The 52,475-nt window shown below is 70.0% G+C and carries 48 protein-coding genes and 2 pseudogenes (1 of these 50 running past the window's edge); 18 read left to right on the plus strand and 32 right to left on the minus strand.

Annotated features, from left to right (window positions below; genetic code table 11):
* Window positions 1-1,508, plus strand: partial view of a DUF1800 domain-containing protein gene (locus MKK75_RS22385; RefSeq protein WP_244044718.1) — the 3' portion only. 19 nt of this gene lie to the left of the window's left edge; the window shows 1,508 of its 1,527 coding nt (coding positions 20-1,527); its start codon lies off the left edge, out of view; it ends in the stop codon at window positions 1,506-1,508.
* Window positions 1,505-2,692, plus strand: coding sequence for a DUF1501 domain-containing protein (locus MKK75_RS22390; protein WP_244044719.1), 1,188 nt, complete (start codon window positions 1,505-1,507; stop codon window positions 2,690-2,692). Before MKK75_RS22385 ends, MKK75_RS22390 begins: the two co-directional genes overlap by 4 nt.
* A 208-nt stretch (window positions 2,693-2,900) precedes the next feature.
* On the opposite strand, the gene MKK75_RS22395 is transcribed toward MKK75_RS22390, so the two are convergent.
* Window positions 2,901-3,947: a threonine aldolase family protein gene (locus tag MKK75_RS22395; protein ID WP_244044720.1), complete on the minus strand. Its 1,047-nt coding sequence runs from the start codon at window positions 3,945-3,947 to the stop codon at window positions 2,901-2,903.
* 221 nt (window positions 3,948-4,168) lie between these two features.
* Between MKK75_RS22395 and rpsU the strand changes: the two genes are divergently transcribed.
* The gene (rpsU, locus tag MKK75_RS22400; RefSeq protein ID WP_244044721.1) at window positions 4,169-4,504 is read left to right on the plus strand and encodes a 30S ribosomal protein S21; all 336 of its coding nucleotides are present in this window, start codon (window positions 4,169-4,171) and stop codon (window positions 4,502-4,504) included.
* 173 nt (window positions 4,505-4,677) lie between these two features.
* Here rpsU and MKK75_RS22405 read toward each other — a convergent pair whose 3' ends face one another.
* Window positions 4,678-5,070 carry a response regulator gene (locus MKK75_RS22405; RefSeq protein ID WP_244044722.1) on the minus strand — a complete coding sequence of 131 codons (393 nt, stop codon included), beginning with the start codon at window positions 5,068-5,070 and terminating at the stop codon, window positions 4,678-4,680.
* Between the two features lie 320 nt (window positions 5,071-5,390).
* On the opposite strand from MKK75_RS22405, the gene MKK75_RS22410 reads away from it, so the two are divergent.
* Entirely contained in the window at window positions 5,391-6,176 is a 786-nt protein-coding gene (locus MKK75_RS22410) for a class II glutamine amidotransferase (RefSeq protein ID WP_244044723.1), read from the plus strand.
* A gap of 101 nt (window positions 6,177-6,277) precedes the next feature.
* Window positions 6,278-7,711 (plus strand): NAD-dependent succinate-semialdehyde dehydrogenase, encoded by a 1,434-nt coding sequence (locus tag MKK75_RS22415; RefSeq protein WP_244044724.1) that lies wholly within the window; start codon window positions 6,278-6,280, stop codon window positions 7,709-7,711.
* Between the two features lie 7 nt (window positions 7,712-7,718).
* Here the strand turns inward: MKK75_RS22415 and MKK75_RS22420 are convergent, their stop codons facing one another.
* Window positions 7,719-7,925, minus strand: a complete 207-nt coding sequence (locus tag MKK75_RS22420) for a SlyX family protein (protein WP_244044725.1) — start codon at window positions 7,923-7,925, stop codon at window positions 7,719-7,721.
* 488 nt (window positions 7,926-8,413) lie between these two features.
* Here MKK75_RS22420 and MKK75_RS22425 point away from each other — a divergent pair, with 488 nt between their 5' ends.
* Window positions 8,414-9,889, plus strand: coding sequence for a PAS domain S-box protein (locus MKK75_RS22425; RefSeq protein ID WP_244044726.1), 1,476 nt, complete (start codon window positions 8,414-8,416; stop codon window positions 9,887-9,889).
* A gap of 22 nt (window positions 9,890-9,911) precedes the next feature.
* Here the strand turns inward: MKK75_RS22425 and MKK75_RS22430 are convergent, their stop codons facing one another.
* From MKK75_RS22430 to MKK75_RS22440, 3 genes are all read right to left on the minus strand, one after another.
* Window positions 9,912-11,063, minus strand: coding sequence for a sensor domain-containing diguanylate cyclase (locus MKK75_RS22430; RefSeq protein WP_244044727.1), 1,152 nt, complete (start codon window positions 11,061-11,063; stop codon window positions 9,912-9,914).
* 221 nt (window positions 11,064-11,284) lie between these two features.
* Entirely contained in the window at window positions 11,285-15,355 is a 4,071-nt protein-coding gene (locus tag MKK75_RS22435) for a Pls/PosA family non-ribosomal peptide synthetase (RefSeq protein ID WP_244044728.1), read from the minus strand.
* A 111-nt stretch (window positions 15,356-15,466) separates the two neighbouring features.
* Window positions 15,467-16,054, minus strand: coding sequence for a histidine phosphatase family protein (locus MKK75_RS22440; protein WP_244044729.1), 588 nt, complete (start codon window positions 16,052-16,054; stop codon window positions 15,467-15,469).
* Window positions 16,055-16,150: 96 nt separating this feature from the next.
* Between MKK75_RS22440 and MKK75_RS22445 the strand changes: the two genes are divergently transcribed.
* Both MKK75_RS22445 and MKK75_RS22450 read left to right on the plus strand, forming a co-directional pair.
* Window positions 16,151-17,125, plus strand: a complete 975-nt coding sequence (locus MKK75_RS22445; RefSeq protein ID WP_244044730.1) for a polyphosphate kinase 2 family protein — start codon at window positions 16,151-16,153, stop codon at window positions 17,123-17,125.
* 18 nt (window positions 17,126-17,143) lie between these two features.
* The gene (locus MKK75_RS22450; RefSeq protein WP_244044731.1) at window positions 17,144-18,298 is read left to right on the plus strand and encodes an AAA family ATPase; all 1,155 of its coding nucleotides are present in this window, start codon (window positions 17,144-17,146) and stop codon (window positions 18,296-18,298) included.
* Window positions 18,299-18,327: 29 nt separating this feature from the next.
* Here MKK75_RS22450 and fabI read toward each other — a convergent pair whose 3' ends face one another.
* Together fabI and MKK75_RS22460 are read right to left on the minus strand one after the other, a co-directional pair.
* Window positions 18,328-19,152, minus strand: coding sequence for an enoyl-ACP reductase FabI (fabI, locus tag MKK75_RS22455; protein WP_244044732.1), 825 nt, complete (start codon window positions 19,150-19,152; stop codon window positions 18,328-18,330).
* A 94-nt stretch (window positions 19,153-19,246) separates the two neighbouring features.
* Window positions 19,247-20,173 carry a DnaJ C-terminal domain-containing protein gene (locus MKK75_RS22460; RefSeq protein WP_244044733.1) on the minus strand — a complete coding sequence of 309 codons (927 nt, stop codon included), beginning with the start codon at window positions 20,171-20,173 and terminating at the stop codon, window positions 19,247-19,249.
* 215 nt (window positions 20,174-20,388) lie between these two features.
* Between MKK75_RS22460 and MKK75_RS22465 the strand changes: the two genes are divergently transcribed.
* Genes MKK75_RS22465 through MKK75_RS22480 form a run of 4 tightly spaced genes read left to right on the plus strand, consistent with a single transcriptional unit; the run spans window position 20,389 to window position 23,655 of the window.
* Window positions 20,389-20,772 carry a VOC family protein gene (locus MKK75_RS22465; RefSeq protein ID WP_244044734.1) on the plus strand — a complete coding sequence of 128 codons (384 nt, stop codon included), beginning with the start codon at window positions 20,389-20,391 and terminating at the stop codon, window positions 20,770-20,772.
* On the plus strand, window positions 20,772-21,830 hold the full coding sequence (locus MKK75_RS22470; protein ID WP_244044735.1) for an iron ABC transporter substrate-binding protein: 1,059 nt from the start codon (window positions 20,772-20,774) through the stop codon (window positions 21,828-21,830). Before MKK75_RS22465 ends, MKK75_RS22470 begins: the two co-directional genes overlap by 1 nt.
* The gene (locus MKK75_RS22475) at window positions 21,827-22,882 is read left to right on the plus strand and encodes a FecCD family ABC transporter permease (RefSeq protein WP_409567602.1); all 1,056 of its coding nucleotides are present in this window, start codon (window positions 21,827-21,829) and stop codon (window positions 22,880-22,882) included. The genes MKK75_RS22470 and MKK75_RS22475 overlap by 4 nt, the downstream gene beginning before the upstream one ends.
* Entirely contained in the window at window positions 22,882-23,655 is a 774-nt protein-coding gene (locus tag MKK75_RS22480; protein WP_244044764.1) for an ABC transporter ATP-binding protein, read from the plus strand. The genes MKK75_RS22475 and MKK75_RS22480 overlap by 1 nt, the downstream gene beginning before the upstream one ends.
* Before the next feature lie 545 nt (window positions 23,656-24,200).
* On the opposite strand, the gene MKK75_RS22485 is transcribed toward MKK75_RS22480, so the two are convergent.
* Complete coding sequence (locus tag MKK75_RS22485; RefSeq protein ID WP_244044765.1) at window positions 24,201-25,040, minus strand: glycoside hydrolase family 25 protein; 840 nt, start codon at window positions 25,038-25,040, stop codon at window positions 24,201-24,203.
* Window positions 25,041-25,288: 248 nt separating this feature from the next.
* On the opposite strand from MKK75_RS22485, the gene MKK75_RS22490 reads away from it, so the two are divergent.
* Window positions 25,289-25,726 (plus strand): DUF488 family protein, encoded by a 438-nt coding sequence (locus MKK75_RS22490; protein WP_244044736.1) that lies wholly within the window; start codon window positions 25,289-25,291, stop codon window positions 25,724-25,726.
* A 90-nt stretch (window positions 25,727-25,816) separates the two neighbouring features.
* Here the strand turns inward: MKK75_RS22490 and MKK75_RS22495 are convergent, their stop codons facing one another.
* The 6 genes and pseudogenes from MKK75_RS22495 to MKK75_RS22525 all read right to left on the minus strand — a co-directional run bounded on the left by MKK75_RS22495 (window position 25,817) and on the right by MKK75_RS22525 (window position 30,970).
* Entirely contained in the window at window positions 25,817-26,206 is a 390-nt protein-coding gene (locus MKK75_RS22495) for a DUF6894 family protein (RefSeq protein WP_244044737.1), read from the minus strand.
* 27 nt (window positions 26,207-26,233) lie between these two features.
* Window positions 26,234-26,434 carry a hypothetical protein gene (locus MKK75_RS22500; RefSeq protein WP_244044766.1) on the minus strand — a complete coding sequence of 67 codons (201 nt, stop codon included), beginning with the start codon at window positions 26,432-26,434 and terminating at the stop codon, window positions 26,234-26,236.
* A gap of 279 nt (window positions 26,435-26,713) precedes the next feature.
* Window positions 26,714-27,562 (minus strand): oxidoreductase, encoded by an 849-nt coding sequence (locus MKK75_RS22505; RefSeq protein WP_244044738.1) that lies wholly within the window; start codon window positions 27,560-27,562, stop codon window positions 26,714-26,716.
* 12 nt (window positions 27,563-27,574) lie between these two features.
* Window positions 27,575-29,536 (minus strand): annotated as a pseudogene (locus MKK75_RS36160) (cytochrome C oxidase Cbb3).
* Window positions 29,537-29,648: 112 nt separating this feature from the next.
* On the minus strand, window positions 29,649-30,590 hold the full coding sequence (locus MKK75_RS22520; RefSeq protein WP_244044741.1) for a 2-hydroxyacid dehydrogenase: 942 nt from the start codon (window positions 30,588-30,590) through the stop codon (window positions 29,649-29,651).
* A gap of 92 nt (window positions 30,591-30,682) precedes the next feature.
* Window positions 30,683-30,970, minus strand: coding sequence for a hypothetical protein (locus MKK75_RS22525; protein WP_244044742.1), 288 nt, complete (start codon window positions 30,968-30,970; stop codon window positions 30,683-30,685).
* Between the two features lie 158 nt (window positions 30,971-31,128).
* On the opposite strand from MKK75_RS22525, the gene MKK75_RS22530 reads away from it, so the two are divergent.
* Window positions 31,129-32,601 carry an MFS transporter gene (locus MKK75_RS22530; protein WP_244044743.1) on the plus strand — a complete coding sequence of 491 codons (1,473 nt, stop codon included), beginning with the start codon at window positions 31,129-31,131 and terminating at the stop codon, window positions 32,599-32,601.
* A gap of 73 nt (window positions 32,602-32,674) precedes the next feature.
* Here the strand turns inward: MKK75_RS22530 and MKK75_RS22535 are convergent.
* The 4 genes and pseudogenes from MKK75_RS22535 to otsB all read right to left on the minus strand — a co-directional run.
* Window positions 32,675-33,064 (minus strand): annotated as a pseudogene (locus MKK75_RS22535) (type II toxin-antitoxin system VapC family toxin); the annotation flags it as partial.
* 310 nt (window positions 33,065-33,374) lie between these two features.
* Window positions 33,375-34,379 carry a glucokinase gene (locus MKK75_RS22540; RefSeq protein WP_244044745.1) on the minus strand — a complete coding sequence of 335 codons (1,005 nt, stop codon included), beginning with the start codon at window positions 34,377-34,379 and terminating at the stop codon, window positions 33,375-33,377.
* An 89-nt stretch (window positions 34,380-34,468) separates the two neighbouring features.
* A complete protein-coding gene (locus MKK75_RS22545) occupies window positions 34,469-34,870 on the minus strand; it encodes a DUF4260 domain-containing protein (protein ID WP_244044746.1) in 402 nt (133 codons plus the stop codon).
* A 27-nt stretch (window positions 34,871-34,897) separates the two neighbouring features.
* The gene (gene otsB / locus MKK75_RS22550; protein WP_244044747.1) at window positions 34,898-35,641 is read right to left on the minus strand and encodes a trehalose-phosphatase; all 744 of its coding nucleotides are present in this window, start codon (window positions 35,639-35,641) and stop codon (window positions 34,898-34,900) included.
* A 114-nt stretch (window positions 35,642-35,755) separates the two neighbouring features.
* On the opposite strand from otsB, the gene MKK75_RS22555 reads away from it, so the two are divergent.
* Together MKK75_RS22555 and MKK75_RS22560 are read left to right on the plus strand one after the other, a co-directional pair.
* A complete protein-coding gene (locus MKK75_RS22555) occupies window positions 35,756-36,265 on the plus strand; it encodes a DUF427 domain-containing protein (protein WP_244044748.1) in 510 nt (169 codons plus the stop codon).
* A 52-nt stretch (window positions 36,266-36,317) separates the two neighbouring features.
* Complete coding sequence (locus tag MKK75_RS22560; RefSeq protein ID WP_244044749.1) at window positions 36,318-37,541, plus strand: serine hydrolase domain-containing protein; 1,224 nt, start codon at window positions 36,318-36,320, stop codon at window positions 37,539-37,541.
* Between the two features lie 7 nt (window positions 37,542-37,548).
* Here MKK75_RS22560 and MKK75_RS22565 read toward each other — a convergent pair whose 3' ends face one another.
* From MKK75_RS22565 to MKK75_RS22585, 5 genes are all read right to left on the minus strand, one after another.
* Window positions 37,549-38,181, minus strand: a complete 633-nt coding sequence (locus MKK75_RS22565; protein WP_244044750.1) for a DUF2147 domain-containing protein — start codon at window positions 38,179-38,181, stop codon at window positions 37,549-37,551.
* 197 nt (window positions 38,182-38,378) lie between these two features.
* On the minus strand, window positions 38,379-38,909 hold the full coding sequence (locus MKK75_RS22570; protein ID WP_244044751.1) for a GNAT family N-acetyltransferase: 531 nt from the start codon (window positions 38,907-38,909) through the stop codon (window positions 38,379-38,381).
* 287 nt (window positions 38,910-39,196) lie between these two features.
* Complete coding sequence (locus MKK75_RS22575) at window positions 39,197-39,397, minus strand: hypothetical protein (protein ID WP_244044752.1); 201 nt, start codon at window positions 39,395-39,397, stop codon at window positions 39,197-39,199.
* A 97-nt stretch (window positions 39,398-39,494) separates the two neighbouring features.
* On the minus strand, window positions 39,495-40,598 hold the full coding sequence (locus MKK75_RS22580; RefSeq protein ID WP_244044753.1) for a helix-turn-helix transcriptional regulator: 1,104 nt from the start codon (window positions 40,596-40,598) through the stop codon (window positions 39,495-39,497).
* Window positions 40,599-40,787: 189 nt separating this feature from the next.
* Complete coding sequence (locus MKK75_RS22585; RefSeq protein WP_244044754.1) at window positions 40,788-42,101, minus strand: MFS transporter; 1,314 nt, start codon at window positions 42,099-42,101, stop codon at window positions 40,788-40,790.
* Between the two features lie 183 nt (window positions 42,102-42,284).
* Here MKK75_RS22585 and MKK75_RS22590 point away from each other — a divergent pair, with 183 nt between their 5' ends.
* A complete protein-coding gene (locus MKK75_RS22590) occupies window positions 42,285-43,436 on the plus strand; it encodes a dimethylmenaquinone methyltransferase (protein WP_244044755.1) in 1,152 nt (383 codons plus the stop codon).
* 43 nt (window positions 43,437-43,479) lie between these two features.
* Here MKK75_RS22590 and MKK75_RS22595 read toward each other — a convergent pair whose 3' ends face one another.
* Window positions 43,480-43,692 carry a DUF2283 domain-containing protein gene (locus MKK75_RS22595; RefSeq protein WP_244044756.1) on the minus strand — a complete coding sequence of 71 codons (213 nt, stop codon included), beginning with the start codon at window positions 43,690-43,692 and terminating at the stop codon, window positions 43,480-43,482.
* A 379-nt stretch (window positions 43,693-44,071) separates the two neighbouring features.
* On the opposite strand from MKK75_RS22595, the gene MKK75_RS22600 reads away from it, so the two are divergent.
* Entirely contained in the window at window positions 44,072-45,268 is a 1,197-nt protein-coding gene (locus MKK75_RS22600) for an MFS transporter (RefSeq protein WP_244044757.1), read from the plus strand.
* Here MKK75_RS22600 and lptB read toward each other — a convergent pair.
* From lptB to MKK75_RS22630, 7 genes are all read right to left on the minus strand, one after another.
* Entirely contained in the window at window positions 45,258-46,103 is an 846-nt protein-coding gene (lptB, locus tag MKK75_RS22605) for an LPS export ABC transporter ATP-binding protein (RefSeq protein WP_409567603.1), read from the minus strand. The genes MKK75_RS22600 and lptB overlap by 11 nt on opposite strands.
* Before the next feature lie 8 nt (window positions 46,104-46,111).
* Window positions 46,112-46,798 (minus strand): LptA/OstA family protein, encoded by a 687-nt coding sequence (locus tag MKK75_RS22610; protein ID WP_244044758.1) that lies wholly within the window; start codon window positions 46,796-46,798, stop codon window positions 46,112-46,114.
* Window positions 46,795-47,538 carry an LPS export ABC transporter periplasmic protein LptC gene (gene lptC / locus MKK75_RS22615; RefSeq protein WP_244044759.1) on the minus strand — a complete coding sequence of 248 codons (744 nt, stop codon included), beginning with the start codon at window positions 47,536-47,538 and terminating at the stop codon, window positions 46,795-46,797. The genes MKK75_RS22610 and lptC overlap by 4 nt, the downstream gene beginning before the upstream one ends.
* 205 nt (window positions 47,539-47,743) lie before the next feature.
* Complete coding sequence (htpG, locus tag MKK75_RS22620; protein WP_244044760.1) at window positions 47,744-49,576, minus strand: molecular chaperone HtpG; 1,833 nt, start codon at window positions 49,574-49,576, stop codon at window positions 47,744-47,746.
* Window positions 49,577-49,822: 246 nt separating this feature from the next.
* Window positions 49,823-50,371 carry a DUF2442 domain-containing protein gene (locus MKK75_RS22625; RefSeq protein ID WP_244044761.1) on the minus strand — a complete coding sequence of 183 codons (549 nt, stop codon included), beginning with the start codon at window positions 50,369-50,371 and terminating at the stop codon, window positions 49,823-49,825.
* Window positions 50,358-50,585, minus strand: coding sequence for a DUF4160 domain-containing protein (locus MKK75_RS36425; RefSeq protein WP_409567604.1), 228 nt, complete (start codon window positions 50,583-50,585; stop codon window positions 50,358-50,360). The genes MKK75_RS22625 and MKK75_RS36425 overlap by 14 nt, the downstream gene beginning before the upstream one ends.
* A gap of 86 nt (window positions 50,586-50,671) precedes the next feature.
* The coding region (locus tag MKK75_RS22630; RefSeq protein WP_244044762.1) for a potassium transporter Kup at window positions 50,672-52,475 on the minus strand (1,804 nt) is incomplete at its 5' end.

The following is a 52,475-nucleotide window of genomic DNA, read 5'->3' on the forward strand; positions in this document are numbered from 1 at the left end:
GCTGTCTCCTGACCGCCGCCCTGCTCCTGTCCTCGGCGGGTCCCGGCCCGCGGGCGGCCGGCGCGCCCGCCCCGTCCGCGGCGGCCGATGCCGCCTTCCTCGACGCCCTGACCTGGGGCGCCACGCCCTCCGGCTTCGCGCGGCTCGAGGCCGAGGGGCGGGCGCGCTGGCTGCACGATCAGCTCCATCCGCCCGCCGGGACGCGGCTGCCGCCGGACGCGCAGGCCGCCGTCGACGCGCTGACCCCGCCGGGCAGCCTGTTCGAGCGGGCCCAGGCGCTCGACGCGCAGGCGAAGGCCTACAAGGACATCCAGGACCCCGAGGCCAGGAAGGCCGGGCAACAGGCCTTCCAGGCGGCGCTCAACGTGGCCTCACGCAACGCCGCCGCGGCCTGGGTGCTGCGCGCCCTCTACAGCCCGGATCAGCTCCGCGAGCGGCTGACCTGGTTCTGGTTCAACCGGTTCAACGTGCATCAGGGCAAGGCGACGCTCCGCGCCGCCGTGGGCGACTACCTCGACACCGCCATCCGCCCGCACGCCCTCGGGCGGTTCCGCGACCTGCTGATGGCCAGCCTGCGCCACCCGGCGATGCTGCGCTACCTCGACAACGCCGACAACGCCGCCGGCCGCATCAATGAGAACTACGCCCGGGAGATCATGGAGCTGCACACGATGGGTGTCGGCTCCGGCTACACGCAGGGGGACGTGGAGGCGCTGGCGCGGATCCTCACCGGGGTCGGCGTCGACCTGAAGCCCGAGGATCCGAAGCTGCGGCCCGAGCACGCCGCCGATTTCCGCCGCGACGGGCTGTTCGCGTTCAACCCGAACCGCCACGATTACGGCGACAAGGTCTTCCTCGGCACGCGCATCGAGGGCCGCGGCTGGCCGGAGGTCGAGCAGGCCCTGGCCCTCATCGCTCACCATCCCGCCACCGCGACGAACGTCTCCCGGACGCTCGCCGCCTACTTCCTCGGGCAGGCGCCCGACGACGCTCTGGTGGGCCGCCTCGCCGCCGTCTTCACCCGCACGGACGGCGACATCGCGGCCGTGATGGAGGCGCTGGTGCGCGAGCCGGCCTTCGCGAGCGAGCGCGGCGGCTTGAAGGATCCGGTGCGCTACGTCTTCTCGGCCGTGCGCATGGCCTATGACGAGCGCGTGATCCTCAACCCCGGCCCGGTCCTCGGCTGGCTGAACCGGCTCGGCGAGGGCCTGTTCAACCGCTCGACGCCCGACGGCTACCCCCTCGATTCCGCGGCCTGGAGCGGGCCGGGGCAGCTCGCGACGCGGTTCGAGATCGCCCGGCAGATCGGCTCCGGCTCGGCCGGGCTGTTCAAGCCGCCGACACCTGACCAGCCCGAGCAGCCGGCCTTCCCGGTGCTCGCCAACGGGCTCTACTTCGCGGCCCTGTCGGGCACCCTCTCGGCGTCCACCCGGGCGGCGCTCGCCCAGGCGGTCTCGCCCCAGGACTGGAACACCCTCTACCTCGCATCGCCGGAGTTCATGCGATGAACCGTCGCGACCTGATCCGCGCCTCGGCGGCGCTCGGCCTGTCCACGGTGGCGGGGCGCGTCTGGGCGGCCCCGAAGGCCGATGCGCGCCTCCTCGTGGTGTTCCTGCGCGGCGCCTACGACGCCGCCAACGTGGTGATCCCCACCGGCAGCGAGTTCTATTGCCGGTCGCGGCCGAACCTCGCGATCCCGAAGCCCGACGCATCAGATCCGAAGGCGGCGCTCGCGCTCGACGCCGACTGGAGCCTGCATCCCGCGCTGCGCGAGACGATCCTGCCGCTCTACGCCAAGGGGCAAGCGGCCTTCGTACCCTTCGCCGGGACCGACGACCTGACCCGCAGCCATTTCGAGACGCAGGACACGATCGAGATGGGCCAGACGTTCGGGGCCGCCCGCGACTATAATTCCGGGTTCATGGCGCGGCTCGCCGCGGAGCTGACCCGGGTCCGACCGATCGCCTTCACCGACCAGATGCCGCTGATCTTCCGGGGTGGCGAGACGGTGCCGAACATCGCCATCAACGGCGTCGGTAAGCCCGGGATCGACGACCGGCAGGCGAAGCTCATCGGCGCCATGTACAGCGGCACCAAGCTCGCCGGGGCCGTGACCGAAGGGTTTCGCGTGCGCGACGAGGTCTACCGCTCGATCTCCGACCACGCGGCCCAGGCCGACCGCGGCGCGGTCTCGCCGAAGGGGTTCGAGCTGTCGGCCCGGCGGATCGGCCGCCTGATGCGCGACTCCTTCAATCTCGGCTTCGTGGATGTCGGCGGCTGGGACACCCACGTGAACCAGGGTGCGGCAACCGGCTACCTCGCCGACCGGCTGGGCGAATTGGGACGGGGCCTGTCCGGATTCGTCGAGGAGATCGGGTCCGGGTGGTCCGACACCGTGGTGGTGGTGTTGTCGGAGTTCGGCCGCACCTTCCGCGAGAACGGCAACCGCGGGACCGACCACGGCCACGGCAGCATCTACTGGATCCTGGGCGGCGGCGTCCGGGGCGGCCGGATCGCCGGGCCGCAGGTGCGGGCCGACGAGGCCAGCCTGTTCCAGAACCGGGACTATCCGGTGCTGACCGACTATCGCGGGCTGCTCGGCGGCCTGTTCCGGCGCCTCTACGGCCTCGACCAAGCGAGCCTGCGCCGGATTTTTCCGAGCGGGGACCCGGCGGATCTGGCGTTGCTGTAGCCTGCCGTCATCCACCGAAGCATCACGCCCGTCCCATCCATCCCCCTCATCCTGAGGTGACCGCGAAGCGGGCCTCGAAGGAGGGCTCCAGAAATCGCGCGATCCCTGGAGGGCTCCTTCGAGGCCTACGCTGCGCTTCGGCACCTCAGGATGAGGGGGTGAGTAGGATCAGCGAAGCCGTGCCGTGACCGGGACGGCGGAAGCGCGGTCAAGCCGCCGCGACCGCCAGCCCGCACAGATCGCCGATCAGTTGATCGACTCGATCTGGCTTCGCGTCCCAGGCGAACATGAAGCGCGCCCCGCCGCCGATGAAGGTGTAGAACCGCCAGCCCCGGGCGCGCAGGCCGTCCATGGTGGCGGGCGGCATCGCCAGGAAGACGGCGTTCGCCTCCACGGGGAACAGCGTCCGCACCCCCGGCAGCCCGGAGACGCCCTCGGCGAACAGCCGGGCGCAGGCATTGCCGTGGGCCGCGTTCCGGAGCCACGCTCCGCTCTCCAGCATGCCGACCCAGGGGGCGGACAGGAAGCGCATCTTGGAGGCGAGCTGGCCGGCCTGCTTGCAGCGATAGCCGAAATCCTCGGCGAGCTTCCGGTCGAAGAACACCACCGCCTCGCCGGCATGCATGCCGTTCTTGGTGCCGCCGAAGCACAGGACGTCGACGCCGGCGCGCCACGTCATGTCGGCCGGGCTGCAGCCGAGGCTCGCGCAGGCATTGGCGAAGCGCGAGCCGTCCATGTGCAGGGCGAGCCCCAGCTCCCGGCAGGTCGCCGACAGGGCCTGGAGTTCGGCGAGGCTGTAGACCTGCCCGGTCTCGGTCGGCTGGGTGACGGTGACCACCCGGGGCCGCGGGAAGTGGATGTCGTTGCGGTTCCTGGCGAGGCCGCGGATCGCCTCCGGGGTGAGCTTGCCCCCTTCGGTGGGCACGGTGAGCAGCTTCGAGCCGTTGGAGAAGAATTCCGGCGCGCCGCACTCGTCGGTCTCGACATGGGCCGAATCGGCGCAGATCACGCTGTGGTAGGACTGGCAGAGCGCCGCCAGCGCCAGGGCATTCGCGGCGGTGCCGTTGAACGCGAAGAACACCTCGCACCCGGTCTCGAACAGGGTGCGGAACGCGTCCGCGGCCCGCTCCGTCCAGGCATCCTCGCCGTAGGCCGGGGCGTGGCCGCGATTGGCCGCCTCCATGGCGGCCCAGGCCTCCGGGCAGATGCCGGAATAGTTATCGCTGGCGAATTGCTGCGAGTCGTCGTGTCTCATCCGGGCAACCTATCACGCCGGTGCCGAAGATCGATCGTGCGAACAGGTTGGAACTGGTGCGCGCTTGGTGTAATACCCGCGCCAAGGCGTGGGCTCCACGCCGATTCGGAAACCGACGTTCCCGTCCCTCCCGGGTTCACCCGGGCGAGGGACGTTGCCGGTTTCCAGATCGGCGGCGGGCTGCGCGAGCCCCAAAATCCAGGTCCAGAGGATCAAGTCCGTTGCAGGTACTCGTTCGCGACAACAACGTCGATCAGGCGCTCCGCGTCCTCAAGAAGAAGATGCAGCGCGAGGGCATCTTCCGCGAGATGAAGCAGCGCAAGGCTTATGAGAAGCCGTCCGTGCGCAAGGCCCGGGAGAAGGCCGAGGCCGTCCGCCGCGCCCGCAAGCAGGCCCGCAAGACCGCGATCCGCGAGGGCCTGATCGCCGCGCCGAAGCCGAAGCCCCGTTTCCCCGCCGGCAGCCGCCGCCCGGGCTTCCCGTCCCCGTCGGCCACGCAGGGCCAGGGTGGCAACGCCTCGGGTCAGGTGCCGGTGAGCCCCGCCCCCGTCGCCTGAACGACGAAGCCGCGATCTGAGAAACGCCCGGCCCGCGCGAGCGGCCGGGTTTTTTCGTTTCTGGGCTCAATTCGTCGCGTGTGGCGGTCCGGATCCGACACGCGCCTCCCCTCCCCCCTCTGCGGGGGAGGGAGAGACGCGCAACGCCTCGCACCCTGTCTAGACCACCCCGCTCAGGCCGCCTTGGCGGCCAACGTCGCCCGCTCGGCCTGCACCAGCACATCGAGGGCGCGCCATGGCTTCTGCATGTAGACCGCCTGATCGGGCAGGCGCGCGTCGCGCCCCGCCCCCGATGTCACGACCACCCGCACATCCGGCCAGCGGCGGCCTACCGCCTGCGCCAGGGAGACGCCGTCCATGGCGCCCGGCAGGCGCACGTCGGCAAAGAGCAGCGCCACGGTGACATCCGGGCGCTCCAGCACCGAGAGCGCGGCCTCGGCGCTCTCACAGGCGATCACGCCGAGATCCGTCTCTTCCAGCACCGCGGTGGCGAGGTCGCGGACCGCCGCATCGTCCTCGACGACGAGGGCCACCGGGTTGGAACACTCGGGCAGTGCGCGATCCATAAAAAGTCTCCTGAGCTGGGTGCGTCGCCCCACACCGGGTCACGGCCCTGAAAACAGGCTTCTGATTCCCCGATTCGGCCATGCTGACCTGTCAGCAGCCGGCTCACAAGAGTCGGTGCACTCCGGGACGGCATGCCCGCCCTGCAATCAGACCGCGCCAAATTCGAGCGATGCGCCTGAATTTGGCGCATCGGAGCTGCAGTTAAGAAGCTGTTCACCCGTGTGGACCGACTGTTAACATCCTGCGACGGAACGTCCCCAACCCATGGCGGCGTTCCTTCGGGTTCCCGCGGGCCAGAGCTGAAGGATCGCTGTCCGACATGTGCCGTTTCCTCGCCTACAGCGGTGAGCCGGTCTTCCTCTCAGACCTCGTCTGCGCGCCCACCCACTCGCTGGTGCATCAGTCGCTGCACGCTGACGAAGGGAAAACCGAGACCAACGGCGACGGGTTCGGCATCGGCTGGTACGCCGAGCGGCCCGAGCCGGGGGTCTATCGCGACATCTCGCCAGCCTGGTCGGACGAAAATCTCGTCAACCTCTGCGGGCAGGTACGGGCGCGGACCTTCTTCGCCCATGTCCGCGCCTCGACGGGTACCGCGACCGCCCGGGCCAATTGCCATCCGTTCGTCCATGGCCGGCACCTGTTCATGCACAACGGCCAGATCGGCGGTTATCACCGGATCAAGCGCCGGCTCGAGGCCCTGATCCCGGACGCGCTCTACGATCACCGGCGCGGCAGCACCGATTCCGAGGCGATCTTCCTCCTGGCGCTGGCCAACGGGCTGGAGCAGGATCCCGTGGGCGCGATGGCGCGCACGCTGACGATGATCCGCGGGCTGATGGATGAAGCCGCCATCTGCGAGCCCGTCCGCTTCACGGCTCTGCTCACCGACGGTGAGACCCTCACCGCCTATCGCTGGGCCTGCGACGGCCGCCCGCCGAGCCTCTATTTCCGCGAAGGTCCGGGTGGCATCGTCGTGGTCTCGGAGCCGATCGACGGCTGCCGCGACGGCTGGCGGATGGTGCCGAAGGGCGCGACGCTGCGCGCCCGACACGGAACCGCGACCGTCGTGGACGCCCCCGAGCGGGCCCGCGCCGCCGCCTGAGTGACAACCGCCCCAGCCATGCCGCCGCGGGCATTGCCCGCACGCGCCGAATGGCCACTATCCGCCCGCGGCCGACGCTGCGGCCGGGCGGGGATCGATCGATGTATCCGGATACCGAGCTTCACATCGCCGGGCGCTGGCGCGCGGGCGCCGGACAGGAGACGCTGCCAGTCCTGAACCCCGCCACCGGCGAGACGATCGGCCGGTGCGCGGTGGCCGGCACGGCGGATCTCGACGAGGCCCTGGCGGCGGCGGCCCGCGCCTTCCCGACCTGGCGGAAGGTCGCACCCTTCGAGCGCGCCAAGGTGATGCGCAAGGCGGCCGACCTGATGCGCGAGCGCGCCGACGACATCGCCCGGATCATGACCCAGGAACAGGGCAAACCGCTGGCGGAGGCGCGAATCGAGACCCTGGCGGCCGCCGACATCATCGACTGGTTCGCCGAGGAGGGGAAACGCGCCTACGGCCGCGTCATCCCGGGCCGCGCCGACGGCGTGCTCCAGGCCGCAATCCGCGAGCCGGTCGGGCCGGTCGCCTGCTTCACGCCGTGGAACTTCCCGATCAACCAGGCGGTGCGCAAGATCTCGGCCGCGCTCTGCACCGGCTGCACGGTGATCCTGAAGGGCCCCGAGGATACGCCGGCAAGCTGCGCCGCCCTGGTGCGCGCCTTCCTGGATGCCGGCATCCCCGGGGACGCGCTGGCGCTGGTCTACGGCGATCCGGCGACGATTTCGTCCTACCTGATCGCGCATCCGGTGATCCGGAAGATCTCGTTCACCGGCTCCACGGTGGTCGGCAAGAAGCTCGCGGCGCTCGCGGGCGAGCACATGAAGCGGGCCACCATGGAACTTGGCGGCCATGCCCCGGCGATCGTGTTCGGCGATGCCGACGTCGAGAAGGCGATCTCGGTCCTGGCGCCCTCGAAATTCCGGAACGCCGGACAGGTCTGCGTTTCGCCGACCCGCTTCCTCGTGCACGATTCCGTGTTCGACCGGTTCGTGGAGGGGTTTGCGAGTTTTGCCGAAAGCCTCAAGGTCGGGGACGGGCTCGATCCCGAGACCAAGATGGGTCCGCTGATCCACGGGCGGCGCCTCGAAGCGGTCGAGGCGCTGACGGCGGATGCCGAATCGGGCGGCGCCACGCTCCGCACCGGCGGCAAGCGGATCGGCAACCGGGGCAACTTCTTCGAGCCGACGGTCCTCACGGAGGTGCCGCTCACCACCCGGATCATGAACGAGGAGCCCTTCGGCCCCCTCGCGATCATCAACCGGTTCTCGGACGACGCGGAAGCCCTGACGGAGGCCAACCGCCTGCCCTATGGGCTAGCGGCTTACGCCTATACCCGCTCGGCCGAGCGGGCGGCGCGGGTGTCGAACACGGTCGAGAGCGGCATGATCTCGATCAACCATCACGGCCTCGCCCTGCCGGAGACGCCGTTCGGCGGCGTCAAGGATTCCGGCTACGGCAGCGAGGGCGGCCCGGAGGCGCTCGACGCCTACCTGGTGACCAAGTTCGTCACCCAGGCAAACTTCTGACGGCCGATCAGTAATGCGGAGGCGGCGGCTCTGGCCCCCGCGGGACAGCTCTGGCCGCCGCCTCCTCGACCTGTTCGCGCAAGCCCGCGATCTGTCGGGACAGCCGGTCGATCACCCGCCACTGCTCGGTGACGGCGCGGTTCAGATCCTCGATCGTCGCCTCTTGCTCGGTGAGACGCATCTCGAGACGATTCATCCGGTCGGGTTCGTCCATCCCTGATCTCCCTTGGCCGGGCAGCAAACCGGCCGCGCTTGCCGCACTTTCAGCGAAGACGCGGCTCCTCAGCGCGGGGCTGCTCAGACAGCGACCTTTTACCGAAGTTTAGAGACGCGCGCCGCGGTTCGTCGTCCGGTAAGCGGCCTGATCCGCGTACCTTTCCAGGACGATGACGTTTGCCGCTCGAACGCTGCCTGCCCAAACGAAGATGAAAGCGGTCAAATGCGGCCGGTATGAAACCAGTCGGCGTCTGCCATCTTCTGATTTTCATTCTCAGCGCATCGTCGTGAAGCACATCTCATCGATTAATAACCGACCTCGAATTATTGGCAAAATTAGACTTAGCTCGATTTAGCCGACCGAGAAATTGTTTCGAAGCGGACGATGAATGAAATTCGCTGCCTATGACCGGATAAGTTATCCGATTTTAAACCATCCTGCTGTGCATACTGAAACCCAATCATGCGTTGAAATCGGGGCTGCAGATGGCACTGTTTGGTTTGGGTACGGACGTGCCGCTGACGGCCCTCGACCGGACCATGGGACGGGTCGAATTCGATCCGGCGGGCCACATCACGGATGCCAACGCGATCTTCCTCGATCTCGTCGGCTACACCCTCGCGGAGGTGCGCGGGCGCCCCCACAGCCTGTTCGTGCCGGAGGCCGAGCGCGCGAGCCCGGATTACGCCGCGTTCTGGGACCGGCTGCGGGCCGGTCAGCCGGAGGTGCGCGAGTTCGCCCGCCGGACCAAGGACGGGCGGATCGTCTGGATCAAGGGCGCCTACACCCCGATCCTGGATCGCAACGGCAGGGCGACCAAGATCGTGAAGATTGCCACCGACATCACGGAGGAGCGGGCGCGCGCCGCGCTCTACGCGGGCCAGATCGCGGCCATCAACCGGTCGCAGGCGGTGATCTGCTTCGCCCTCGATGGGACCATCACGGACGCCAACGCGAACTTCCTCTCGACCATGGGCTACACCCTCGACGAGGTCCGCGGCCGGCATCACCGGATGTTCATGCCGCAGGCCGAGGCGGCGAGCCCGGATTACGCGGGGTTCTGGGCGGACCTCGGGGCGGGGCAGTATCAGGCCGGCGAGTTCCGCCGGATCGGCAAGGACGGGCGGGTCGTCTGGATCTTCGGCGCCTACAACCCGGTTCTGGATGCGGAGGGCAAGCCCTGCGCGGTGGTCAAGTTCGCCACCGACGTGACCCGGCAGGTCGAGGACCGCCAGCGCCGGGCCGAGGGTCAGCGCGCCATCGACGCGGACATCGCGGCGATCCGGGATTCGATGAGCCGCGTCGTCCGGCAGGCGGACGAAACCGCCGAGTCCTCGAACCAGACCGCCCGCAACGTCCAGGCGGTCGCGGCCGGCTCGGAGGAATTTGCCGCCTCCATCGAGGAGTTGAGCCGTCACGCGCTCATGGCGAAGTCCTCGGTCGACCAAGTGGTCACGCGCGCCGAGGAGGCCGGCGGGATCGTGATCGGGTTGACCGGGGCCGCCGACCGGATCGGCGCCGCCGTGAACCTGATCCGTTCGATCGCCGACCAGACGAACCTCCTCGCCCTCAACGCCACGATCGAGGCCGCGCGTGCGGGCGCCGCCGGCAAGGGCTTCGCGGTCGTGGCCGCCGAGGTGAAGGCCCTGGCCGAGCAGACCGCCCGGGCGACAGGCGAGATCGGCAGCCAGATCACGGCCGTCCAGACCGAGACCGCCAAGGCCGTGTCCGCCATCGACGGGATCGGCACGACCATCGAGCAACTGAGCGCGATCACGCTCAGCGTCTCGTCCGCCGTCACCGAGCAGGCGGCGGTGACCCGCGACCTGACCGAGAACATGCAATCGGCCGCCCACAGCGTCGACGCGGCGCGGGCCGCGATGGCGGATATCGCGGCCTCGTCGGCCCAGGTGGACGAGTCGGTGCGCAAGGTGTCGGAGGCGGCCCGCGCCCTGGCGTGACCGGATGACGCCGCCGCCGGGCTCAGGCCGCCCGCGCGGCGGTCTCGGCCACGGCAACCCGGTTGCGGCCGCCGTTCTTGGCGGCATAGAGCGCGGCATCCGCCCGCCGGATCAGCGCGTCGAAGCCGATCTCGTCCCGCGCCTGAGCGATGCCGATGCTGATGCTGACGCGCAGCTCCGGGAGCTCGGGCACCCGGAGACGCGCGAAGGTGCGGCGCATTTCCTCGGCCCGAGCCAGCGCCTCGGCGGGCGAGACGTCCGGCAGGAAGCAGACGAACTCCTCTCCGCCCAGCCGCCCCAGCAGCGCGTCGTGCGGCAGCAGGGACGTCGCCATGGTGCAGAATCCCACCAGCACGGCGTCGCCCACCGCGTGCCCGTGGACGTCGTTGACCGCCTTGAACCGGTCGAGGTCGACGAGCAGCAGCGCACCGACGTCGCGCTTGTCCAGCGCAGCGCGTGCGGCCTCCACGAAGGCGCGGCGGTTGCGCACGCCCGTGAGCGCGTCGGTGGAAGCGGCGATGCGCTGCTCCCGCTCGGCCCGCTCCTTCACCAGCGCCATGAAGGTGAAGGCCGCGGCGATGGAGAACAGGATCGTCACGAAGCACAGGATCGCCACCCAGGGCGAGTCCAGCGGGTTTGGATCGACCTGCGGCGGGACCAGCAGCGTCGCGGGGATGCGCCCGAAGTAGAAAGCGCCGTGCAGACCGAGCACGGCGGCAGCCGTGACCCGGGACGCCAGCCGCTCCTCACGGCCGCGCCAGACCTCCGCGGTCGCGCAGCCGCAATAGATCGTCGCCACCGCCGAGGCGTACACGATGCGCAGGGTCAGCGAGTCATAGAAAGCCGGGATGAGGCAGAGGAGGCACCAGACGAGCGCACCCGCTATCGCCAGCTCCGCGCGGGGGCGGCGACGCTCGAACGAGCGAACGCCGCTCCAGATCAGACCGTAGGCGGATAGGATCACCGCGTTGGACAGCACGATCGAGATCGAATCGGGAATCTGCCCCCGGAGCGCGAGCCCGGCTGCGCCGGCCGCGCCGACGAGATGAGACACGCCCCAGAAGGCGAGGGTCCGCTCCTCGGGTGCTTGGCGCCAAGACGTGAGGAACAGCGCACCCACCAGCAGGGTGACCGTCGAATTGACGATGAGCAGCGTGACGGGATCAAGGTGCACGACCGTCCAACGATTCCCCGCTCGAGTACACGGCCACCCAGCCCGCCCAACGCCACCGAGATCGTTCGAAGACGAATCAGGGTATACAGATATCAGTAAAGCGCGATCTCATCCATAAGCATAATCGGCTGCTATATTCCCGCCTATACGAAGAACATAAGTCCTCGGGAACCGGTCGGAAGCCGGAGGTCCCGGCTCCGTCAGCCCTCAGTCGATCGGGATCAGGCGGCGTGGATCACCGGGACCGCAGGCGCCCCCTCCCACTCCGTGTTGCCGGGGATCGATTCGCCCTTCATCACGATGGTGAGCGGGCGCAGACGCGCGTAGTCGCCGACCTTCGTGTCGTACAGCACGGTCGAGAACGCGCCCACCGATACGCCCTTGCCCACGATCACCCGGCCGATCTTCATGATCCGGTCCTCGTAGAGATGGGTCTGGAGGGCCGAGACGCGGTTGATCGTGGCGTAATCGCCGATCGTCACGCAGTCGAACTCGGTGATGTCGGTGGTGAGCATGCACACGCCCTGGCCGACCTTCACGCCGAACAGGCGCAGCACCCAGGGCAGGAACGGCGTGCCCTGGAGATGCTCCAGCAGCACCTTCCCGGCGAGCCCCCAATAGGCCACCGCGATGGCCTCGGTGCGCATCGCCCACCACGACCACATCGGCTGCATGCCGGGCTTGTACACGCCCATCAGCAGCCACTTCATCGCGATGACCGCCGAGGACTGGATCAGCGCGATGGCGACGCTCGCCGTGACGAAGCTGATCGCCAGCCCCGACCAGTCCTTCTCGAGGATCGCCGGATAGAAGTACCAGTCGATGACCGTGATCGCGAGGGTGATGTAGAGCATCGGCGAAAACGAGGTCGCGAACGCTTCGAACACGCCGCGCCGGACCTTCGGCCACAGCCCCGGTTCGTAGGTCTGGGCGTTCGACCCGAGATCGACCTTCTGCCGGGCCGGCAGCCGGATCGGCGGCGAGCCGAACCACGTCTCGCCGGGGCTCATGGCCTCGTTCGCGGGCGGCTTCGATTTGATGCCGATCAGCACGTCGTCGGGAATGATCGCTCCGGGCGGCACCACGGCGTCGTTGCCGACGAAGACGCGGGCGCCGGTCTGCGTCGGCTCCAGATGCATCCAGCCGCGCCGGATCTCCTCCTCGCCGTAGACCACCTCGTCGGCGACGAAGTTCTTCGCCCCGATATCGGCGAGGTCGTAGCGACCGCCGAGGTTGGTGGAGATCTCGGCGCCGTGGCCCATCCGGGCGCCCATCAGCCGGTACCACGCCCGCATGTAGACGGTGGCGAACAGCGACGACAGCGTCTCCAGCGTCACCTCGACGGCGAGCGCCAGCGACCATTTCCGCAGGTAGAACAGCGAGTACACCGAGTAGATGCCGGTGCGCCTCCGGGGCAGCACGACCCAGCGGATGCCGGCGATCAGCAGAACCGTGCCGGCGGTCATCAGCATGGCGGTGGGCCAGGTGAGGATCGGCAGGTACCAATGATAATCGACGTCCGTGATGTCGGAGAGCGAGTCCGAGATCTGATCGAAGAGGAAGAAGGCCGGGAAGATCGGCAGCAGGCCGACCGCTGGAATCACGGCGAGCAGCAGCGTGTAGGCGGCCATGAAGGCGGCCCGCCGTGACCACGGGGCGTCGGCCGGTGCGGGCAGCGCGGCCGAATCCGCCATCCCGACCTTGCGGCCGGGCGAACCGTCCCACCGCTCGGCGGCTCCGACCCGCGACCCGGTCGGGATGGTGGTGAGGTCGCCGATCTCGGCCTGGGGGCCGATCACCGTGTCGTGGCTGAGAACGCAGGAGGTGCCGATCGCGGCGTCGACGCCGATCTCCACCGTGCCGATGACCAGCTCGTTGCCGACGATCTCGGCATTGGCGACGACGAGGCGGCCGCCGAGCGAGGCGCCGTCGCCAATGGTCAGCAGATCCGGCGCGCCGACCTCGATGTCTGAGATCAGCGTGTCGCGGCCGATCCGGGCGCCCATCAGGCGCAGGTAGATGGCGATCGCCGGCGAGCCCTGGAGCCACTTCACATGGACCAGGGGCGCCAGCCGCTGGGCCAGCCACCAGCGGTAGTAGTAGGCGCCCCAGAGGGGATAGCGGCCCGGTCTGGTCTTGCCCAGGATCAGCCACTTGCCGGCCACCGCCACAACGGCGGTGACGCCGTTGATCGCCACGTAGACGAGGAGCAGCACGCCGAGTTCGGCGAAGAAGCTCAGGCCGCCGCCGGTGAGCAGCAGGTAGGTCACGAACATGCCGAGCCACTGCGCCGTGGCGAGGGCGATGACGAGGGGCAGCGCCGCGAGCTGGGCGAGGCCGCACAGCGCCCGGCGCAGCAGCGGCGGCGGCTCGAAGCTGAGATCGCGTATGGCGGCCGCGGCGCCCATGCCGCCCGTGCGGGCGATCAGGGCGTCGGCCATGGCCCGCATGCTGCGCAGGGCGTAGACGTCCGGCAGGGTGATGCCGGCGAGCGGCGGGTTCTCCCGGACCGCCGAGACGAAGCGCGCGGCGAGCAGCGAATGGCCGCCGAGATCGGCGAAGAAGTCACCCTCCAGCGGGATCGGCTGGTTGCCGAAGATCTGCTTGGCGGCGGCGACCAGGGCGGCCTCGGTCTCGTTCGCCGGGGGCTCCTGCTCGCCGTCGGCCCCCACCACGGTGAGTGGGGCGATCTTGAGGGCCTTACGATCGACCTTGCCGGAGGTGAGGCGCGGCAGGGTCTCGGCCACCTCGAAATGACCCGGGACCATGTAGGGCGGAATCTGCCCGGCAAGCGTCCGGCGGAGCGCAACGGTGTCGATGGTTTGGCCGCGCTCCGGGATCAGGAAGGCGACGAGCCGGTCGACGCCGTCATCCTGCCGCAGCACGACGGCGGCTTGGTTGATCTCTGGGACGCTGCGGATGCGCGCCTCGATCTCGCCGAGTTCCACGCGAAATCCGCGAATCTTGACCTGATCGTCGATGCGGCCGTGGAACACGATCCGCCCGGCGGCATCGAGGGAGACCGCATCGCCCGAGCGGTAGAGCACCGGATCGGTCCCGTCCGACCCGAAGGGGTTGGCGATGAACTTTTCGGCCGTGAGCTCCGGCCGCGCGAGGTAGCCCCGCGCGACGCCCGGGCCGCCGATCAGAAGCTCGCCCTGCTGGTCGCGCCCGAGCAGGGTCAGATCCTCGCCCGCCACGTAGACCGAATAGTTGGAGATCGGCCCGCCGATGGTGACCGGTTCGCCGGGCCGCATCTCGGCGGCGGTCGCCACCACGGTCGCCTCGGTCGGCCCGTAGGTGTTGAAGAGCTGGCGCGTCCCCGTGGCCCAGCGGACAACCAGCGGCTCCGGCAGCGCCTCGCCGCCGAGCAGCACGAGGCGCACGGTCGGCAGGTCGCCGGAGATCATCGCCAGCAGGGTCGGCACGGTGTCGAGCACCGTGATGCGCTCCGCCTGCAGGATACCGGGCAGGGATTCCACGTCGCCCATCATGGCCGGACTCGCCACGAACAGCGTCGCACCGACGAGATACGGGACCCAGATCTCCTCCATGGAGAGGTCGAAGGCGACCGAGGCGCCCTGGAACACCACGTCGTCGGCGCGCATCCCGTAGAGTGCGTTCCCGGAGCGCAGGAAGTGGCAGATGTTGGCGTGGCTGATGACGATGCCCTTCGGCACGCCGGTCGAGCCCGAGGTGTAGATCAGGTAGGCGGGGTGTTCCGGCGTCAGGCCGAGGGCGCGGAGATCCGGAACCGGGGCCTCGGCCGGGGTCGCGGCGCCGAGATCGGCCAGGGTCAGGGCCGGCGCAGCCTCCGGCGCCGCCGCCTTGAGCGCGGGGGAGACGAGGAGCGCCTTGGCGGTGGCGTCCGTCAGGCATACGCCCACCCGGTCGGCGGGCGCCTCCGCGTCGAAGGGGAGCCACGCGGCGCCCGACATGGTGATGCCGATCTGCGCCACCAAGAGTTCAGGCCCCCGGGCCATCCAGAGGCCGACCACGTCGCCCGGCCCGATGCCGCGATGGGCGAGGCCGGCGGCGATCCGGCCGGCGCGGGACGCGACCTCGGCATAGGTCAAGTGCGGATGGACGCCGCCCGCCCCGACGGTCGCGCCGTCGATCAGGCAGGGATGGTCGGGCCTCGACCGGGCCGAGGCCAAAAAGATCTCGGCCAGCACCTCGTCGCGGATCAGGTCGGGCCGGTGGGCGCCCAGCAGGAAAGCCGCTCCGGCATCGTGACGGCCGCTGTCCCCGGCAGCCGGTCCGGGCCGGGTCTTCTCGGCGACGTCACTCATCCGCTGCTCCGCTGGCCGGCCGCGCAGGCCGACGCCTCTCGTGGCAGCCGCCCTATAGCCCACCGATCATGCCGTTATCGAGGCGGCTTTGCACTGCGCCCGCGCACGGGATCAACCCCAGCGCCAGCCGCCGGGCTGAAGAATCAGCACCTCGCCCTGGCGGATGCCGATCCGGGGTGCGGCGTAGATGTCGAGATGGCCGAGCGCCACCAGGGCCGCCCGCGCGACGCCGCCATGGGCGACGATGACCGCATCCCGCTCCAGCCCGGCGAGCAGCGGCCCGACGCGCTCGACCAGGGCCGCGTAGCTCTCGCCCCCGATCCCCGGCGGACGGTGATGCCACCGGTCCCGGTCGCGCCCCGCGGCGCCGGCCGGATCGCGGCGGCGGATCTCGGCCCAGGTCGAACCCTCCCAATTGCCGAAGCCGATCTCCCGCAGGCGCGGATCGGTCCGGTATCCCTCCCGCGACAGGCCGAGACTCGTCCGCAGGATCTCCATGGTGCGCCGGGTCCGCTTGAGCGGGCTCGCCACGAACTCCGCATCGGCCAGCCTCTCGCCCGCGGCGGCGGCGAGGCGTTCCGCGACGGCGGCGGCCTGGAACTCGCCGTGCGCGTTCAGATCGGTGTCGCGGCCGCCCTGGAGGCGGCCCTCGGCATTCCAGTCGGTCTGGCCGTGGCGGATGAAGTAGATGCTGACCAACCGTCTCAATCCCGTCCTGCACCGGTGCTCGGAACGGCTCGGAGCGCCACCCGTTCTCGCCGACGGCCGGCAACGTCCGGGTACAGGTCCTGCCCCATGTCGAAGAAGCACAGCAAGCATCATCGCGGCCAGAAACGCGATGACGGCGTGACAGAGAGTGCCGACCTGCATGGATTAGGCCGGACGTCGACCGCCCGCTGGGTCGGCGACGCCGCGCAGGCCGTGCCCGCCGCGCCGGGCGGCCAGCCTCAGATGCCCGTCCGGGCAGCCCCGGGCATCGTCACGGTCGAGCCGGGTGCCCGCTTCGACCTGGGCGCCGTGGACACGGGCGCCGACGGCGGCCTCGACAAGGACTGGGCGAAGGACGCGCTCGCCGAGGAACGGGCGCGCATCGTCGCCCTCCAGGAACGCCTCTATGCCGAGCGGGCCCGCAGCCTGCTGCTGGTCTTCCAGGCGATCGACACCGGCGGCAAGGACGGGACGATCCGGTCCGTGCTGAAAGGCGTCAACCCGCAGGGCTGCGCCGTCACCTCGTTCAAGGTGCCGACGAGCGACGAACGCGATCACGACTTCCTCTGGCGCTACCACGCCCGGACCCCGGGGCGCGGCATGATCGGCGTGTTCAACCGCAGCCACTACGAGGACGTGCTGGTGGTGCGCGTGAAGGGGCTCGTGCCGGACGCGGTCTGGCAGAACCGCTACGGCCGGATCAACGACTTCGAGCGCCTGCTCACCGAATCGGGCACGACGATCCTCAAGTTCTTCCTGCACATCTCCAAGGCGGAGCAGAAGAAGCGTTTGGAGGCCCGCATCGCCGATCCGGAGAAGCACTGGAAGTTCGATCCGGCCGATCTGGTCGAGCGCAAATCCTGGGATGCCTATCAGCAGGCCTTCGCGGACGCGCTGGCCCGGTGCTCGACCCCCGACGCCCCGTGGCTGGTGGTGCCGGCCGATCACAAATGGTTCCGCAACTACGTGATCGCGCGGACCGTGGCGGATACGCTGGAGGCGATGGATCCGCGATTCCCGGAGGCGCCCAAGGGCATCGCGGAATTGACGGTCCCCGACTGAAGGCGAGGGAGCCGCGTCATGCTGGTCGTTCGGGAGGTCGCGGTCTCGGGCTACCGGTCGCTGCGGCGGATCGGCTTCCCGGTCGATGCCCTGTCGGTCTTCGTCGGCGGCAACGGGACCGGCAAGACCAACCTCTACCGGGCGCTCGAGCTGCTGCAGGCAGCGGCGCGGGGCTCGCTCACCCGCGACCTCGCCGCGGAGGGCGGCATGGAGTCGGCGCTCTGGGCTGGCCGGCGCCGGCAGGGGGAACCCGTCCGGATCTGCCTGTCGGCGACGCTGCGCGCGGATAGCCTGGCTCAGGATTTCATCTACGCGGTGGAGATCGGGCTGGTGCCGCAAAATCAGGGCGTCACCCTGGGGGCGGCCTTCGTGAATGAACCCCAGATCAAGACCGAGCGTCTGACGATTCGGACCCGCGGCCGAACGGCGGTGATCCTCGACCGCGACAGGCGCTGCGGGTTCGTCCGGGACGCCGACGGCCGGAAACGCTCGCTGGGCGAGGATCTGCTCCCGACCGAGACGGCGCTCGGCAGCCTTCTCGACGCCACCGGCCATCCGGAGATCGCCCTCGTCCGCCAAGCCCTGACCGCGTGGCGCTTCCACCACGACTTCCGGACGGATGCCGGATCGCCCCTGCGCCGCCCCTGCCTCGCGGTCACGACGCCGACGCTGTCCTCCGACGGGTCCGACCTCGCCGCCCTCCTCGCCACGCTGGCGCATATCCGCCAGGATACCGACGCGATCGACACGGCCGTCGACCACGCCTTCCCGGGCGCCCGGCTGATCCTCCCGGCGCCGGGGCACACGGCCAGCTTCGGCGTCCGGTTCCCCGATTTCCCCACCCGGATCTTCGAGCCGGCCGAATTGTCGGACGGGACCCTGCGTTACCTCGCCCTCGCCGGTGCCCTCCTCGGCTACCGGTTGCCGCCGTTCATCGCCCTGAACGAGCCGGAGACCAGCCTGCATCCGGATCTCATGGACCCTCTGGCGCGGCTGATCGCCCGGGCGGCCGAGCGGACGCAGGTCTGGCTGGTGACGCATTCCGAGCGTCTGGCGGAGGGGATCGCCGAGCACGGCGGCGCCCGGCCGCGCACCGTCATCAAGCGCGACGGCGAGACGTGGATCGCCGGGTTGAAGCTGTCGGGCGAGTTCGAAGAGGCGGAGGCGGAGTGAGACAGCCGCAATTCGTCAAGCGCCCGCCCTCAATCCTTGTCGAGGGTCAGGTCCGGCGCGTCGGGGTTCTTCATGCCAACGACGTGGTAGCCCGCATCGACGTGAAGGATCTCGCCGGTCATGCCGGCCGCCATATCGGAGACCAGATAGGCCGCCGTCTCGCCGACCTCCCCGATGGTCACGGTCCGGCGCAGGGGCGCGTTGTACTCGTTCCACTTCAGGATGTAGCGGAAGTCGCCGATCCCCGAGGCGGCCAGCGTCTTGATCGGGCCGGCCGAGATCGCGTTGACGCGGATGTTCTTCGGCCCGAGATCGGCCGCGAGGTAGCGCACCGAGGCCTCCAGCGCCGCCTTGGCGACGCCCATCACGTTGTAGTGCGGCATCCACTTCTCGGCGCCGTAATAGGTCAGCGTCACGAGCGAGCCGCCCGGGCGCATGATCTTCTCGGCGCGCTGCGCCACCGCGGTGAACGAGTAGCAGGACACGAGGAGCGACTTGGTGAAGTTCTCCTCCGAGGTCTCGATGTAGCGGCCGGTCAGCTCGTCCTTGTCGGAGAAGGCGATGCAGTGGACCACGAAGTCGACGCCCTCGGGGAAGACCCGCGCGGCCTCCTCGAACACCGCGTCGATGGTCGCCGCCTCGGTCACGTCGCAATGGCCGATGACGTGGGCGTCGAGTTCCTTCGCCAGCGGCTCGACGCGCTTGCGCAGGGCGTCGCCCTGATAGGTGAAGGCGAGGTCCGCCCCGTGGGCGCGGGCGCTGCGGGCGATGCCCCAGGCGATCGAGCGGTTGTTGGCGACGCCCAGGACGATGCCCCGCTTGCCCGCCAGAAGGCCCTGCCCGTGTTCCGCCATGATCGATCCCGAAGCGTCGCGGCCCCTCTCGGGGCCGGGGGGCCTCCTTAGCGGAGGCGGCCCGGCGACGGAAGTCCGGCCGGCCTCCCGCGCCTCAGGCCGCCTTCGCGCCGCGCCGGGCCCGGGCGAACTCCATCAGCGCCGCGTCCTCGCCCTCCGGCAGGGCGATGGCGGTGGTGGCGAACAGGTCGCCGGGGCCGCCGTCCTTGCGGGGCAGGCCCTTGCCGCGCAGGCGGAAGGTGCGGCCCGAACTCGTCATCGACGGAATCTTCATCTCGACGGCACCCGTCAGCGTCGGCACGCGAATCGTGCCGCCGAGCACCGCATCCTCCAGCGGCACGTCGACGGTTGTGCGCAGGTCGGACCCGTCCACGGTGAAGCGCGGGTGCGGCCGGATCCGGATGGTCAGCAGGGCATCGCCCGGCTCGCCGCGCGGACCCGCGCTCTGGCCGAGGCCGCGGAGCCGAATGGTCTGTCCGTCGATCACGCCGCGGGGGACGACCACGTCGACCTCGCGGCCGGTGGGCAGATAGAGGCGCAGCTTTTCCTCGCTGGCGACTTGCTCCAGCGTCACGGACAGTTCGGCGGCGATGTCCTCGCCCTTGGGCGTTCCGCGCTGGCCGCCGGGGCCGGCGCCACCCGCGCGAAAGGCCTCGCCGAAGATGTGCGAGAAGATGTCCTCGCCCATCCCGGCACCCATGCCGCCGCCCATGCCGCCTTGCCGGCTGCGGGCCATGCCCTCGAAGTCGAATCCGCCGCCGCGTCCGCCGCCGAATCCCTCGAATCCGGTCGCGCGCGGCCGACCATCGGCGTCGATCTCGCCGCGGTCGAACTGCTTGCGCTTCTCGGCGTCGCCCAGGATCTCGTAGGCCGAATTCGCCTCGGCGAACCGGTCCTTGGCCTTCACGTCGTTGTTGTTGCGGTCGGGGTGGAAGTCCTTGGCGAGCTTGCGGTAGGCCTTCTTGATGTCGGCCTCGCTCGCCCCCTTGGCCACGCCCAGCACGTCGTAGGGATTGCGCATGGAACTCTATGGCTGTGCGGTGTGGAAATTCCACCCGGATGTGGGAAGGCTGTTGCATACCTGCAACGGTCCTGTCCGCGAAAGTCTGCGGGTTCGCGCGGGACGTCAAGCGCTGCCCCTCGCCGTGAGCGCGTGTGGGGCATAACTTCGGCGCGACACCGGGTTGCGCGTCCCGAGCCAGCCTGCCCGGGGGCGAATCAAGGAGCCGAAACCCGATGCGCTACGCCTGCGACCATGTCCATCTGCGCAGCCGCGACGCCGTGCGGGCCGCGGCCTTCTACGTCGAGACCTTCGGCGCGCGGGAGACGAAGCGCGTCGGCGGCGACCCGGTGCAGCGGGTGGTCCTCGAGCTCGGCGGGCTCACGGTGTTCATCGAGCAGGCCCCGGCCGAGACTGCGCCGGCCGGGCCGACGCCGTGCCTCGGCCTCGAGCATATCGGCCTGCGCGTCGACGACATCGAGGCGGCGATGGCGGATCTCACCGCCCGGGGCGTCCCGGTCCGGACCGGGATCACGGAGCGTAGCCCGGACCTGCGGATCGCCTTCGTGGAGGGGCCGGACGGGGCGTTGATCGAGATCCTGGAGCGCAAGTCGGCCTGATGGGGTCCGCGTTCCGATACGGCCGGTGGCTCGCCGGATCGCTGGTGCTGCTCCTGGCCCAGGGTGCCGCGGCGCGGCCGTTCACCGACGCCGCCGGCCGGACCGTCGAGCTGCCGGATCGAGTCGAGCGCGTGCTGGCCGCAGGCCCCCCGGCCGCGGTGCTGCTCTACACCCTGGCGCCCGACCTCATGGCGGGCTGGGTCACCGCACCTCGGCCCGAGGCGCTGCCGTTTCTCGACGCGCGCACCCGGGCGCTGCCGGCCTACGGACGCCTGACCGGGCGCGGCGGCACCGCCAATGTCGAGGCCGTGCTCACCGCCAAGCCGGACCTCATCGTCGATTCGGGCAGCCTCGGGCCGACCTACGCGTCCCTGGCCGACCGGGTTCAGGCCCAGACCGGCATCCCCTACATCCTGCTGGACGGGCGCTTCGCCCGGATGCCGGAGACCTACCGGCAGCTCGGCGCGGCCCTCGGCCGGCAAAGCGAGGCCGACGCCCTCGCGGCCTACGCGGACGACCTGACGGGCACGGTGGCCAAGGCCATCGCCCCCATCCCGGAGGACAAGCGTCCGCGCGTCTATTACGCCCGCGGGCCGCGCGGACTGGAGACGGGCTTTGCCGGCTCGATCAACACCGAGGTGCTGGAGGCGGCCGGCGGCCGGAACGTGGCGCAGGGCGGTGACGGGCGCCTCGGCGCGGTCTCCCCCGAGCAGATCCTGGCCTGGAACCCGGATGTGATCGTCGCCCTCGATCCGGCCTTCGCGGCAACCGTGCGGACGGACCCGCTCTGGCGGGACGTGACGGCGGTACGGGCGGGTCGGATCTCTGTGGTGCCGCTTCAACCGTTCCCGTGGTTCGACGCGCCGCCGGGGGTCAATCGGCTCATCGGCCTGCGCTGGCTGGCGGGGCTGCTCCACCCGGACCTGTTCCCCCAGCCGATGCCGGAGGTGGTGCAGGACTTCTACCGCCGCTTCTATCACGTGGATCTCGACACCGCGCAGGCGGCCGCGCTGCTCACGGGCGCCCAGCCGAGCGCACCGCCGAGCGCACCGCATTGAGCCGGGAGCCGGCGATCGCCGCCGTCACGGCGCGGGTCCACCGGGGCGTCCGGGTCTCGGCGGCGCTGCTCGCCGGGGTTGCCCTCCTGATGCTGGCCATGCTGGGGCTCGCGATCGGAAAATATCCGGTCCCCCTGGCGGATCTGGCGAACGTGCTCGGGCACCGGCTGCTCGGCCTGCCGGCCCGGGCACCGGCGGCGGTCGACACGGTGGTGATGCAGGTGCGCCTGCCACGGGTCGTGGCCGCCCTGGTGATCGGCGCAGCCCTGTCGGCGGCGGGGGCGACTTATCAGGGCCTGTTCCGCAACCCGCTGGTCTCGCCCGACATCCTCGGCGTCTCCGCGGGCGCCGGGCTCGGGGCCGTGCTGGGGATCTATCTCGGCCTGCCGGTGGCGCCGATCCAGGCGCTCGCCTTCCTGGGCGGCCTCGGCGCGGTGGCGGCCGTGTACGGCGTCGGGCTCGCGGTGCGGCGCCATGATCCGGTCCTGACCCTGGTGCTGGCGGGTGTCGCGGTCGGCGCCGTGCTGGGCGCGGGCATCTCGCTCCTGAAGGTGCTGGCCGACCCCTACAACCAGTTGCCGGCGATCACCTTCTGGCTGCTCGGCAGCCTGTCCTCGGTCACCCTGGGCGATATCGGCGCGGTGCTGCCGATGATGCTGCTGGGCCTCGCGCCGCTGATTCTGCTGCGCTGGCGGATGAACCTGATGAGCCTCGGGGACGAGGAGGCCCGGGCGCTCGGCGTCGAGACGCGGATCCTGCGGCCGGTGCTGATCGCCGGGGCGACCCTGGTCACGGCGGCCGCGGTCTCGATGACCGGGGTGATCGGCTGGATCGGGCTGATCGTGCCGCACATCGCGCGCCTGCTCGTCGGGCCGGATTACCGCCGGCTGCTCCCGGCCTCCCTGACGCTCGGGGCCGGCTATCTCCTGATCGTCGACCTGATCGCGCGGAATGCCGGGACGATCGAGGTACCGCTGGGCATCCTCACGGCCCTGGTCGGCGCCCCGTTCTTCCTGTGGCTGCTGGCGGCCGGCCGGAATCGGATCGGATGATGCTGCTCCAGGTCGAGGATCTGGCCTACGGCTACGCCGGCCGCACCGTCGGGTCGGGCGTCGCGTTCGGCCTCTCGGCCGGCGAGGTGCTGTGCCTGCTCGGGCCCAATGGCGGCGGCAAGACGACCCTGCTCAAGACGCTGCTGGGCCTGCTCCCCGCCCGGGCTGGAAAGATCCGGCTCGACGGCTCGGATCTGTCCCGGCTGTCGCGGACCCGGATCGCTCGGGTCATGGCCGCCGTGCCGCAGGCGCACGCGGCGTATTTCCCGTTCACGGTCCGCGACATGGTGATGATGGGGCGGGCGAGCCGGCTCGGGACGTTCGCGGCGCCCGGCCCGTCCGATCATGCTGCGGCCGAGCGGGCGCTCGCCACGCTCGGGATCGGGCACCTGGCGGGGGCCGTCTACACCGAGATCAGCGGCGGCGAGCGGCAGCTCGCCCTGATCGCCCGGGCGCTCAGCGGGGAGCCCCGGCTCCTCGTCATGGACGAGCCGACCGCGAGCCTCGATTTCGGCAATCAGGCCCGGGTCCTCGGGCAGATCCGCCGGCTCGCGCTGGCCAACATCGCCGTGCTGTTCTCCACCCACGATCCCGGCCACGCCCTGCTCTGCGCCGACCGGGTGATGGCCCTGCACGCGGGGCGGCTCGTCGCCGACGGTCCGTCCACCGAGACGGTGACGCCGGCGCTCCTGCGCCTGATCTACGGAATCGACGTGGTGATGGCCCCCGTGCCCGGCATCGCGGCGCCGGTCTGTGCGCCGGTGATCCGCTGAGCTCCATCCGCCCGACCGCGCTGAACCGCCGTCGCTTCGAAAGCCGGCCGTCGATCGTGGCGATCCGGAGCGGAGACCAGTCCCGCACCGCCTCGCGGAGGACCCGGACGCGGGCGTGGCACGCGCAGGCGGCCGACGAGAGGGCCGCGCGATCGAGGATCGTGATGCGATCACCGACGAGCCAACCGGCGGCGCTACATGGCCGAACGTGGCGGTGTCAGCGGTCCGGTTGTCACGGGTGGTGGCGACCAGAGCCGGCACGGTGTGGGCGCAGGGGAAGTGACGTGCTTCACCCGCTCATAAACTTCGAAGGCGGTCTGGCCTCGGGCGTCGGTGATCCGCTCCCGTTGCCACGCGTTCAGCGCTCGGCCCGGATCCGAGGGCGCGTCGAGAAGGGGATCGCCCGTTCGGCCGGCACTGTCGCATGGCATCGGGCTCGGAAAGATGTGGGACGACAGGCTCCCGAAGGGATCCTCCCAGGCGCGCCCAGCCTCGACCGGGCCCCGACACTGACCTTAACTTAGGTTTCCGATCACAGCCCGAGACTACTTGTCGGTGCAAAGCCCCTGTTCCGACAAGTGCTTGTGCTCCCGCGGATCGCAATCGGTGGTGAGGAACGAGGCCCAATCAGACGGCGTACCGTAGAAGGCGTTGCGATCGACGTCGCCCTGCACGCCGGGGACGCGTCCGGTCGAGGTGAACTGCCAGAGCATCCATTTCCGGTTGACGAATCTCTGTTCCGGCTCGGCCGCGGTGGAGCGCAACCAGTGCGGATAGTCGGGCAGTTCGCCCTCCAGCACATCCTTGTGGAACGTGATATCGGTGTAGATGATCGGGCGCTTGCCGGTGTAGCGCTCCATCTCCTCGAGCATCTCGGTGACCATCGCGAGTGCCTGCGCCTTGGGCAGCTTCTTCGGGCAGGTCTGCGAATGGCCGTTCCACTCGACGTCGAGCACCGGCGGAAGGGCGGTGGGGTCGTTCGGGACGTTCCGCTTAAACCAGTCCATCTGCTCCTTGGCGGAGCGGCACCAGAATACGAAGTGATAGGCACCCCGCGGAACGCCGGCCCGGGCCGCGCCGTCCCAGTTGGTCCGGAAGCGCTCGTCGACGTGGTCGCCGCCCTCGGTCGCCTTGATGAAGGCGAACTGCGTCCCGGCAGCCCGGACCGAGGCCCAATCGACGTTGCCCTGCCACTTCGAGATGTCGATGCCCTGGATCGGGTGCAGCTTGGCCTTGGCCACGCCGGGATGGGGCTTGGCATCGCCCTTGGTCGGGTAGAAATCGTTGTTGGAGGCGCAGGCCGCCAGGCCGGCGAGAACCACCGCCGCGGCGACCCGACCCACGAGCCGGCGGGCGGCCCTCAGCCGCCCGGTCACGCCGAGCATTTCGCAGAGGACGGAAGCGCGCGAGAGCTGATCGATTCGCGACATCAGGTGTTGAGCCCGCCACCGAAGAAGCGCCACAGACAGGCGTATTCGATGGCCCCGGCGCGGTTAACGGACCTTTGCGATCATTGCGGCGGAATTCCGAGATGCGTTGCATCGCCGCGACATACGCAGGGGATCCCACGGTGTTGCACAGGATGACGTCCGGCTAAGTGCCGGTCCCGCAACGTGAGTTCGGTCACAACGCCGTGAGCAAGCAAATCTTCACCATAGGGTACGAAGGCCTGGATTCGGAGCGCCTCGCCGGCATCCTGCGCGATGCCGGCGTTCACATGCTGGCGGATGTCCGGGCGGTGGCAAATTCGCGCAAGCGCGGCTTCTCGAAGGGCGCGCTCGGGGCGTCACTGCGGGAGGCGGGGCTGGACTACACCCACCTGCGCAGCCTCGGGACACCGAAAGCCGGCCGGCAGGCGGCGCGGGCGGGCGACGCGGCGCTGCTGCGCCGGATCTACTGCGAGGAGGTGATCGATACCGCCGCCGGGCAGACAGCCCTGGATGAACTCGCGGTCCTGGCCGCGGCGACACCGCTCTGCCTGCTCTGCTTCGAGCGCGATCCGTCCATCTGCCACCGGCGCATCCTGGCGGAGCGCCTGGCCGAGCGCGGATTTGCGATCCAGGATCTGTAAGGCGGCGTGCCGGGGGACGGCGAACGGGATCGTCCGCCGCGCCTTCCCTCCCCCGATTGCGGGGCGGGAAGGTGACGGATGCGCCCGTTCTCAGGCCGGGAAGCGGGGGCCCGTCAGCGATCCGTGCGGCGGCATTTCGCGTGCACCGAGCGCGTCGACGAGTTTCCGGAACGGGCGCACCGCGGCGCCGAGCCGTGACGGCGGGGCGACGGGCCGCGTCCGCCGATCCGAATCGGCGACCGGCTCGACCGGCATGTACAGCGCGTCGAAGAACGGGATCTCCAGAAGCGTGGCGCCGACCGCGTCGGTGATCACCAGGGAGGCGGCGAGCAGCCGCGGGTCGCCGCCGTGCTGGCGCATCAGCCCCTGCACGATGGTGCGCGCGGCGGTCCGGGCGGCCTCGACGTCGGCCACGCACTGCGCGGCCGAGGCCGGCAGCGACGCTTCGCCGAGACGGATCGTGAAGTGGGCCTGGATCATGAAGCCTCCTCGGGCCGGATATGCGCGTCAGGCCGCCTGCGCGCCGTCGGCAGCCTCGGCGGCCGGCTTCGGGTCGAAGGCATCGGCCAGGAGTTCGAGGCGCCGGGCCATGTCGCGCACTTCATTCAGCGCGATCGACTTCTGGCCCTCCTTGACCGCACGGGTGATGTCGCTGACCTGCGCGGTGGCGATCCGCTTGAGTTCCTCGGCGAGTTGCTGGCAGGTCATCATCGCATCCGGGCCCGGTCTGTCGATCCGAGCCGGAACCGTGGCGCGCCGGCGCTTACCAAGGCGTTTCCCCGGGCAGCGGCGCCTGTGGACAAGGTGGGGATCGCAGGGACGGCTCAACCCGGAAGGTGGTGCACCGCGATCATTCGGGCTGCGGTGCGCGTCTTCACGCCGAGCCCGGCCTGAAAGACTTCGCGATGCTCGGTGACATTCCGTCGGATCAGCCCAGGCACCTCGCTGAGGCAGTGCGTCTTGCCGCGCGAGAGCCGGTGCGCGTCGTCACGCCCCCGGGTAGTCGGCTCCGAGGCTGGTCTCCCGCCAAGCCTCGATCTCGGCGAGTGCCTGCTTGAGCCGGGTCGTGACGGCGTCGTAGCCCCAGGCGCCGAGGACGAGGTGGCGCGGCGGGGCGTCCATCTCGGCCACCCGGATCATCGCCTCGCCGGCCCGCACCGGATCGCCGGCCTGCGTGCCGCTCTTCTCCGACGTCGCCTTGAGGCGCACGCCCGCGGTCCCGGCGTAATCGGAAATCGCGTTCGGCGTCTGAACGAGGGAACGCCCGGCCCAATCGGTGCGAAACGGCCCGGGCTCGATGCAGGTGACGCGGATCCCCAGCGGCCCGACCTCGGCCGCCAGGGAATCCGAAAACCCCTCCACGGCGTGCTTGGTGGCGGCATAGTAACCCGAGGCCGGGAAGCCCACGAAGCCCGCCACGGAGGTGATGTTGAGGATGCGGCCGGATTTCTGCGCGCGCATCACCGGAAGCACCGCCCGGGTCAACGCGAACAGCCCGAACACGTTCGCGTCGAACTGGGCGCGGATCTTGTCCTCCTCGCCCTCCTCGATCGAGGACTGATAGCCGTAGCCCGCATTGTTCACGAGCACGTCGATCCGCCCGAATGTTTCGTGCGCAGCGCCGACAGAAGCCGCGATCCCGCCGGGTTCGGTCACGTCGAGGGACAAGGCGAGGACGCGGTCCTCGGCGCCCTGCGCGAGGTCGGCGACCTTGGCGCGGTCGCGGGCCGTCACCACGACGCGCCAGCCGCGCCCGACGACGAGCCTCGCCAGTTCCCGGCCGAAGCCAGTCGAGCAGCCGGTGATGAACCAGACCGGATTGGTGTTCTGCGTCATGGCGTATCCTGGTCAGGGCGTTGCGGCCGGCTCCGTCAAGCGATCGACCGAGAGCAGGTAGGCGATCAGCGCCGTCTGCTCGTCGGGCGACACGCCCGAACCGGCATCCGCCCAGAAGGCATGCCCCTTCCCGGTAACCCGCGCGATCCGCGCCGTATCCGAGGCGGCGTTCGCGGCGACCACTTTTGCGCGCAGGTCGCGGTCGACGAGCGCCCGCAGGCTGTTGGCGGGATCCGGGGCAACACCCCTGTAGAGCGTGCCGGGCACGCCGAGCTGATTTGCGGCATCGGGACCGACGGCGACGCCGGAATCGTGCAGGTAGGGCGCCGTCCAGGCAAGGCCGACGAGGTTCGGCACCTTGTAGCCGCCCTCCGTGCCGCCCTGTCCCCAGGCGAGGCGGACCTGCGCCAGTGCCTCGCCGGCGAGCGGTACCGGGCGGATCGCCGGCCTATCGGGGAGGGGAAACGGCGTGTCGACGGCGAACATCGTCGGCGGCGACAGGCGCGCCTCCATCTTGGCCCCGGCCCGTGCGCGGGTCGGCTCCGTACCGATCTCCGCCTCCGGGATGATCCGATGGTTGGTCAGCGCCGGTCCGGAATGGCAGGCGCCGCAGCCGGCCTTCTCGAACACCGCGCGGCCGGCGCGCACCTTATCCGCATCCTGTCCGGAGGCCGGGGGATGCAGCAGGTTCTGGAAGGCCGACATCGCGTTGTTGGCGTGATTCACCGGCTCCCCGGGGACCGAGGTGAACAGACCGTTGTCGGTCACGTAGTTGGTGGCCGGATAGGTCGGCAGCACCGCGTAGCTGTTCAGGCCCGGCGAGGCCGGCGTCGGGTCGACGCTCCTCAGCACCTCGGACGGGCTTCAACCGCCGTCCGGCTCGTAGCGGAACGCGTCGGTGGCAGCCCCCCGCAGGACGATGCCGAGATACGTTTCCGGATCCATGCCGAACAGCCAGGGCGCGGCCGCCGCGAGCTGGGTCGTGTCGGAATTGGCGGCGTGGACGTTGTTGTTGAGCGAGGACAGGCCCGCGAAGGGGCCGATCGCCTCGCGCCCGCTCCAGCTATAGGGCTCGCCGTAGGCGGAAAAGCTCGACGGGATCGAAGTCGGGTTCGTGACGCGGTCGGCCGAGGAGTCGAAGCTGCCCGGCGGCCAGCTCGCCACCTGCACTTTGGTGGCCGCCTCCACCGCCGCCGCGTCCGGTAGCGCCGGCCCCGTACTGGTCGAGCCGGTGTGCTGGGGGTCGGCACTCGGCCGGGCATCGACCTCCGTCACGCTGGCGTGCATGAAGTAGGCCGAGGAATTCTTGGCGAGCGCCATCAGCAGCCCGGCATTGAGATCGACGTTCGGCGCGCCCTCCACGACCTTGCCGGTGCCGGGATCGACCGCCGCGTGGCAGAGCGCGCAGGTGATACCCATGCGCAGGTGGCCTCGGTCGTAGAAGGTCCTGATGCCGATGATGAAGGCGCCGCCCTTCGGCACGTCGAGCCCGGTCGGGACCAGTTCGCCCTTCCTGTAGACGCGTTCGCCGATGCGCATGTCGCGCGCCATGGCGACCTGAAGGTTGGTGGTGCCCTGCCCGCCGAGCTTGGCCACCGCCAGGGCGACCTCCGTCGGCGTCAGGCCGCCGTCGAGCATGCCCATCACGTCGGTGAGGAACACCTCGTTGCCGAACGTTTCTTGATAGAAGGCTCGCCGCCCGCGCTCGACCATGGCGGGATCGATCGCCACGGCGGTCCCGCCTGGCGCCAGCTCCGTCCGGCCGCTCTCCGTGGCGTTCAGGCGATCCGCCTCGGCCCGCGAGACCCGGCGCCCGAGGATGTCGAAGGCGGTCTGGATCGGGTAGCGGTCGGCGTTGAGCAGGTCTGCTCGGTCGGGCATGGGCGCATAGCTGAAGCGTCCGAGGCTCGCGGTGGCGCCGATCGCGACGGCCGCGACGCCGGCACCGATCAGAAAGCGGCGTGGCCAGCCCATGGGTCTCGAATTCCCCCGCGCATCCACCCTGCGGACGCGTGGCGGTGGACGGACGCGATAAACCGCCGGACAATGCCAGGGTTCATTTCCTCGGGCGGGACCGGGTGTCGCGTCAGTATCCCCGGGCGTTATCGATCCCCTGCGGGGGCTGCCCGGTTCGCCGGAACGCCCGCAGGTTGGCCGCCACCGTGGCGGCCGCGGACGGCATGTCGGTCGGTCCCGAGACGTGCGGCAGCACGGTCACGCCCGGATGAGCCCAGAGCGGGGACTCGGCCGGCAGAGGCTCCACCTCGAACACGTCGAGCACCGCGTGCGCGAGGTGGCCGCGATCCAAGGCGGCGATCAGGTCCGCCGTCACCACGATCGGCCCGCGGGCGAAGTTGATTAGCGCCGCGCCGGGCTTCAGCGCCGCCAGGCGCTCGGCGTTCACGAGGCCGCGCGTCTCCGGCGTCAGCGGCATGAGACAGACGAGGATGTCGCATCGGGCGAGCATCGCCGGAAGCGCCTCGATGCCGTGGACCGCCTCGATGCCCGGAACGGCCTTCGGGCTCCGGCTCCACCCGGAAACGCGAAAGCCGGCTCCGCGGAGCCGGTCCGCCGCCGCGACCCCGAGGGCGCCGAGCCCGAGCAGGCCGACCTGCGTGTCGGCGGGCTTCCGATAGGGGTGCGAGCGCCAGAGGCCGGCGCGCTGCTGCCGCGCATAGGCCGGCATGTCCCGCTGGAGATAGTAGGTCCAGGCCAGCACCGCCTCCGCCATGGTGCGGGCCATCTCGCGGTCCACCAGCCGCACGATCGGCAGGGGCCGGTCGAAGGCGTTGACCAGCCGTTCGACGCCGGCCCACAGGCTCTGCACCCAGACGAGACTTGGCAGGGCCGCCACCTCGGCGGGATCGGGGTTGGCCACGATGGCAACCCGGGCGGCGCCCCGCTCCGCATCATCCATCAGGCGGAACGGGACGATCCGCTCCTCGGGCATCGCGGCCGCCAGGACCGCGAGCGTGTCCGCCTCCTGCGTCTTGCCCTTGCACCCGATGAGGGCGATCGCCTCTGCCATTCTGGACTCCGCACCGACCCGACCGCCGGGGCCGCGACGCACCAAGCAGGCGCTGTGCCCGAGTCCGTGCGGATCGCCAACCGGTAACGGGATCAGCGCGCCTCGATCAGCGCGGGATAGACGAACCGGACATGGCGGCGGCTCTCCGGGATCGCGGCTTCAACGCGGCCCCGGATGCTACCGGTCGTGCTGGGCGTCAGCGGCTCCGCCGGCCGCAGGCTCCAGCGCTCGGCCGCCGGCATCTGCATGCGGGACTTCGGTCGTTCGAGTTGCGCATCGGCACCCTCCGAGGGGACGGTGGCGAGGCCCGCGAGCGTCATCAGGCTGAGCATCGCCCAGCGGGCGAGGCAGCGACGGGGGGAGGCAGGACGGCAAGACATGACGGGGCACCGCGTGGATGCCTCAGGTCTGCCCGCACCAGATGAAGACGCGTTCGAACCGAATCGATTCCCAACCCGTTCCCAACACCTGCCTGGAGTTTCGGTAAATGCCGGCTGTGCAGGCACGGTAAACGGCCCGTTCGGGAGGACATGCGCACATGACGAGCAAGGTCGAGGGGAGTTCCGGAACGCCGGAGCGGGCGGAGATCGGCCGCGTGATCGACACCGACATTTCGGCACGCCTCGACCGATTGCCCTGGGGCCGGTTCCACGTCCTCGTCATCGTGGCGCTGGGGATCACCTGGGTGCTCGACGGTCTGGAGGTGACGCTTGCCGGCTCCCTGGTCGGCGCCCTGCGCAAGCCGCCGATGTCGTTCTCCGAATTCGACGTGGGGCTCGCCGCCTCCTGTTATCTGGTGGGTGCGGTGACGGGCGCGCTCGGCTTCGGCTGGCTCACCGACCGGATCGGCCGCAAGAAGCTGTTCTTCATCACGCTGGCCCTCTACCTCGTCGCCACGGCGGCGACTGGATTGTCCTGGAGTGTCTGGAGCTTCTGCGTCTTCCGCTTCTTCACCGGCGCGGGGATCGGCGGCGAGTACACGGCGATCAACTCCACCATCCAGGAGCTGGTCCCGGCCCGGGTCCGGGGCTGGACCAACCTCGTCATCAACGGCTCGTTCTGGATCGGCGCCGCGCTCGGCTCGTTCATGTCGATCGTGCTGCTGAAGCCGGAGGTGATCGACCCGGCCTGGGGCTGGCGGGTCGCCTTCTTCACCGGCGGCGCCATAGGTCTCGTGATCCTGCTCCTGCGCACCTGGATCCCCGAGAGCCCGCGCTGGCTCGCGACCCACGGCTACGCCGCGGAGGCCGACCGGGTCGTCACCGGCATCGAGAAGCGCTTCACCGACGAGGGCGTCACCCTGCCGCCGGTGGATGAGAGCAAGCGCATGAAGGTCCGCACCCGCGACCACACCCCGCTCTCAGAGGTGTTCAAGGCGCTGTTCGTGACGAGCCGGAAGGAGACCATGGTCGGTCTCGCGCTGATGATCGCGCAGGCTTTCTTCTACAACGCGCTGTTCTTCACCTACGCGCTGGTGCTGGAGCGGTTCTACGACGTGCCGGGCAACAGCGTCGGCTGGTATCTGCTGCCCTTCGCGCTCGGCTCGTTCCTCGGCCCGCTGCTGCTCGGGCGGCTGTTCGACACGATCGGCCGGCGGGCGATGATCGGCTTCACGTACGGGATCTCGGCGCTGCTCCTCGTGGCCGTCGGCCTGCTGTTCCGGCTCGACGTGGTCGGCCCGGTCGGGCAGACCGCGGCCTGGATGGTGGTGTTCTTCTTCGCCTCGGCGGCCGCGAGCTCGGCCTATCTCACGGTCTCCGAGACCTTCCCGCTGGAAATCCGGGCGCTCGCCATCGCGGCCTTCTATGCGGTCGGCACCGGCATCGGCGGCGTCTCGGGGCCGCTGCTGTTCGGCAGCCTCGTGGAGACCGGCTCGCGCGACTGGGTGCTGTTCGGCTACGGGCTCGGCGCCGTTCTGATGCTGGTCGCCGCGGTGGTCGGCGGGATCTGGGGGACGGCGGCCGAGGGGAAATCGCTGGAGGAGGTGTCGAAGCCGCTGGCGACGGCATGAGCGTATTCGGCGAAATGCACGGATTCGGAACAGGCAGGCTCGCAGCATCCTGAGGTGCAGCGGGTTGCCTTCGCTACGCCATTTCGGACCGTCCAACTCGGACAGACGGGATCACCGCACCGTAGCGCGCGACGATCCTGTCTGGTGTGACCGACCGAAGCCCCGCAGCGATCGCCTGGACAATAAGAAGGCGGTCGAACGGATCGCGTTGAATTGCAGGGAGGCTTGCAACGGCAGTAGCGTGTGCACCCAGCACGGCGATTTCGAAATGGCCACGGTCCCTTAGTGGCTCGCGAAGGAGGCGGGCATCGATGAGACAGTCCGCTCGACCTGATCCGCCCTCAATCGCGAACTCCCAAAGGCTGGCTGCGCTGAACGGAAGCGTCTTGGCCTGATCCTCAATCACGTCACGCGCGGTGCTCGGCAGGCGACGGGATTCCGCAGCCGCCCAGAGCACTTTATGAGTATCGAGAAGGCGGCTCGCCGCCCTTCGAAAAGCGCCTCGATCTCAACACCGCCCAAGCGATCGAAGTCGACCGGAACGTGCATGCAATCTGCCAGGAAGCCGATCCGCTGTTCATCGAGAACCGGACGCCCGTGACATGGGACCACCCGGACCAGCGCATCGCCATTGCGGGTGATGAAGGCATCACCCGAGACCACCCGATCCACCTATCGAGACAGGTCAATCCTGGCCTCGTTCGGGGTGATCGTGCGCATCGAACCCATCCGCAGGAGCATGTCGTCTCAGCGCGTGGCCGAACGCAGATCCCTCACGCCCCCTTCCGCCACACCTGCCCGTGATAGACGAAGGTCCGGCTCTCGTTGGCCAGGGCCGCGAGGCCCTGGAAGGCCGGGTCGTGGACGGTGATGACGCTGGTGGGGATCTTGCGCATCATTTCGGCGAAGGGCGCCTTCCGTTCGAAGGCCTCGCGAAACCCGCTTTCCTTCAGAACCTTGACGATCCGGGGGGCGATGCCGCCGCCGATATAGACGCCGCTGGTGGCCAGGAAGGTCAGCGCGAGGTCGCCGCAAACGCGGCCGAGCAACCGGCCGAACAGTTCCAGCGTCTCGGCGGCGTGGGGGTCGGAGGCGTCGAGCCCCGTCTCGGTCACCGCCGCGGGATCGATCTTCTCGTGCGGCTGGCCGGTGCGGACATGCGCCACCGCCGCGTGCAGCCGGGCGAGCCCGGGGCCGGACAGTACCGATTCCACGGTGATCCGGTCCTCGACCCGCTCCAGCGCGTGCCACACCGTCTCCTCGAAGGCGTCTGCCGGGCCGAAATCGGTGTGGCCGGCCTCGGTGGAGACGATCGCGAGGTGCGTCGTGTAGGGCACCAGAGCGGCGGCGCCGAAACCGGTGCCCGGTCCCAGCACGACGCGCGCACCGCCGGAGATCGGCGGGCAGGGCCCGACCGGCGTGAGATCGTGCGGTTCGATGCCGGCGGCACCGGCCGCCACCGGCACGTAATCGTTCACCACCACCGCGGAGGACAGGCCGAAATCCTCGCCGATACGCTGTCCGGCGATCCGCCAATGCGCGTTCGTGAGCTGGTTCACCGGCCCGTCGACCCGGCCGCCCATCGCCAGGATCGCCGAGCGGGGCGGCGCCAGGTCACCGCCTTTGGCCAGCGACGCCTTGATGGCGCTCGACGGGTCGGGATGATCGGCCGTCGCCTCGTGCGAGAGGAGCCGGGGCTGGCCCCCCTCGGCCTCGATCAGGCCGAAGCGTGCATTCGTGCCACCGATGTCGCCGACCAGGACCGGAAACTCGAACATCGCTAGGTGCCTCCGCTCATTGGACCGTCGATGGCGGTTCATTCGCCGCGCAGCCCCGGGCGCGCAAGCCCCGCCGGGCCCGGAAACGCCTATCGTGGCGTGTCCGCCGTCGGGCGCCCCCGGCCGATCGCCCCGAGATGCGTATCGCCGAAGCCGCTCGCGTATTTGAGGCCGTATCCGAGCATGCGATCAAGCCCGATATGCGCAAGCCAGATCAAGGCCAACCCGAGCAGGAGGGGCTGGCCGAGCGCCATCGCCGCGCATAGGCCGATCAGCGGCGGCGTCACCGTATGGGCCGCGTTGTACGCGAGGGCGCCCGGGCCGGGGCCGGCGGCGTAACCCAGCATGCTGAGATCCGGGACGAACAGCAGGGCCGCGAAGATCCACCAGGATTGCCCGAGCCAGGCATAGGCCGCGACCGAGCAGGCGAGCAGACAGGCCCCCTCGATCCGCAGGATGGTCCGGGGGCCGCCCACGAAACCGTCCGACATCGCGATATCCCTCGGACGCTGCTCGGGTCAGGCCGTCGGCAGAGATGCCGGATCGATGAGGCCGCCCGCGGCCCAGTCGTGCAGCAGGGCGCGGACGGCGGCAGGATCGGGCAGGCGGCGGCGCGCGACGGTCTCGCCGTCGCCGACCCGGACGGCGATGCCGCCATCCGCGTTGACCACTGCGAAGGCGATCTCGTCGGTCCGATCGTCGCCGAAGAAGACCGGCACCCGCCCGCGATAGGGGCTCTCCTCCATGAAGGCGCGGATCGCGTGGGCCTTGGTGGCCTCGGCCGGCACGATCTCGCCGACCGCCTTGCCGAGCTGCAGCCGGTAATCCGTGCCGAGCGCCTCCGCGGCGGCCTTCACCAGCGCCTCGGCGCGCGCCGCATCGTCGGGATCCGCGAGACGCCAGTGCACCGCCACGGAGGCGCCCTTGTCCTCGATCAGGACGTTCGGCAGCGCGGCGCTCTCCGCCTCGAGCCGTGCGACCTGCCGGCGCAGGTCCGGATGATCCTCCGCCCGTCCGCCGCTCAGCGCGCCGCCGAGCCTGCGCTCGACGCCGTGCAGCCCGGCGGCGTCGAGGCGCGACGGCGCCAGGAAACCGTCGATTACCGCGACCGGGCGGCCGGTCACGATCGCCAGCGCGCCGCCCAGGTGTTCGCGCAGCCGCTCCAGCGTTTCCACGAGGCCGGCCTCGACCACGACCGCGTCCGGCCGCGGTGCGATCTCGGCCAGGGTGCCGTCGAAGTCGAGGAAGAGGGCGATGTCCATCGCGGGCGGTCCCGGGCTCGAATGTGCGCCACGGGCTAGCACGAGCGGGCCTCCCGACAAACGGCGGCGCGACCGCCCTATATCCGGTCGCGCACGCATTGCACGGGGATCCGCATGATCTGGCCGCCGACACGCCCCGCACCGGACCCGGTCAGGCCGGGGGAGGAGAGCGTCTGGGATTATCCGCGCCCGCCGCGGCTTGAGGCGGTGCGGGCGCGGCTGCGCGTGGTGCTCGGCGACGCTGTGATCGCGGAGACGGAGGCCGGCTTCCGGGTTCTGGAGACCTCCCACCCGCCGACCTACTACCTGCCACCGGGCGACATCGCGGCGGGTACGCTCGTGAACCCGCGGCGCGGCGGCATCTGCGAATGGAAGGGTCAGGCGCGGCTCTTCGACGTTCAGGGCGGCGGCAAGGCCGCATCCGGGGCCGCCTGGACCTACCCGGATCCGACACCGGATTTCCGCGCGATCGCCGGCTACGTCGCGTTCTACGCCGGGCCGATGGATGCCTGCTTCGTCGGCCCGGACCGGGCCACGCCGCAGCCCGGCACCTTCTACGGCGGCTGGATCACCCCGGGCATCGTCGGCCCGTTCAAAGGTGCACCGGGCACGATGGGCTGGTGATTTTCACCTCCCGTCCCCTTACGCTTGAGGACAGACACGGCGTGGAGACCGCATGAGCGCGCTGACCGACACCGATCCCAAGGGCGCCGGCTTCGATCCGGGGGCGCTCGCCCGGATCGAGCCCTGGATGGACCGCCTCGTGGCGGATGGACGGCTCGCGGGCCTGTCTGTGACGGTGGCGCGGCGGGGGCGGATCGCCTTCGCGCGCGCCTGCGGCCAAGCCGACCTCGCCCGGGAGACGCCGTTCACCCTCGACACGGTGGCGCGAATCTACTCGATGACCAAGCCGCTCACCTCGGTGGCGGTCATGCAGCTCTACGAGCAGGGCCTGTTCCAGCTCGACGATCCGATCGCGCGCGTGCTGCCGGAATTTTCCGAGATGCGCGTCGCCGTGGGCGGCAACCGGGCGAAGCTGGAGACCGAGCCGGCGCGCCGGCCGATCACCGTGCGCGACCTCCTCACCCACACCGCCGGCATGACCTACGGCTTCATGGAGGCCACCTTGGTCGATGCACAGTACCGCGAGCACGGGATCGACTTCCTCGCACGCGAAGGCACGCTCGCCGAGATGACCGCCCGGGTGGCGAAGCTGCCGCTCCTCGCCCAGCCGGGGACGGCCTGGAACTACAGCGTCGCCACCGACGTGCTCGGCCAGTACGTGGCAGCCGTGAGCGGCCGACCGTTCGCCGACTATCTTCGCGATTTCGTGATCGAGCCGCTCGGCATGGCCGCCACCGACTTCCACGTCCCACCCGCGCTGATGCCGCGCTTCTGCGCGGCCTACGCGTATGACCGCGAGCGTCGGCTGCGCCGGTTCGACGATTCGGTCGAGACGGCCTTCGCACAGCCGCCGGCCATCGCGTCGGGCGGGGGCGGCCTGGTCTCGACGAGCGCCGACTATCAGCGCTTCTGCCGGATGATCCTCAACCGCGGCACGCTCGACGGCCATCGCCTCCTCGGCCGCAAGACCGTCGACCTGATGCTCGCGAACCACCTGTCCGGCGACCTCGCCGCGATGGGGACCCCACGCTTCGCCGAGACCTCCTACACGGGGATCGGCTTCGGCCTGGGCTTCTCGGTGATGCTGGATCCGGCCCGCGCGCAGATCCTCGGCAGCCCCGGCGAGGCTGCCTGGGGCGGTCTCGCCTCGACGGCGTTCTGGATCGATCCCGCCGAGGATCTCTCGGTCGTGCTCATGACGCAGCTCGTGCCGTCCTCGGCGCTGCCGATCCGGCGGGAGCTGCGCGTCCTAACCTATGCGGCGCTCGCGGCGTGAGCCCCACTCACTCCTGAGCTGGGGTTCCGGTCGCGGGCTTCGGGGCGGGTCTCGCGGCCGCCTTCGCGGTGGCCGGCCGCGCGCCGGCGGTGGTGCCGGTGGCCGGGGTCGCGAATTCCGGATCGGTGCGCGGGCCGTTCGGGCCATTGGTCGGTCCGGCGAGCTGACCCGAGGCGAGGTCGGTGACCTTGGTCCAGGTCTGCGACTTGCACAGGAACGCGATCAGGCAGCCGCGGACGGTCAGCTCACCGGGCGACTCAGTCCAGATGGTGACATCGTACGATTTGCCGTCCTCGGAATTGTAGATCTTGCCCTCGTAACGGGCGTCGGCATTCGGCTTCAGGCCCATCACGAGCTGATGGCCGAGCGAGGGGCGGGTCTGCTTCTTCGGATCGGGATTCTTGAAATCGATCCGCGGTTCGCCCTTGTCGTTGAGCGGCACCTTCAGCCAGACCACGTAACCGCACAGGCGGTCGCCCGCGGCCCCGCATCGCTCGAAGCGCACGCGGGCGCGCCCATCCTCGGTGAGATACGTGCCGGTCGGATCGATCGGGGTCGCCGCCTGCGCGGCGCCCGCCAGCACCGGGAGCGCCAGGATCGCGAGCGGTGCAATCCGGCGACCGATCGAAGAAAACCGCATACCCGAACTCCTATGCCTCGCGGGCCGTGGGGGGACCGGACCGCTCGCGTGCGGGAAGGCCCCTGCCTCGCGTCATCGCGCTCGCACCGGGCCGAGCACCGGGTGGGACGCGCCTCTGCCCCGCCCTCTCCCGCGCGAAGTTGTCCGCATCATGACACGACAGCCCAGGGCTGAAAGCGTGCGGCCTCATGTCGACCTCACAGACGGGTCGGCGGCGCGCCGTGCGCAGGGCCGAGGGGGCGCTGCATCAGACTCACGTCGAGCCAGCGGCCATGCTTGTATCCGACCGCCGCCAACGTGCCGACCGACCTGAACCCGAGACGCGCGTGCAGCGCCGCGGAAGCGGGCGATCCGCTCTCGGCGATGACCGCGACCATGGTCCGGCAATCGATCCGCTCGCAGGCGGGGATGAGGGCTTCGAGCAGGGCGCGGCCGATCCCGCCGCCGCGGGCGTCGCGCGCCACGTAGATTGAATCCTCGACGGTCGAGCGATAGGCGGCCCGCTGGTGATAGGCCCCCGCATAGGCATAGCCGACGACGGTCCCGTCGTGGACGGCCGCCAGATAGGGAAAGCCGGCATCGCGTAGCGTCACAAAGCGTCGGGCCATCTCGTCGAGGGTCGGAGGTTCCGTCTCGAAGCTCGCCGTGGTGGTCGTGACGGCGTCGCCGTAGATCGCCGTGATGGTGGGGAGATCGGCTTCGGTGGCGGGGCGTATCGCGGCAATCATGGGGATGGAGCCTGAATCGGGAACACCGCCGAACGGTCTTCTGGATCACGGCAGACGGCGCGGCCGTCAAGGGAGCGGCCAGATGCGGCAAAGCCGGATCCCTTTGCAGGACCCGGCTTAACGAGGATCGGATCGGCTCAACGGCCGAGCCGCGGCTTATACCGAGTTGCGACGCGCCCGACTCATCGCCGTTCGTCCGCGCACAGGCGCAGCGGCGGTCGTCCGCTGGGCGCGGTGATCCCGATTATCAGCCGGGATCACCGCAACGCGGTCTTGCGTGCCGCCTGTCAGCCCTGCTTGGCCTTCTTGTTGGCGTTGTGGTGACCGATGGCGCAGCCCGCGGCAGCGCCCATCTTGCCGTGACCGGCCATGTGCCCGGCGACGCCGCCGACCACGGCGCCCTTGAGGCAACCCTTCGCCTCGGCCGGCGCGCCGGCCAGCAATGCGCCGATGGTCAGGGCAGAAATCAGTGCGAACCGCTGGGTCATCGAGGTTTCTCCTATACGTCGGAGGCGAAACGGCTTTGCGGGCCGGGCCGTTCCGTCCTCGATTGCGGCATCGGTTCAGGTCCGACCGGCGGCGCGATCAGCGCGCGAGCCCCGCAACCAGCCGGACGAGGTCCGCCTGTCGGGTCGCGCCGGTCTTGGCGAAGATCGCCTTCAACTGCGAGCGGGCGGTCGCCGCCGTGACGGCGAAGCGGGAGGCCGCCTCCGCCAGGGAATCACCACCGGACAGGGCCTGGGTGAGACGCGCCTCAGCGGGCGTCAAACGGTAGGCGGTCTGGAGGATCGTCGCGGCCGGAACGGGCGTGGCCCCGGCCACGCGGCACAGGAGCAGCGTCCGGCCACCCGCGAACAAGCCCCGGCTCTGTCCGACCAGGGGCACGACGTGGATCGCGATCGGCTGCGCATCGCGCCGCGCCACCACGACGGCCGAGATCGGCGCCCGCCCGCACGGGCGCGTCAGGGCTTCAAGTTGCCGCGCGGCCTCCGGATCCTCGGCGACGAGGCGTCCGCCCGTCAGCTTCAGATCGGGCCCGAGCAGCGCCTCGAACGCCGTGTTCCAGCACAGCGCCCTGCCCTCGGAATCGAGGACCAGCGCGGCGCGATCGATGACGTCGAAGGCCTGGTTCAGTCCGGCGAGCCGCGCCTTCTCGACCATCATGGTGAGCAGACCCGCCCGACGGAGAAGCGGCGACAGGGTCGCCAAGCGTTCCTGCTCGTGCGCCTCGAACGGGCCCTGCGCCACCGTCCGCTGCAGCGAGAGGCACCAGAGCCGGCCCTTCACCGCGAACCCGACGCCCGCGAACCAGCGCAGGCCGCAGGAACCGAGCAGGTCCTGGTAGTAGGGCAGCCGCGCGATCTCGTCGGGCGAGGTGAAATCCAGATCGACCGTGATGCCGCGCGTTCGCAGCGTCGGCAGGCCGCGCAGGCGATGGTCGTCCCGATGCCATCCCTCGTCGAAGTAGCGACGCGCGGGCTCGGCGATGGATTGCGTGCACAGCGCGTCGAGCCCCGTCCGATCCGTGCGCAGCAGGAGTGCCCCGACGCTGCCGGAGCTGCGCGAGGCGCGCTCGATCAGATCTGGCCAGCGCGTGGCATCGATCACCGCTTCCTCGAGATCCTCGCGGAAGCTCGCCTCCAGGTCATCCCGCAATCGAGTTACGTGATCGCGAGTCAGGCCGGACATCGAACCGGTCTCCGAAAGAACCTTCTTCAGAGCCCTATGCTCGGGAGAGCACTATACACACCCGCTCTTAGAATCCACACAAATTTGTGAGATATACTTATTTAGGTAACATTGTTACAGTCACTCCCTAACGCGGTACTGATTTCAAGAGGGACCAGCGAGTCTGAGGCCTGATCCGGCCCTGCCGACCTACTCGGCGGGACGCAGGCCGCCCACGAAGCCCCCCGCCAGGTCCTCGTCGGGGATCGGCTCCTGGATCAGCGTCCAGTATCCGAGGGCGGCGATCAGGGCGATCACCGCGCCGGTGATGAAGGCCATGGAGAAATGGCCCGTCCCGCCCACGATGAACCCGGTGACCGTCGGCGCCAGGGCGCCGCCGATATAGCCGCCGAAATTCTGCATCGCGCCGAGCGAGGCGGTGCAGCTCGCCGGCGCCGCCACCGAGGCCATCGCCCAGGCGGCCGACGAGCTTATGTAGACGAGGAACAGCGAGGCCGAGATGCAGGCGATGGCGAGCGTATCGCTCGGCGTCAGCGCGGCCACCACGGTGCAGGCGGCGGTCGCCACCAGGGAGGCGGCCATCGGAATCTTGCGGCTGCGGATCGGATCGACGCCGCGGCGCACCAGTATGTCGACGACCCGGCCGCCCAGGATGCCGCCCATCACCCCGAACGCGAAGGGAATCGAGCCGACGAGACCGGTCTTCTGCAGGGTGAAGTGCCGCTCAATCTCCAGGTAGCTCGGCAGCCACGCGGTGTAGAGCCACGTCATGTAGATGCAGCCGAAATAGCCGACGATCATGCCCCAGCTCGTGCGGAAGCCGAACAGCCGCCGCCACGCGTTCCAGGTGACCGGCCGGCTCGCGTTCGGGGCGTCGCCTTCCTCCAGGAAGGCGCGCTCGGCGGGCGTGAGATTCGACTCGCGCGGGTTGCGGAACACCGCGTAGACCAGGGCAGCGAGCCCGAGCCCCGTCGCACCCATGATCACGAACATGACCCGCCAGCCGAAACTGACCATCAGGAAGGTCAGGAGCGGCAGCGCGATGAAGGTGCCGAGCGAGGAGGCGCAGTTCCAGATCCCCGTGGCGGTGCCGCGCTGGCGGATGTTGAACCAGTCGCGGGAGACGCGGGCGCAGGTCGGGAAATGCGGCGCCTCGCCGATACCAAGCACGATCCGCGCGCTCACGAACTGCCAGAACGAGGTGACGGCGCCGCCCAGCATCTGGCCCAGCGACCAGCAGGTCAGGCCGAGGGTGAGCGTCAGGCGCGGGCCGAGCCGGTCCGCCAGGGCGCCGGCCGGGAGCTGCGCGAAGGCGTAGGCCCACAGGAAGGCCGAGAGCAGCAGCCCCATTTCAGGGATCGAGAGGCCGAGATCCTCCCGGATCAGCGGGTTGGCCACCGCCAGCGTCGCGCGGTCGACGTAGTTGACGACCCCGGCCGTCACCAGCAACGCGAGCGATACGGTCTGGATGCGCTTGACGCGCGGTGAAGCGGCCAGGGCCATGGCGTTCCTCCGAGGTGACGGGCCCGTTCGGGTCTCCGGGGCCAACCCGGTCGTTTGCGACTCAATGGCGGCCCGCAGGCATTCTGCACCGAACCCCGCCGGACGGAAGAGCCGCCGCCCCTCGCCTCCCGGCTCTCGCCGTCGTAGACCGCCCTCCTCCGACACCCTTCGAGACCGCTCCGCGTGCGCCTGATCCAGATCACCCATCACGACCTCGACGGCTACGGCGCCTCGACGGTGGCTTCCGCCTGCGCGACGGTCGAGCGCGTCGTCCACGTGCCGCGCTACAGCGATGTCGGCCCGGTCCTCGAGGACGAGATCAAGCGCCTCGGCCGGGCGGCCGAGGGCGAGGTCCTGCTGATGACCGATCTCGGACTGGAGGAGCAGACCATCGCCGGGCTGAAGAAATTCGCCGCGCTGAACAAGCGCCGCGAGGAGGGCCGCAAGCACCGCCTCGTCGTGCTCGATCACCACGCCTCGTCCCTCGACCAGTTGCGGCGCCTCGGGCTGGAGCCGGTCCCCGATCCGGCGCGGCCGGGCCTCAACCGGGTCGATATGGGCGATCCCGAGATCACGATCCTGATCGAGGAGGATCTCTGCGCCACGCGGATGACCTTCGAGCACCGGGCCCTGTTCGCGACGCACGAGCCCGGGACCGACCTGTCGAGCCTGCTCGCGGCGATCGACGCCGTCGATCTCTGGCGCAAGGAGAGCCCCGCCTTCCGGGGCGGTCTGGCGCTCGACGAGATGTTCTGGGAGGCGGTGTCGAGCTTCGTGCCGGTGGGGCATCCCTGGCACGACCGGTTCGTGTCCGACATCCTGCTCGCGGCGGCCGAGGTTTTACGCACGGGGGCGAGCCCGGCCGAACTGGAGCAGCGTGCCACGGCGATCCGCACCGGGGTGGTCGACACCCTGCTCCGCGCGGCGCCGGACGACGCTCCCGCGCTCACGACGCGCATGCGCCTCGCCCGGGCGCTCGCCCGCTCGGATACGCTGTTCCGCCCGCTGAAGGACGGGACACTCCTGTCCTTCGCTCTCGATTCCGGGACTTTCCAGCGGGTTTCCGACCTGATCATGGATGCGGGCCGGGCGAAGCGCGTGGTCAACGTCCAGCGGATGGGGAACCTGTCGTTCCGCTCGAACGACGGCACGGCGCTCGACGGCGCCCGCCTGTTCCGCGGCGGCGGCCACCGCGACGCCGCCGGCGGCCGCCTGCAGAGCGGCTCGGCCTTCTCGATGGCCGACGCCATCGCGCAGGTCGAGCCGGTGCTGAACCCGGAGAAGCCGCCGGGTTCGGACAGCCCGTTCGCGGCACTGAAGAACTGGAAGGGGTGAGGCTCGTCGAAGCACGCCCGTGAGGTTGGCTTCGCGCTGCGATCTATGCCGCGTGAGGCCGGTCCAGCGCGGTTCCGGGCGCAACCTGTTTACTGGCGTCAAGGATCTCGACGCCGACGATGCGGCCCTCCGCATCCAGATCCACGATGAAACCGGGGCGGATCTCCTCGCTCTCGACGACGCGCGTCTCGGCGAGGTGGATAGAGAGCGCGTCCACGATGAGATCGGATTCGGACCTCATCATGTCCTCCTCCATGTGCGCGTACGGCCTCGATCGAGCAGGGCCGTGACGACCAAGACCTCCGCGCCGTCTTGGAGCGGCTCGTATACCACGCGCAGATCACGACCGTCGCGTTCGGGCACCCGTGCGAAGGCGCGGTGTCGGCTCGGATGATCGGGATCCGCCTCGACGAGTTCAGGACCCGTTCGACCCAGAGCGGTTCGATCTCCCGCAGCCGCATGCGCCCGAGGACGTGATTGCTCCATCGTATGCGGACCGTTCCCACGGCCTGCCTCCATCGCGATGCGACATATCGTTTCCTGCCGCTTCGACATCCTCTTGTCGCGCACCGAACCGAAGGTATCCCCCGGGGCTGGACGGAGCCGCCGTACGGACTGAAGCGACACGATCACCCATGCGCCCCGACCGCACGAGCCTCAGCGTCCTGATCGTCCTCGCGGTCGCCCAGGTCATCGGCTGGGGCAGCGTCGGCCTCACGGCTGTGGTCGCGCCCCTGATCGCGGCCGATCTCGGGATGGATTTGGCCGCGGTGTTCGCGGGGAACTCGGTGCTCTACGCCACGATGGGCGTGGCCGCGCCGGTCCTCGGGCGCGCCTTCGTCCGGTACGGCGCCCGGGCCGTGATGATCGCGGGGAGCGCGCTGGCGGGCCCGGGTTTCGTCGGGCTGGCCCTGGCGAGCGGTCCGGTCTCGTATTTCGCGGCCTGGATCATCCTCGGCGTGGCCGGCAGCGCGACGCTGACCAATGCGGCCAGCATCCTCCTGACCGAGATCGCCGGGCGCGGCGCCCGCCGGGCCATCGCGGCGCTGATGCTCGCCACCGGCCTGTCGAGCAGCCTGTTCTGGCCGACCACGGCGTTCCTGACCAGCCTCGGCGACTGGCGGGCGACCTGCCTCATCTACGCCGGGGCGATGTGGTTCCTCTGCCTGCCCCTGTACCGCTGGGGTCTGCCGCCGCGCGCGAGGCCCGCTGCCGCGATAGAGCCGGGACCAGACGCGACCGCGCCGCCGCGGACGAGCACGTTCGGGATGATCGCCTGCGGAATCACCCTCAACGCCTTCGTCACGTTCGGCCTCAGCGCCATCCTGATCGAGTTGCTGATCGCTGAAGGCCTGAGCCGGCCGGACGCGATCGGATACGGATCGATGCTGGGCATCGTCCAAGTGGGCGCGCGGGGAATCGACTTCCTCGGCGGCGCCCGGTGGGACGGGCTGACCAGCGGCCTGTTCGCCGGCATTCTCGTGGTCACGGCGCTGCTCCTGCTCGCCGCAGGCGGCTGGACCCCGGGCGCCGTGATGCTCTTCATCCTCATCTACGGTCTCGGGAGCGGCGTCCTGGCCGTCGTGCGCGCCACCCTGCCGCTGGCCTTCTACGACAAGTCCGCCTACGCGCGCGCCGCCTCCCGCATCGCGCTGCCCCTCAACCTCGTGACAGCGGCGGCACCGCCGATCCTGGCGATGGTCCTGACGACGTTCGGCCGGGAGGCCGTCTTGCTCCTCACCGCCGGATGCGTCGTGACGGCGACGGCGACGTTCCTGCTGCTGACGCGGCGCCGGCCCAGCGCGGAGGCGCCGGCACCCCTCAGAGTTTGAAATCCTCGCCGAGATACAGCCGCCGCGCCTCGGGATTGGCCACGATCTCCTCCGGCGTGCCCTCGGTGAGGATGCGGCCGGAATGGGCGATGTAGGCGCGGTCGATCAGGCCCAGCGTCTCGCGCACGTTGTGGTCGGTGATCAGCACGCCGATGCCGCGCTGCTTCAGGTGCTTCACCAGATCCTGGATGTCACCCACCGCAATCGGGTCGATGCCGGCAAACGGCTCGTCGAGCAGCATGAAGGTTGGCGAGGAGGCGAGCGCCCGGGCGATCTCGCAGCGCCGCCGCTCGCCGCCCGAGAGCGCGATCGAGGGCGACTTGCGCAGGCGGGCGATGTCGAACTCCTCCAGCAGGGAATCGAGCTTGCGCGCCCGCTCCTTGCGGTCGGGCTCGGCCACCTCCAGCACGGCGCGGATGTTGTCCTCCACGGTGAGGCCCCGGAAGATCGAGGCCTCCTGCGGCAGGTAGCCGATGCCGAGCCGCGCCCGCTGATACATAGGCAGGTGGGTGATCGGCAGGCCGTCCAGGGTGATGTCGCCGCGATCGGCCGCCACCAGCCCGGTGATCATGTAGAAGATCGTGGTCTTGCCGGCGCCGTTCGGGCCGAGCAGCCCCACCGCCTCGCCGGTGCGGACCGTCAGCCCCGCCTCGTGTACCACCGTGCGGGCGCCGTAGCTCTTGCGCAGGCCGCGCACGCAGAGGATGCCGGGGCCGCCATCGTCGGCGGCGGACCGGTTCTCGGTCCCGTCCGGCTGACCCGTGCGCCGGCCGAACAGGCGCCCGAGCCAGCCGGCCCGGGCCGCCGGCTCCTGCGGCCCGGCCTGGAACGCCACGGCGCCGCTCAATCGACCTGCGCCTTCGGCTTGGGCGGCGGCTGCGTGCAGCCCTTCGCCTTCCCGTCCTTGGCGTCGGCCTTCTCGCCCGGCACGAACAGGGCCGAGACCCGGCCGCCCGCCACCGGGTCCATGTTGGCCCGGCCGGTATTCATGTCGTAGACCAGCCGCTGGCCGCGGGTGACGTTCTGGCACTGGCTCAGCACGACGTTGCCGGTGAGCACGATCCGCTTGGCGTCCTGATCGAACACCGCGTGGTCGCCAGTGGCGACCTGATCCTTCTGCACCACCGTCACCGGGCCGGCGCAGTCGACCTTCTGGATGCCGTTCTCTGCCGGATTCCGGGCCGGCGCGGCCTCGGTCGCCGTCTCGGAAACCTTGGCATCGCCCTTGGCGTCCTTGCCCGGCGTATCCTTGCCCGGCGTCTCCTTGCCGCGCTTGTAATAGACCGTCATGGTCGAGCACCGGATCGTGCTCTCGCCCTGAACCGCCACCACGTTGCCGGCGAAGATCGCCTTGTTCTCCCGATCGAACACGTCGAGCCGGTCGGCGTCGATCTTGATCGGGTCCTTGCCGCTGCCGCCGATATTGCCGAAGGGCGAGTCCTTGCGCGCCGCCGGCTTCTCGGCGAGCGCCGGGACGACGAGCAGCAGGCACGCCGCCAAAGCGGCCCCGACCACGCGGGCGGCGCTCATCGCGAACCGTCCGCGGGCTGTGCGTCCGAGGTCCGGATGCGCAGGGCCGATGTCTCGACCGGCCCATCGTGCGGCCTGTCGCCCGGGTCCGCATTGACGATGACCACGTGGACGTTGCCCACGAACGAGATCCGCTTGCCGCTCTCGACCACGTCGAGGGTGTCGGCGTTCACGGTGGCGCGCGGACTCGATACGGTGACGGGCTCCTGGGACGTGATCGCGCCGGTCTTGAACGTCACGGCGGCCGAGCGCAGCCGCGCCTCCTCGCCCTTGTCGGTCCAGATCCGGATATCGTCCTTGAGGTCGAGGGACTCGCGGGCGCTGTCGAACAGGCCGGAGGCTGCCGAGAGCCGGGCGATGCCGCCCTGATCGTCGGTCGCGATGTGGCCGCGCATCTGCTGCAGCTCGATCAGGCTCGGCTTGCGCACGTCCTGCAAGGCGGCATCGGCCGTCACCTCATAGCCGCGGGTGCCCTGGCGGAAGCCGGCGAGCCGCGGGTTCTCCATGCGGACTTTCGTGCCCGCCAGCGTCACCGGGCCGACCGAGATGCCCGGGAGCTTGGCCGCGAAGGGATTGAGCAGGTAGGCGAGGAGCAGCGCCACCGCGCCGCCGGCCGCCACCGGGATGAGCCGCCGCATCGCGCGCACGCGGCCGCTGTGCCGGTAGGCCCGGGCATGGGCCCGGGTCCGCGCCGCCGCGACCGCCTGTCTGGTGCCGGCTTCAGCCTCGACCGGGTTCATGCAGCGTCCGTGAGGCGCGGCGTGCCGCGCACGAAAGGAATCGGATCAGACGCCTGCGGCCCCCACCGCGCCCGCGCCACCGGCCGGGCAATGATCCCGACCGGTGGCAAAGTTATGGCTTGACCATTTCCGTTTGATCAACCGGACTTATCAATCTCTTCGCGGCATGTGCGCGGGCACACGTCGCGATCCGATGCGGGATCGCCTAAGCGCCGTGGGCCGCCGCCAGCGCCGCCGCGACCGTGCGGGCGAAGGCCGCCGGGTCGCGCGGGCTGTCGCCGTCCTGGATACGGGCGAGGTCGAGCAGCGTGCCGGCCGCCTGCGGCATCTCCGATTCGGGCGCTGCGGCGAGCGCGCGTATCAGCGGGTGACGCGGGTTGATCTCCAGCACCGGCTGCCCGGCGCCCGCCCGGCCCGCCCGACGCATCAACCGCTGCATCTGCAGATCGGGCCCGGCGGTGCCGGCCGAGAGGACCACGGCCGAATCGACCAGCCGGTCGGTGGTGCGCACGTCCGAAACCTCGGTGCCGAGCGCGGCCTTCACGGCGACCACGAAGGCGTCGAGGCCCTCCGGGGCCTCCGGCGGCTCGCCCTCGAGCGCGAACTTCGACAGGTCGAGGCCGCCCTTGGTGATCGAGCGGAGCGGCTTCTCCTCGAAGGTGCCGAGCTGGTCCGGCCAGAAGGCGTCGACGTGGTCGGAGAGCAGCAGAACCTCCAGGCCGCGGGCCTTGAAGCCCTCGAGCTGCGGCGAGGATTTCAGCGCCTCGGCATCGTCGGCCACGAGGTAGTAGACCGCCTCCTGGCCGTCCTTCATCCGGGACACGTAGTCGGGCAGCGAGGTCCAGCCCTCAACCGCCGAGGAGCGGAAGCGCAGCAGCGGCGCGATCTCGCCCCGGCGCTCGAAATCTTCGTAGATGCCCTCCTTGAGGACGGCGCCGAAATTCTCCCAGAACGGCTGATAGCCCTCGGCATCCTTGGCGCGGGTGGCCAGTTCGGAAACCACGCGGCCGGTGACGGCGCGGCGGATCCGGGCCAGCGCCGGGGTCGATTGCAGCATCTCGCGGGAGACGTTAAGCGGCAGGTCCTCGGTGTCGACAACGCCCTGGACGAAGCGCAGCCACGGCGGCAGCAATTCGGCCTCGTCGGTGATGAACATCCGCCGGACATGCAGGCGGACCTTGCTCTGCCGCTCGTTGTCCAGCGCCTGGAACGGCTTCGAGCCCGGGATGAACAGCAGCGCGGAGAATTCGAGCTGTCCCTCCGCGCGCCAATGGAGCGTGGCCCAGGGCTTGTCGAAGTTCATGCCGATCGAGCGGTAGAATTCCTCGTACTGCTCCTCGGTGACCTCGGACTTCGGCTTGCGCCAGAGCGCGGTGCCCTGGTTGGCCGATTCGTCCTTGCCGTCGCGCACCACCGCGATCGGCACGGTGATGAAGTCGGCCCATTTCCGCACGAGGTGGTCGAGCCGGTAGGGCTCCAGATACTCGTCGGCATCCGCCTTGAGGTGGAGCACGATGTCGGTGCCGGGCTCGGGCCGCGTCGCGGGCTCCAGCGTGTAGCTGCCCTGCCCTTCCGAGGCCCAGGTCCAGGCCTCGTCACTGCCGGCACGGCGCGACGTGACGGTGACGCGGTCGGCCACCATGAAGGCCGAGTAGAAGCCGACGCCGAACTGGCCGATCAGGCTCGGGCGATCCTCGGCCTTCGCGGATTCCAACGTCTGCGAGAACGCCCGCGTGCCCGATTTGGCAATGGTGCCGAGGTTGGTGGCAAGATCCTCCTTGGTCATGCCGATGCCGGCATCCGAGACCGTCAGGGTCCGCGCCTCCTTGTCGGGGGCGATGCGGACCTTGGCGTCCGGCGGCAGGGCGCTCGCCGCCGAGGTCAGGGCCTCGAACCGCCGCCGGTCCATGGCGTCGGCGGCGTTGGCGACGAGTTCGCGCAGGAAGATCTCGCGGTCGGAGTAGAGCGCGTGCACGACGAGGTCGAGGAGGCGTCCCACCTCCGCCCCGAATTCATGCCGCTCGATCGTCTCGCTCACGGGTGATGCCTCCGCTGTGGGGAAAATTCGCGGTGGCGATATGCCGGCGAACGGCGCCGTTTTCAATGCGGCGGGCGGGTTGGATCACCGCCATCAGGCGGTTCCGGATCGCGGCAGGGCCATCGGCCGATCCCACCCACCCCCCTCCTCCTGAGGTGACCGCGTCAGCGGGCCTCGAAGGAGGGCTCCAGGGATCGCGCGGCCGGCTGGAGGGCTCCTTCGAGGCCTGCGCTGCGCTCCGGCACCTCAGGATGAGGTGGGGGGTTGGACAGCCGCCCCGAAGCCGTCCCGGTCTCGCGTCGTGTACCGTGTTCCGGGTCTCAAAATGTGGTCCAACTGTCGACAGGCCAACGCGATGTAGCGCGGAATCTCCCGGTCCTTCGCGAAGTAGGCGACCCGGCGCCGGGCGATCCCGAGATGCGCGGCTGCCGCATCGAGGGTCAGGCCGTTGCGCCGGAGGAAATCCGAGAACTCCACGTTCGTCATCGCCGCCGCGGCCAGTTCCTCGATCGTCTCGGCGCCGATCTCGAGGTCGTCATTGCCCTCCCACCGGATCGAACCGCCCCAGGCACCGAGCCGGACGGCGTCGAACGGGACCGACCCGTCCCGCAGGGGGCGGAACACCTTGAAGGTGAAGATGACCGGCGCGAGATCGACCTTATCGGTGCAGCCGAGACGAGCGCCCGCCGCCCATGTCACGATCACGGTGTAGGGTCGATCCGCCGGAACCACGCTCGCCAGCTTGGGCAGGGGCTGCCCCATGGTTACGATCGCGTCGGCCTCATCCACGTTCATTGGGGCGCCTCCACTCAGCCATCAGAGCTTCGGTCTGTCCGGATGCCCATGCCACGACCTCGGCGAGGGAACGCCGTGTGTAGGTCCCTCGGATGACCTGCAAGGTTCGGAGGTCGATCAGCGCGTGGAAGTCAGAACCGATCATGTGGAAGTGCGGCGGGCTATGAGCCCGCGAGCGCACCTCGATCCGGAACCCATCGAAGCAGTAAAACATGGGCACGGCCCATCCACCGAACGCCGCGTCCGAAGAGAATAGTGCACAGCATGCACTCGATCAATGCGGATCGCGGCGGCGTTCGATCAGATCTCGATCTCGGTCCCGACCTCCACGATCTGGCGGGTCGGCAGGCCGAAATGAGCGCCGGTGCGCTCGGCGTTGCGCTTCATGAAGGCGAACAGGCCCTCCCGCCACGGCGCCATGCCGGGGTTGATCGGCGCGGGGATCACCACCTCGTGACCGACGAAGTAGGTCATGTCCTCCAGATATTCCGGCGGCAGCAGGCCGCTCGCCACCGCGCATTGCAGCCCCTCGGGGATCGAGGCGGTCTGCATGAAGCCGTAGCGCAGGACGACCCGTTCCATACCGGGCGTGTACTTCGAGATTGCCTTGCGGATACCCTGCGCCACCAGGGTCACCTGCGCCCGCTCGCTCGCCGGGATGATCGGCTCCTCCTCGTAGATCACGGTGATCAGCAGGATCCGCTCATGCAGGCACCGGCTGCGCTCGATCAGCCGGCCGAGCGCCATCGGGATGCCCTCGGTGGCGGCGGTCAGGAAGGCGGCGGTGCCGGGTAGCGTCACCGGCGGGTGCGTGGCCAGGCGCGACAGGAACGCCGCCTCGGACATGCGCATCGTGTGGCGGACCGATTCGAGGACGTGGTTGCCCTTCATCCAGGTCAGCATCAGGAAGGCGACCATGCCGGCGAGCAGCAGCGGAAACCAGCCGCCCTCGAACAGCTTCACGCTGTTGGCCGCGAAGAACACGGCGTCGATGGCGAGGAAGAACCCGTTCACGGCGAAGACCAGGATCGGGTTGTAGCCCCATCGGAGCGCGATCAGCGCGGCGAGCAGCGTCGTGATGCCCATCAGCGCCGAGACCGCGATGCCGTAGGCCCCGGCCAGGGCGTCGGAGGAGCCGAACACCACGACGGCGGTGAGCGTCGCGGCTGCGAGCAGCCAGTTCACGCCGGGCACGTAGATCTGGCCGCGCTCCTCCTGGTCGGTGTGCACCACCCGCATCATCGGCATGAAGCCGAGCTGGATCGATTGCTGGGTCAGCGAATAGACGCCCGAGATGACCGCCTGGGAGGCGATCACGGTGGCCATCGTGGACAGCGCCACCAGCGGGTAATGCGCCCAGTCCGGGGCGAGCAGGTAGAACGGGTTCTCGACCGCGCCGGGATCGGCGATGATCAGCGCGCCCTGCCCGCAATAGTGGATCAGCAGCGCCGGCAACACGAGGACGAACCACGCGATCCGGATCGCCGGGGCGCCGAAATGGCCGAGATCGGCATACATCGCCTCGCCGCCCGTCACCGCCAGGAACGCCGCGCCGAGCATCAGGAAGCTCACGTGCCAGCCGGCATGGAGCAGGAAATCCACGGCCCGCCAGGGATTGACCGCCGCCAGGATCTCGGGCGTGCGCAGGATGCTGGGAATCGCGAGCAGCACCAGCACGACGAACCAGACCAGCATCACGGGCCCGAACACCCGGCCGATGGCGGCCACGCCCTTGTGCTGGACGAGGAACAGCCCGACCAGGATCACCAGCGTGATCGGCACCACGTACGGCCCGAGCGAAGGCGCATCGACCTTCAGGCCCTCGATCGCCGAGAGCACCGAGATCGCCGGGGTGATCGCCCCGTCGCCGTAGAGCAAAGCCGCCCCGACCAGGCCGACCACCAGCAGCAGCGCCTTCCACGAGCCCGGCCGCGCCTGCCGCGCGCCGAGCAGGGCCAGCATCGCCACGATGCCGCCCTCGCCGCGGTTGTCGGCGCGCAGGATCAGCACGGCGTATTTCAGCGAGACGATCAGGATCAGCGACCACAGGATCAGCGACACCGCGCCGGTCGCGGCGGCCGGCACCGAGGCGCCGCCGCTGGTG

Origin of the sequence: Methylobacterium sp. J-030 (assembly GCF_022829545.1) — a bacterium.
Classification (GTDB): domain Bacteria; phylum Pseudomonadota; class Alphaproteobacteria; order Rhizobiales; family Beijerinckiaceae; genus Methylobacterium.

What these genes read in the sequence shown, in the direction of transcription:
- MKK75_RS22405 (WP_244044722.1), bottom strand. Translation starts at nt 5,070, where the DNA reads ATGGATCGCGCACTGCCCGAGTGTTCCAACCCGGTGGCCCTCGTCGTC.
- MKK75_RS22505 (WP_244044738.1), bottom strand. Translation starts at nt 27,562, where the DNA reads ATGACGCAGAACACCAATCCGGTCTGGTTCATCACCGGCTGCTCGACT.
- MKK75_RS22395 (WP_244044720.1), bottom strand. Translation starts at nt 3,947, where the DNA reads ATGAGACACGACGACTCGCAGCAATTCGCCAGCGATAACTATTCCGGC.
- fabI (WP_244044732.1), bottom strand. Translation starts at nt 19,152, where the DNA reads ATGGCGGAACACGGGCAGGGCCTTCTGGCGGGCAAGCGGGGCATCGTC.
- MKK75_RS22500 (WP_244044766.1), bottom strand. Translation starts at nt 26,434, where the DNA reads ATGACCTGCCAGCAACTCGCCGAGGAACTCAAGCGGATCGCCACCGCG.
- MKK75_RS22600 (WP_244044757.1), top strand. Translation starts at nt 44,072, where the DNA reads ATGCGCCCCGACCGCACGAGCCTCAGCGTCCTGATCGTCCTCGCGGTC.
- MKK75_RS22625 (WP_244044761.1), bottom strand. Translation starts at nt 50,371, where the DNA reads ATGAACGTGGATGAGGCCGACGCGATCGTAACCATGGGGCAGCCCCTG.
- MKK75_RS22415 (WP_244044724.1), top strand. Translation starts at nt 6,278, where the DNA reads ATGTATCCGGATACCGAGCTTCACATCGCCGGGCGCTGGCGCGCGGGC.
- MKK75_RS22450 (WP_244044731.1), top strand. Translation starts at nt 17,144, where the DNA reads ATGCTGGTCGTTCGGGAGGTCGCGGTCTCGGGCTACCGGTCGCTGCGG.
- MKK75_RS22460 (WP_244044733.1), bottom strand. Translation starts at nt 20,173, where the DNA reads ATGCGCAATCCCTACGACGTGCTGGGCGTGGCCAAGGGGGCGAGCGAG.
- MKK75_RS22480 (WP_244044764.1), top strand. Translation starts at nt 22,882, where the DNA reads ATGCTGCTCCAGGTCGAGGATCTGGCCTACGGCTACGCCGGCCGCACC.
- lptC (WP_244044759.1), bottom strand. Translation starts at nt 47,538, where the DNA reads ATGAACCCGGTCGAGGCTGAAGCCGGCACCAGACAGGCGGTCGCGGCG.
- MKK75_RS22555 (WP_244044748.1), top strand. Translation starts at nt 35,756, where the DNA reads ATGATCTGGCCGCCGACACGCCCCGCACCGGACCCGGTCAGGCCGGGG.
- MKK75_RS22435 (WP_244044728.1), bottom strand. Translation starts at nt 15,355, where the DNA reads ATGAGTGACGTCGCCGAGAAGACCCGGCCCGGACCGGCTGCCGGGGAC.
- MKK75_RS22580 (WP_244044753.1), bottom strand. Translation starts at nt 40,598, where the DNA reads ATGTCCGGCCTGACTCGCGATCACGTAACTCGATTGCGGGATGACCTG.
- MKK75_RS22410 (WP_244044723.1), top strand. Translation starts at nt 5,391, where the DNA reads ATGTGCCGTTTCCTCGCCTACAGCGGTGAGCCGGTCTTCCTCTCAGAC.
- MKK75_RS22530 (WP_244044743.1), top strand. Translation starts at nt 31,129, where the DNA reads ATGACGAGCAAGGTCGAGGGGAGTTCCGGAACGCCGGAGCGGGCGGAG.
- MKK75_RS22585 (WP_244044754.1), bottom strand. Translation starts at nt 42,101, where the DNA reads ATGGCCCTGGCCGCTTCACCGCGCGTCAAGCGCATCCAGACCGTATCG.
- MKK75_RS22420 (WP_244044725.1), bottom strand. Translation starts at nt 7,925, where the DNA reads ATGGACGAACCCGACCGGATGAATCGTCTCGAGATGCGTCTCACCGAG.
- MKK75_RS22445 (WP_244044730.1), top strand. Translation starts at nt 16,151, where the DNA reads ATGTCGAAGAAGCACAGCAAGCATCATCGCGGCCAGAAACGCGATGAC.
- MKK75_RS36425 (WP_409567604.1), bottom strand. Translation starts at nt 50,585, where the DNA reads ATGTTTTACTGCTTCGATGGGTTCCGGATCGAGGTGCGCTCGCGGGCT.
- MKK75_RS22470 (WP_244044735.1), top strand. Translation starts at nt 20,772, where the DNA reads ATGGGGTCCGCGTTCCGATACGGCCGGTGGCTCGCCGGATCGCTGGTG.
- MKK75_RS22425 (WP_244044726.1), top strand. Translation starts at nt 8,414, where the DNA reads ATGGCACTGTTTGGTTTGGGTACGGACGTGCCGCTGACGGCCCTCGAC.
- MKK75_RS22525 (WP_244044742.1), bottom strand. Translation starts at nt 30,970, where the DNA reads ATGTCTTGCCGTCCTGCCTCCCCCCGTCGCTGCCTCGCCCGCTGGGCG.
- MKK75_RS22570 (WP_244044751.1), bottom strand. Translation starts at nt 38,909, where the DNA reads ATGATTGCCGCGATACGCCCCGCCACCGAAGCCGATCTCCCCACCATC.
- MKK75_RS22390 (WP_244044719.1), top strand. Translation starts at nt 1,505, where the DNA reads ATGAACCGTCGCGACCTGATCCGCGCCTCGGCGGCGCTCGGCCTGTCC.
- MKK75_RS22545 (WP_244044746.1), bottom strand. Translation starts at nt 34,870, where the DNA reads ATGTCGGACGGTTTCGTGGGCGGCCCCCGGACCATCCTGCGGATCGAG.
- MKK75_RS22575 (WP_244044752.1), bottom strand. Translation starts at nt 39,397, where the DNA reads ATGACCCAGCGGTTCGCACTGATTTCTGCCCTGACCATCGGCGCATTG.
- MKK75_RS22540 (WP_244044745.1), bottom strand. Translation starts at nt 34,379, where the DNA reads ATGTTCGAGTTTCCGGTCCTGGTCGGCGACATCGGTGGCACGAATGCA.
- MKK75_RS22610 (WP_244044758.1), bottom strand. Translation starts at nt 46,798, where the DNA reads ATGAGCGCCGCCCGCGTGGTCGGGGCCGCTTTGGCGGCGTGCCTGCTG.
- otsB (WP_244044747.1), bottom strand. Translation starts at nt 35,641, where the DNA reads ATGGACATCGCCCTCTTCCTCGACTTCGACGGCACCCTGGCCGAGATC.
- MKK75_RS22485 (WP_244044765.1), bottom strand. Translation starts at nt 25,040, where the DNA reads ATGCTCGGCGTGACCGGGCGGCTGAGGGCCGCCCGCCGGCTCGTGGGT.
- MKK75_RS22465 (WP_244044734.1), top strand. Translation starts at nt 20,389, where the DNA reads ATGCGCTACGCCTGCGACCATGTCCATCTGCGCAGCCGCGACGCCGTG.
- MKK75_RS22495 (WP_244044737.1), bottom strand. Translation starts at nt 26,206, where the DNA reads ATGATCCAGGCCCACTTCACGATCCGTCTCGGCGAAGCGTCGCTGCCG.
- MKK75_RS22565 (WP_244044750.1), bottom strand. Translation starts at nt 38,181, where the DNA reads ATGCGGTTTTCTTCGATCGGTCGCCGGATTGCACCGCTCGCGATCCTG.
- MKK75_RS22560 (WP_244044749.1), top strand. Translation starts at nt 36,318, where the DNA reads ATGAGCGCGCTGACCGACACCGATCCCAAGGGCGCCGGCTTCGATCCG.
- MKK75_RS22595 (WP_244044756.1), bottom strand. Translation starts at nt 43,692, where the DNA reads ATGGAGGAGGACATGATGAGGTCCGAATCCGATCTCATCGTGGACGCG.
- MKK75_RS22520 (WP_244044741.1), bottom strand. Translation starts at nt 30,590, where the DNA reads ATGGCAGAGGCGATCGCCCTCATCGGGTGCAAGGGCAAGACGCAGGAG.